General features: G+C 56.0%; 44 protein-coding genes and 1 tRNA gene (2 of these 45 running past the window's edge). 18 read left to right on the forward strand and 27 right to left on the reverse strand.

Annotated features, from left to right (window positions below):
* Positions 1 to 1182, forward strand: the 3' portion of a protein-coding gene (locus tag ALIPUT_RS10390; protein ID WP_004329897.1) for an AMP-binding protein. The gene continues 459 nt to the left of window position 1, outside the view; the window shows 1182 of its 1641 coding nt (coding positions 460–1641); its start codon lies beyond the left edge, outside the window; it ends in the stop codon at positions 1180 to 1182.
* Positions 1183 to 1642: 460 nt separating this feature from the next.
* On the opposite strand, the gene ALIPUT_RS10395 is transcribed toward ALIPUT_RS10390, so the two are convergent.
* The 3 genes from ALIPUT_RS10395 to ALIPUT_RS10405 form a co-directional block, all read right to left on the reverse strand.
* A complete protein-coding gene (locus ALIPUT_RS10395; protein WP_040293907.1) occupies positions 1643 to 4843 on the reverse strand; it encodes a glycosyltransferase family 117 protein in 3201 nt (1066 codons plus the stop codon).
* 510 nt (positions 4844 to 5353) lie between these two features.
* Positions 5354 to 7201 carry a hypothetical protein gene (locus ALIPUT_RS10400; protein ID WP_004329902.1) on the reverse strand — a complete coding sequence of 616 codons (1848 nt, stop codon included), beginning with the start codon at positions 7199 to 7201 and terminating at the stop codon, positions 5354 to 5356.
* 518 nt (positions 7202 to 7719) lie between these two features.
* On the reverse strand, positions 7720 to 8832 hold the full coding sequence (locus ALIPUT_RS10405; protein ID WP_004329904.1) for a BACON domain-containing protein: 1113 nt from the start codon (positions 8830 to 8832) through the stop codon (positions 7720 to 7722).
* 350 nt (positions 8833 to 9182) lie between these two features.
* On the opposite strand from ALIPUT_RS10405, the gene cysS reads away from it, so the two are divergent.
* The 4 genes from cysS to prfB all read left to right on the forward strand — a co-directional run bounded on the left by cysS (position 9183) and on the right by prfB (position 14396).
* A complete protein-coding gene (gene cysS / locus ALIPUT_RS10410) occupies positions 9183 to 10655 on the forward strand; it encodes a cysteine--tRNA ligase (RefSeq protein ID WP_004329906.1) in 1473 nt (490 codons plus the stop codon).
* Between the two features lie 160 nt (positions 10656 to 10815).
* Positions 10816 to 12249, forward strand: a complete 1434-nt coding sequence (locus ALIPUT_RS10415) for an MATE family efflux transporter (RefSeq protein WP_004329907.1) — start codon at positions 10816 to 10818, stop codon at positions 12247 to 12249.
* Positions 12250 to 12262: 13 nt separating this feature from the next.
* Positions 12263 to 12910 (forward strand): cytidylate kinase-like family protein, encoded by a 648-nt coding sequence (locus ALIPUT_RS10420; RefSeq protein WP_040293909.1) that lies wholly within the window; start codon positions 12263 to 12265, stop codon positions 12908 to 12910.
* A 372-nt stretch (positions 12911 to 13282) separates the two neighbouring features.
* Positions 13283 to 14396 (forward strand): peptide chain release factor 2 gene (prfB, locus tag ALIPUT_RS10425; RefSeq protein WP_147554457.1). Its coding sequence is split into 2 segments (ribosomal slippage): positions 13283 to 13345 and positions 13347 to 14396, totalling 1113 coding nucleotides; the frame shifts between segments, so codons are not numbered across the junction.
* Positions 14397 to 14468: 72 nt separating this feature from the next.
* Here prfB and ALIPUT_RS10430 read toward each other — a convergent pair.
* On the reverse strand, positions 14469 to 15305 hold the full coding sequence (locus tag ALIPUT_RS10430) for a hypothetical protein (RefSeq protein ID WP_004329911.1): 837 nt from the start codon (positions 15303 to 15305) through the stop codon (positions 14469 to 14471).
* Positions 15306 to 15358: 53 nt separating this feature from the next.
* Here ALIPUT_RS10430 and ALIPUT_RS13195 point away from each other — a divergent pair, with 53 nt between their 5' ends.
* The 3 genes from ALIPUT_RS13195 (at position 15359) to ALIPUT_RS10445 (ending at position 19995) form a co-directional block, all read left to right on the forward strand.
* Positions 15359 to 15781, forward strand: coding sequence for an exo-beta-N-acetylmuramidase NamZ domain-containing protein (locus tag ALIPUT_RS13195; protein WP_004329912.1), 423 nt, complete (start codon positions 15359 to 15361; stop codon positions 15779 to 15781).
* A gap of 474 nt (positions 15782 to 16255) precedes the next feature.
* Positions 16256 to 17668 (forward strand): hypothetical protein, encoded by a 1413-nt coding sequence (locus tag ALIPUT_RS10440; protein WP_147554458.1) that lies wholly within the window; start codon positions 16256 to 16258, stop codon positions 17666 to 17668.
* Between the two features lie 338 nt (positions 17669 to 18006).
* Positions 18007 to 19995, forward strand: coding sequence for a fructose-bisphosphatase class III (locus ALIPUT_RS10445; RefSeq protein ID WP_040293820.1), 1989 nt, complete (start codon positions 18007 to 18009; stop codon positions 19993 to 19995).
* A gap of 185 nt (positions 19996 to 20180) precedes the next feature.
* On the opposite strand, the gene ALIPUT_RS10450 is transcribed toward ALIPUT_RS10445, so the two are convergent.
* The 3 genes from ALIPUT_RS10450 to serS all read right to left on the reverse strand — a co-directional run bounded on the left by ALIPUT_RS10450 (position 20181) and on the right by serS (position 22872).
* Positions 20181 to 20849 (reverse strand): hypothetical protein, encoded by a 669-nt coding sequence (locus ALIPUT_RS10450; protein ID WP_147554459.1) that lies wholly within the window; start codon positions 20847 to 20849, stop codon positions 20181 to 20183.
* A 533-nt stretch (positions 20850 to 21382) separates the two neighbouring features.
* Complete coding sequence (locus ALIPUT_RS10455) at positions 21383 to 21553, reverse strand: DUF362 domain-containing protein (RefSeq protein WP_004329919.1); 171 nt, start codon at positions 21551 to 21553, stop codon at positions 21383 to 21385.
* 47 nt (positions 21554 to 21600) lie between these two features.
* The gene (gene serS / locus ALIPUT_RS10460; protein ID WP_004329920.1) at positions 21601 to 22872 is read right to left on the reverse strand and encodes a serine--tRNA ligase; all 1272 of its coding nucleotides are present in this window, start codon (positions 22870 to 22872) and stop codon (positions 21601 to 21603) included.
* Between the two features lie 174 nt (positions 22873 to 23046).
* Between serS and ALIPUT_RS10465 the strand changes: the two genes are divergently transcribed.
* The 3 genes from ALIPUT_RS10465 to ALIPUT_RS10475 all read left to right on the forward strand — a co-directional run bounded on the left by ALIPUT_RS10465 (position 23047) and on the right by ALIPUT_RS10475 (position 26305).
* Positions 23047 to 24861: a peptidase U32 family protein gene (locus ALIPUT_RS10465; protein WP_004329921.1), complete on the forward strand. Its 1815-nt coding sequence runs from the start codon at positions 23047 to 23049 to the stop codon at positions 24859 to 24861.
* A 210-nt stretch (positions 24862 to 25071) separates the two neighbouring features.
* Positions 25072 to 25956 (forward strand): class I SAM-dependent methyltransferase, encoded by an 885-nt coding sequence (locus ALIPUT_RS10470; RefSeq protein WP_040293910.1) that lies wholly within the window; start codon positions 25072 to 25074, stop codon positions 25954 to 25956.
* A 55-nt stretch (positions 25957 to 26011) separates the two neighbouring features.
* Positions 26012 to 26305 carry a hypothetical protein gene (locus tag ALIPUT_RS10475; protein ID WP_004329923.1) on the forward strand — a complete coding sequence of 98 codons (294 nt, stop codon included), beginning with the start codon at positions 26012 to 26014 and terminating at the stop codon, positions 26303 to 26305.
* Between the two features lie 6 nt (positions 26306 to 26311).
* Here ALIPUT_RS10475 and ALIPUT_RS10480 read toward each other — a convergent pair whose 3' ends face one another.
* From ALIPUT_RS10480 to ALIPUT_RS10490, 3 genes are read right to left on the reverse strand one after another with little or no spacing between them, the layout of a single operon-like run.
* On the reverse strand, positions 26312 to 26872 hold the full coding sequence (locus ALIPUT_RS10480; protein ID WP_004329924.1) for a chromate transporter: 561 nt from the start codon (positions 26870 to 26872) through the stop codon (positions 26312 to 26314).
* The gene (locus tag ALIPUT_RS10485; RefSeq protein WP_004329925.1) at positions 26869 to 27411 is read right to left on the reverse strand and encodes a chromate transporter; all 543 of its coding nucleotides are present in this window, start codon (positions 27409 to 27411) and stop codon (positions 26869 to 26871) included. The genes ALIPUT_RS10480 and ALIPUT_RS10485 overlap by 4 nt, the downstream gene beginning before the upstream one ends.
* Positions 27408 to 28169: a 16S rRNA (uracil(1498)-N(3))-methyltransferase gene (locus ALIPUT_RS10490; protein WP_004329926.1), complete on the reverse strand. Its 762-nt coding sequence runs from the start codon at positions 28167 to 28169 to the stop codon at positions 27408 to 27410. Before ALIPUT_RS10490 ends, ALIPUT_RS10485 begins: the two co-directional genes overlap by 4 nt.
* 50 nt (positions 28170 to 28219) lie before the next feature.
* Between ALIPUT_RS10490 and ALIPUT_RS10495 the strand changes: the two genes are divergently transcribed.
* Positions 28220 to 30397 carry a M3 family metallopeptidase gene (locus ALIPUT_RS10495; protein WP_004329927.1) on the forward strand — a complete coding sequence of 726 codons (2178 nt, stop codon included), beginning with the start codon at positions 28220 to 28222 and terminating at the stop codon, positions 30395 to 30397.
* Positions 30398 to 30405: 8 nt separating this feature from the next.
* Entirely contained in the window at positions 30406 to 32523 is a 2118-nt protein-coding gene (locus ALIPUT_RS10500; RefSeq protein ID WP_004329928.1) for a M3 family metallopeptidase, read from the forward strand.
* Between the two features lie 238 nt (positions 32524 to 32761).
* On the opposite strand, the gene ALIPUT_RS10505 is transcribed toward ALIPUT_RS10500, so the two are convergent.
* Both ALIPUT_RS10505 and nadB read right to left on the reverse strand, forming a co-directional pair.
* Complete coding sequence (locus ALIPUT_RS10505; RefSeq protein ID WP_004329929.1) at positions 32762 to 34345, reverse strand: peptide chain release factor 3; 1584 nt, start codon at positions 34343 to 34345, stop codon at positions 32762 to 32764.
* Between the two features lie 38 nt (positions 34346 to 34383).
* Entirely contained in the window at positions 34384 to 35949 is a 1566-nt protein-coding gene (nadB, locus tag ALIPUT_RS10510; protein ID WP_004329930.1) for an L-aspartate oxidase, read from the reverse strand.
* A gap of 281 nt (positions 35950 to 36230) precedes the next feature.
* On the opposite strand from nadB, the gene ALIPUT_RS10515 reads away from it, so the two are divergent.
* A complete protein-coding gene (locus tag ALIPUT_RS10515) occupies positions 36231 to 37439 on the forward strand; it encodes an S-adenosylmethionine:tRNA ribosyltransferase-isomerase (protein WP_040293913.1) in 1209 nt (402 codons plus the stop codon).
* 73 nt (positions 37440 to 37512) lie between these two features.
* On the opposite strand, the gene ALIPUT_RS10520 is transcribed toward ALIPUT_RS10515, so the two are convergent.
* A complete protein-coding gene (locus ALIPUT_RS10520; protein ID WP_004329933.1) occupies positions 37513 to 38757 on the reverse strand; it encodes a nucleoside permease in 1245 nt (414 codons plus the stop codon).
* A gap of 139 nt (positions 38758 to 38896) precedes the next feature.
* Here ALIPUT_RS10520 and ALIPUT_RS10525 point away from each other — a divergent pair.
* Positions 38897 to 38967: transfer RNA gene (locus tag ALIPUT_RS10525), tRNA-Gln, on the forward strand.
* Positions 38968 to 39028: 61 nt separating this feature from the next.
* On the opposite strand, the gene ALIPUT_RS12175 is transcribed toward ALIPUT_RS10525, so the two are convergent.
* The 10 genes from ALIPUT_RS12175 to rsmH form a co-directional block, all read right to left on the reverse strand.
* Positions 39029 to 39481 (reverse strand): hypothetical protein, encoded by a 453-nt coding sequence (locus ALIPUT_RS12175; RefSeq protein WP_004329934.1) that lies wholly within the window; start codon positions 39479 to 39481, stop codon positions 39029 to 39031.
* Positions 39475 to 39786, reverse strand: a complete 312-nt coding sequence (locus ALIPUT_RS12180) for a hypothetical protein (protein ID WP_004329935.1) — start codon at positions 39784 to 39786, stop codon at positions 39475 to 39477. Before ALIPUT_RS12180 ends, ALIPUT_RS12175 begins: the two co-directional genes overlap by 7 nt.
* 150 nt (positions 39787 to 39936) lie before the next feature.
* A complete protein-coding gene (locus ALIPUT_RS10535; protein WP_004329936.1) occupies positions 39937 to 40335 on the reverse strand; it encodes an RNA-binding S4 domain-containing protein in 399 nt (132 codons plus the stop codon).
* A gap of 224 nt (positions 40336 to 40559) precedes the next feature.
* Positions 40560 to 41870, reverse strand: coding sequence for an FtsW/RodA/SpoVE family cell cycle protein (locus ALIPUT_RS10540; RefSeq protein WP_004329938.1), 1311 nt, complete (start codon positions 41868 to 41870; stop codon positions 40560 to 40562).
* A 4-nt stretch (positions 41871 to 41874) separates the two neighbouring features.
* Positions 41875 to 43227, reverse strand: a complete 1353-nt coding sequence (gene murD / locus ALIPUT_RS10545; RefSeq protein ID WP_004329939.1) for a UDP-N-acetylmuramoyl-L-alanine--D-glutamate ligase — start codon at positions 43225 to 43227, stop codon at positions 41875 to 41877.
* Between the two features lie 4 nt (positions 43228 to 43231).
* Positions 43232 to 44476, reverse strand: coding sequence for a phospho-N-acetylmuramoyl-pentapeptide-transferase (gene mraY, locus ALIPUT_RS10550; protein ID WP_004329940.1), 1245 nt, complete (start codon positions 44474 to 44476; stop codon positions 43232 to 43234).
* A gap of 8 nt (positions 44477 to 44484) precedes the next feature.
* Positions 44485 to 45945: a UDP-N-acetylmuramoyl-L-alanyl-D-glutamate--2,6-diaminopimelate ligase gene (locus ALIPUT_RS10555; RefSeq protein ID WP_004329941.1), complete on the reverse strand. Its 1461-nt coding sequence runs from the start codon at positions 45943 to 45945 to the stop codon at positions 44485 to 44487.
* Between the two features lie 4 nt (positions 45946 to 45949).
* Entirely contained in the window at positions 45950 to 48202 is a 2253-nt protein-coding gene (locus tag ALIPUT_RS10560; RefSeq protein WP_040293917.1) for a penicillin-binding protein, read from the reverse strand.
* An 8-nt stretch (positions 48203 to 48210) separates the two neighbouring features.
* The gene (locus ALIPUT_RS10565; protein WP_004329943.1) at positions 48211 to 48729 is read right to left on the reverse strand and encodes a hypothetical protein; all 519 of its coding nucleotides are present in this window, start codon (positions 48727 to 48729) and stop codon (positions 48211 to 48213) included.
* A gap of 15 nt (positions 48730 to 48744) precedes the next feature.
* Positions 48745 to 49659 (reverse strand): 16S rRNA (cytosine(1402)-N(4))-methyltransferase RsmH, encoded by a 915-nt coding sequence (rsmH, locus tag ALIPUT_RS10570; protein ID WP_040293826.1) that lies wholly within the window; start codon positions 49657 to 49659, stop codon positions 48745 to 48747.
* Between the two features lie 232 nt (positions 49660 to 49891).
* Here rsmH and glsA point away from each other — a divergent pair, with 232 nt between their 5' ends.
* The 3 genes from glsA to ALIPUT_RS12185 all read left to right on the forward strand — a co-directional run bounded on the left by glsA (position 49892) and on the right by ALIPUT_RS12185 (position 53889).
* On the forward strand, positions 49892 to 50725 hold the full coding sequence (glsA, locus tag ALIPUT_RS10575) for a 1-acyl-sn-glycerol-3-phosphate acyltransferase (protein WP_004329948.1): 834 nt from the start codon (positions 49892 to 49894) through the stop codon (positions 50723 to 50725).
* Between the two features lie 30 nt (positions 50726 to 50755).
* Positions 50756 to 51748, forward strand: coding sequence for a glycine N(alpha)-acyltransferase GlsB (gene glsB / locus ALIPUT_RS10580; RefSeq protein ID WP_004329950.1), 993 nt, complete (start codon positions 50756 to 50758; stop codon positions 51746 to 51748).
* A gap of 128 nt (positions 51749 to 51876) precedes the next feature.
* On the forward strand, positions 51877 to 53889 hold the full coding sequence (locus ALIPUT_RS12185) for a leucine-rich repeat domain-containing protein (RefSeq protein ID WP_050751532.1): 2013 nt from the start codon (positions 51877 to 51879) through the stop codon (positions 53887 to 53889).
* A 58-nt stretch (positions 53890 to 53947) separates the two neighbouring features.
* Here the strand turns inward: ALIPUT_RS12185 and ALIPUT_RS10590 are convergent, their stop codons facing one another.
* The 4 genes in view from ALIPUT_RS10590 to ALIPUT_RS10605 are tightly spaced (at most 23 nt apart) and all read right to left on the reverse strand, a layout consistent with a single transcriptional unit that may run on beyond the window.
* Positions 53948 to 54493, reverse strand: a complete 546-nt coding sequence (locus ALIPUT_RS10590; RefSeq protein ID WP_004329953.1) for a KdsC family phosphatase — start codon at positions 54491 to 54493, stop codon at positions 53948 to 53950.
* The gene (locus tag ALIPUT_RS10595) at positions 54466 to 55248 is read right to left on the reverse strand and encodes a Rossmann-like and DUF2520 domain-containing protein (protein WP_004329954.1); all 783 of its coding nucleotides are present in this window, start codon (positions 55246 to 55248) and stop codon (positions 54466 to 54468) included. The genes ALIPUT_RS10590 and ALIPUT_RS10595 overlap by 28 nt, the downstream gene beginning before the upstream one ends.
* Positions 55245 to 56615 carry a YhjD/YihY/BrkB family envelope integrity protein gene (locus tag ALIPUT_RS10600; protein WP_004329955.1) on the reverse strand — a complete coding sequence of 457 codons (1371 nt, stop codon included), beginning with the start codon at positions 56613 to 56615 and terminating at the stop codon, positions 55245 to 55247. The genes ALIPUT_RS10595 and ALIPUT_RS10600 overlap by 4 nt, the downstream gene beginning before the upstream one ends.
* Before the next feature lie 23 nt (positions 56616 to 56638).
* Positions 56639 to 57671, reverse strand: partial view of a THUMP-like domain-containing protein gene (locus tag ALIPUT_RS10605; RefSeq protein ID WP_229089903.1) — the 3' portion only. 161 nt of this gene lie beyond the right edge of the window; the window shows 1033 of its 1194 coding nt (coding positions 162–1194); its start codon lies beyond the right edge, outside the window; its stop codon occupies positions 56639 to 56641.

Consider the following 57671-nt stretch of genomic DNA (forward strand, 5'->3'; position numbering starts at 1 on the left):
GACCTCGCGGTCATCATCTATACCTCGGGTACGACGTCGCGTCCCAAGGGCGTGATGCTCTCCCACGCGAATCTCTGTGCGCAGATTTCCATGAGCGCCGCCATTTTCCCGATCTTTCCCGACGATACGTTTCTCTCGGTGCTGCCGTTGGCGCACACCTACGAGTGCTCGATAGGTATGATCTATCCTTTCTCGATGGGGGCCCGGGTCGTTTACCTGGATCGTCCGCCTACGGCCTCGGTTCTGATGCCGACGCTTGCCGAGGTACGGCCTTCGGTGATGCTCATCGTGCCGCTGATTATCGAAAAGATTTATCGTCATCAGATTCTCGCCAAGTTTACCTCCAGCGGATTCTGGCGTGCGCTCTACAAGATCGATTTCATGCGCCGTTATCTGCATCGTGTCGCGGGTAAGAAGTTGATGAAGGTCTTCGGCGGGCGGCTGCGCTTCCTCGGTATCGGGGGTGCGAAGCTGGACGGCGGCGCCGAGAAGTTCCTGCTCGAAGCCCGTTTTCCGTACGCTATCGGCTATGGTTTGACGGAGACGGCACCCCTGTTGGCCGGTGCGGCTCCCTCGCAGGTGCGCCTGGGTTCGACCGGGCCTGCCGCGCCGGGCGTCGAGCTGCGGTTGGAGAACGTCAATCCCGAAACCCGCCAGGGCGAGATCGTTGCCAAGACGCCGAGCGCCATGATCGGTTACTATAAGAACCCCGACGCTACGAAGGAGGTCTTCACCGAGGACGGATGGTTCCGTACCGGAGATTTGGGCGAATTTTCGGCCGACGGGTGGCTTTACATCAAGGGTCGGCTGAAGAATATGATCGTCGGTCCCAGTGGTGAGAATATCTATCCCGAGGATATCGAGAGCGTCCTCAATTCGCACGTCTGCGTCGCCGATTCGGTGGTTACCGAGCACGAAGGCCGCCTGGTGGCGCTCGTGCATTTCAATACCGACGCTCTCGAAGCCAAGTTCGACGGCTGGAAGGAGGATTTCGAGAATTGGAAGGAGAATCTCAAGAAGGAGGTCGTCGATTATGTGAATTCCAAGGTCAATCGTTTCTCGCGTATCTCCGAGGTCGTGGAGGAGAAGCAGGAGTTCGTCAAGACTCCGACGCAGAAGATCCGACGTTTCCTCTATACCAAGCGCAACCCTCACCAGAAACACGAAATGTCCAAACGATAGGGGTGTGTATGCAGTTATGATTCAGGCGCAGATTTCGGTTTGCGCCTGAATCTTTTTTCGGACGGTCGGGTTGCTTCCCGATTGTTTCCTTTGGTCGGAGCTCGTCCCGACTTTCCGATAGAGCTGAGCTGTGTCTGTGTCGGGGCAGTGCGGACCGGATGCCGCTGTTTCGGTTCCGTATGCTCGTCCGTGTCTGTTGCCTCCGGCGGAATGTGCAGCGGTCGAGGTTTTACCGGAGCGTCTGTTTTTCGGATCCCGATTTGTACGGCACACCGCCGCTTCGCGTTGTCCGGTTTTTCGGGAGGAGGGATTTCTTGCGGTGTGGACTTCGCAAATTATAATTTGAGGGTTGCGGGGACGCAGAGAGCGTTGTTAAAATAAAATCGGAAAAGACGCACGGGTCTTTTCCGATTTCGTTGTATGGATTGTTCGCAGTCGGCAGGACGGATTTTTTCCCGGATCATTCGGGAATTTGCACCGAGTCCGACGGTGTGGACAGATCGGGATGGATCAACTCGTTTTCATAAATGCCCAGCGTGCGGTAGTAGTCGTTGAGCTGGGCCAGCACGTCTTGGCGTCCCATGTAGGCCGCCAGGTAGTAGAGCCGGTCGAGCGATTGCATCTTGTCGATAATCGTCTGGGTAACCATGTCACCCTGAATGCCTTGGAAATCGAGGTAATAGTCGATGTATTGCATCAGGTTGCGAGCATAGCTCATCAGCAGGCTGTCACCCTTGTCCGGGGCACCGGCCATGTAGTAGCCTTCGATGAAGGGGAACGTGTTGGCGTCGGTGTAGCGGATCTGTTGGGGCGGCAGTTTTTCGAGTCCCATGTCGAGCAGCCGGATCGCCTGTATCGAATCCCCACGGAAAACATACTCCTTGGCTGCACGGGCGAAGGATTCACGGGCTTTCGAGGCGCTGAGATTGTATTGGATGAAATAGTCCGCATAAGTACGGGGATCGGCGATGTTGCCGTAGCGGAATGTTTCGGTCAGCAGCGGCGTTATGTAATCCGGATCGATGCGGCCGATCTCGTGCACCGACCGATTGGGGGTGTAGATCGGCACCAGGCGGTAGGAGTAGCCGTCGAACTGGAGGTAGTTGAGCAGTCCGAGCGACTGCAGAATGTAAACCTGTGTGAAGTGGATCGGACGCTTCCAGTCGAAATGGGCCAGCATGTCGAGCAGCATCATCTCGCTCTTGTCGATCGTCCGTTTGGGCAGTTCCAGGTAGATCGTATCGACCATCAGGTCGCGGTCGGACTCCTTGACAATGCCCGAAGCGATCGCGTTGTCCTTGTTTACTGGCAGCGCGAAGCGGTTGTTCGGCAGGTAATCGACCAAGTGTCCATCGCCCAGATCGTATTTGGTACGCGGATCTTCGCTGCGGATGAAGTCGATGGCCTCTTTCAGTTCCAGCGGACGGTCCACGACGTTGAATATGGGAATTATGTCGTTGGTATAAGTGTATTTGCTGCGCGGCAACGTGAAGGGGACGCCGGGCGCATCGTTGGCTTTGGTTTTCATCTCGTCGATGTACCATTCGGCGCCCAGGTAACTCGTGTTCATGATCCGCACGTCCGGGCGCACGCCGTCCACCTCCTGATTGAACCACAGGGGAAAGGTGTCGTTGTCGCCGTAGTTGATGATGATGGCATTGGGCAGTACCGATTGCAAGTAGTTCCAGCCGATGTCGCGGGCCATCGTGCGGTGCGAACGGTCGTGATCGTCCCAGTTCTGGGCCGCGAGAATGCCCGGTACGACCATGCAGACGACCGTAGCGGCTATGGGAGCCATGAGGCCCTTGCGTCGGGTGGCCCAGACGATCAGGTCGCACACGGCGAGTACGCCCAGGCCGATCCAGATGCAGAAGGCGTAGAACGAACCCGCATAAACATAGTCGCGTTCGCGCGGTTCGTTGGGCGAGGTGTTGAAATAAACCACCAGCGCGATGCCCATCATCACGAAGAGCCACATGACGATCGAGAAGTTGCGCGGATCGCGGTTGAGCTGATAGATCAGGCCGATAAGTCCCAGGATGAAGGGGAGGAAATAGTAGGTGTTGCGCCCCTTGTTATTCGCTATTTCGTCCGGCAGGTTGTCCTGCGGTCCGAGGTAAAGCTCGTCGATCCACTTGATGCCCGAGAGCCAGTTGCCATCGGTGATGATCGCGTCGGTAGGCTGGATATCGCTCTGGCGTCCCACGAAATTCCAGAGGAAATAGCGCCAGTACATGTGGTTGAGCTGGTAGGTGAAGAAATAGTTGAGGTTCTCGCGGAACGTCGGCTCCACGATTACCAGCGGTTCGTAGCCCGAACCGTCGTCCCAAAGCGTCCGGCGTCCGAAATCGAGCACTTCGATCTTGTTCGGGCGTCCCTGCGCGTCGCGGACGATTTCGCCGTTTTCATCCCGTTCGTAATCGGTCCGGGTGCGGTAGGCGCTCCATGATTTGTAACTCTCCTTGCTGGCAGCGTAGTTCCACATACGGGGGAACAGATGCATGAACTCGTCGGGGTGTTCGTACCCGGAGATGATCGAAACCGTTTTGTACTTGCCGTCATCGTCCAGGTAGCGGACATCCTTGTATTTGTAACCGGAGGTCGGGGCCGAGAACTGGGGACCGTAGAGCAGCGGTTTGTCGCCGTACTGGTCGCGGTTGAGCAGCGAATAGAGGGCGAACGGATTGCTTGGGTTGTTGCTGTTCATCGGGGGATTGGCCGCCGCGCGGATCGTAACCGATGCGTAGGACGAGTAGCCGATGAGGATCATCAGCGTCGAGAGCAGCACGAGATTGAGCACCGTGCGCCCTTTTTTATGGGTGAAATATACGCCGACGCCGAGCGCTCCCAACAGGGCCACTACGAAGAACACGAGGCCCGAATTGACGGGCAGCCCCAGCGAGTTGACGAAGAAGAGGTCGAACAGGGCGCCGATATAGACCGTATGGGGAATGATGATGCTGTTGATGAAAATAAGAATCGCGCCCGAAATGAGGGTGCTGACCGCGATACCCTTGAAGGTGATGCGCTGTGTTTTGCGGAAATAGTAGATGAATACCAGCGCGGGAATGGTCAGCAGGTTGAGGATGTGCACGCCGATCGAAAGCCCCATCAGGTAGGCGATCAGCACGATCCAGCGCATCGAGTGGGGCTGGTCGGCCTGTTCCTCCCATTTGAGCATGAGCCACACCACCAGAGCGGTGAACATCGACGAGAGGGCATATACTTCGCCTTCGACGGCCGAGAACCAGAAGGTGTCGGTGAAGGTATAGGCGAGTGCTCCCACCGCACCTGTGCCCAATACGGCCACGATGTTGGCTTTCGTAAGCTCCGCGCCCTGACGGGTGAGGATGCGGCGTGCCAGGTGGGTGATCGTCCAGAAAAGGAACAGGATGCAGAACGCGCTGGCCAGGCAGTTCATGGCGTTCACCATGTGGGGTACATAGTACGTCGAGGGTGCCAGTATCGTGGCCAGGCGGGCCAGCAGCATGAAGAGCGGTGCTCCGGGCGGGTGCCCTACTTCGAGTTTATACGAGGTAGCGATGAATTCGGAGCAGTCCCACAGGCTCGAAGAGGGCTCCATGGTCAGCAGATAGGTCATGGCCGCGATGGCGAAGACGATCCAGCCGACGATGTTGTTCCAGCGTTTGTAGCTATTCATTTGAGTTTCGGTTTGTCCGCAAAACGGCATGTCCCCTGCGTGCGAAGTCGAACGTTCGGTTTTTTAGGGCAGTCCGTCGGATTTAAGTCTGTTGTTGTGTACAAATACGATGAAAGCCGGGTGCAAAATCGATTTTGCCGGATTTTGCCGCAACGGGTTTCCTGTACTCTGCAAAGATACTAAGATAACGCTTAAATCGGGTGTTTATTTTTGTTTTTTGTTCGGATTCTTTGTTATCGTCGGTAAAGTATGGGGTGCCGCAGGCCGGAATCCGGGTATATGAGGTGCGAGATTCGTTCGATCTTCGGGGGATGCGGGACTCCGGTTGTCTGCCGGATTCTGAAATTTCAACAGAGAGGAGTGTGCGTTGGCAAAGGGAGAGTATATGCGGATCTGAATCGTGTTGTGGAATGAATTCGGAAAAATTTTTGTAAGGGATGTCGTCCTGAGAAAAACCGGTCTGATTATGAATCGGACCGGTTTTTTGTCTTCGGAGCAACTCCTAAAAGATCAATAGGAGTAATCCTCGCAGGGAAGTTTTCCGGTGTATTCGATTTCGAGCTCGGTATTTTTGTCGTCCTCGTCGATGGCTTTGAACGAGCCCGTAATGGTATAGTCGTCATTGCCGTTGGCGACGATTTTGAGAGTTTCCTCCGTGATTCTGTTCTTGATGATTCCGTAGGTGGGATCGTTGTAGTTCCAGAAGGATTTCGCCAGATCGAAAGTCATGTTCTCACCGGCGGCACCGCCCGTGTAGTCGCCGCTGGCGAGTTGCAGAGGATCTGTGGGCGCGAGCGTAATGTAGAACGTGATGCCGTATTCTTTTATCGGAGAGCCATCTTTCAGGCCGAGGAAGAATACATTGTCCCCATTGTAGTAGAGGTCGCCGACGGTCATGGTTGCTTTCGGTGCTTCCGGAGCCGGAGGAGTCGAATAGTTGTTGAAAGGTACTGTGCCGGTAAAATCGATCTTAATGGCTGTTTCCTGTCCGGTGTCGCTCGCTCCCCGGAGAGTACCGGTTACGGTGTAGTTGTGGTTCCCGTTGTTTGTCACGGTGAGTGAACCTTCTTTGATCGTATTTTTGATCCGGTCGTTGAAATTCTCCTTGTCGATGAATGTCCAAGAGGATTTGGCTGCGTCGAGGGTCATCTCTCCGCTGCCGGTCGATACGGGGTAGTCGCCGCTGACGAGCTGCAGGGTCTCCGAAGCGGGTAGTTTGAACGAGAGCGACGCTTCGTAAGTATCTGTCGGGTTGGCGTCCTTGAGGGTCAGAGTATAGATATTGCCGTCGTAGTAGTCCAGGTTGCCGATGGTCATGGTCACCTCCGTAACAGTCGGTTCCACGGGTTCCGGATCGGCGTAGTCCTCGAAAGGAAGAGTGCCGGAAAAGTTGATTTTCAGAGCTGTGTTTTTACCGGTTTTATCGGATGTACCTTCCAGTGTGCCGGTGATCGTGTAGTTGTGGTCGCCGTTGCTGACGATGTGAATTTTGGTTCCCTCCTTGAGCCGGTTTTTGATCTTGTCGTTGTGGTTGTCCTTGTCGGTAAAGTTCCAGAATGACTTGCTCGCATCGATGGTCATCTCTTCGCCTGTCGTTGCTGCCATATAGTCGCCGCTGGCCAACAACGGTGAATCCGAAGCGGGCAGCTTCAAGTAAAAGGTTGTCTCGTAGAGATCGGCGGGATTGGCATCCTTGAGCTGGAGATAATAGATGTTGTCGTTGTAACGATACAGGGAGCCGGTGGACATGGTTACCTCAGGCACTTCGGGTGCGGGATCATCCGGAGTATCCGGATCATCCGGGTCTTCATAGTCTTCCGAGTAATCGGAAATCAGCAACCGACCTGTGAATGCGAACGCTACGCCCGCTTCGTTTTCCATAATGGAACCCCCGTCCTGAATGGAGCCGCCTTTCATGTGGCCTCTGATCGTGTAGGTCATGTTGTCGCCGATGGCGACTTCGAATTCTCCGGCTTCGGCAACGTATTGTGTCCATTTGGGGGCGACCACATTCCAGTTGGAACGGTATCTAGTCGTATTTTTATTGTTGAACGTATTTATTTCCCAAGTGGAGGAGGCGGTGTATTTCCCGGCCGGAAGGGTGAAGCTACCCTTTTCCTGTCGTGGGACATTGACATAAAAGCATACGCTACATCCGCGGGCAGAGTTGTTCAGGTCTTTCAGGTAGAGGAAATAAACGGCTCCGCCTTCTTTGCTGTATTCACTGTCATGCCCGTAGTACATCAGTTCGCCTTCGGTCATCGTATGGGCGATGTACCCGGTCATGGGCGGATTGGGATCGTCCGGAATTTGGGGTCCCTGTGGGTCGTCCGGGTCGTTCGGCTCCGTCTGTTCCATACCGTTGTCTTTGTCGCTGCATGAAGGCAGGCATCCCAAAATCCCCCCCCCCGAACATCAGCAACATCCATGCGAATCTAAAGTGTTTCATAGCGTAAAAGGTTTTAGTGCCGGGCCTACGGCAGGTTTTTAATTTTCGGCAGAAACGAGGCCGGTCTTAAAAAAAAGCGCTTTCTGCTTAAGTGTTTTCTTTCATGTAATAGAGATGTTGTTTTTCTTTGTTGGAAAAAAATAGATAAAATATTCGGTATTTGCAAATGTTTTTGTCTTTTTTAATTTATTGTGTGTTTTTATTGGTTGAAAAATTGGGACTATCTCGTTCGACGAAGTTTGAAACGATATTTTTAAGTGAGGAGACGGTCGAGATAGTCGTCTGTCGGTTGTTAAGAAGATCAGTCCGGACTGAATGTCCGGACTGATCGGGAATTTTTCGTATGGAGCCGGTCTGATGCTTTTCTCCTGAATGGTAGTTTTCAGGAGAGGCGTAGCGATCGGTGTAATTTCGACGGTTGCCGTCGTCAATGTTGTATGGATGTGTCGTTTGTCGTAATAGGGATGAATACGATGTCCGAACAGCGCAGGGCTTCGTCATCGACGGCAAAGGCATAAATGTAGTATTTGGAGTTCGGTTCGAGCGTTTCCTGGATTTCTCTGGATTGTTGAAAGGTATATTGGCTCAGGATCATTTCGGCCGTGTAGCCCATCCATCCGTAGATCTGTACGTTGTCGATCCAACTTTCCGATATTTTCTCCAAAACGGTCGCATCCGTATCGGCCGCATCGACGCTGCCGTAGATCTTTGCGACAAAATGGCCGTCGTAATCGTTCGCTTTGACAAGAACGTCGATGTTGAGACCTTCGGTCGAAACGATCTGTATGTCGAATTTTGTGTCGATTGTTTGGGGTGCCAGGGTTGTGAGCGTCTTTTTTGAGATCGGGGTCAGCCTTTCGATCGTGATGGGATCCACGCCGTATGCGTAAACGAGGTATTCGGTATTGGGTTCCATGTTTTCGATCAGCCTGTCTGCAATAGTCCCCTGTTCGAGGTATTCTTGTGCCCAGCTTTGCCAGCCGCTGCCCGTTGCGTCCATGTCTGTATAGAAGTCGATGTCGTATTGGTAGAGCTCGTCATCCGTCTTGAAATCGGCGGCAGCCCGGGAGGGGATGATGTTCAACAGATAATACATTTCCTGGTCTCCGGGACGGACTGTAGTTCGGAATGTTTTTGTGGTGATGTCCGAAATCGTTATCGTAAATGCCTCCTCCGGACGGGCCGCCTGTTTTGCTGTAAAGGAAGGCGCCGGCTGGATATCCGCGTACGAAACTTCGATGATTGCTTCTCTCTTTTCCGCTGTTTCGTTTTTGGTTACGTTGAAAGAGATGACCCCTGCGGTTTTGGTATCGATGTCCGTTATCCAACTGTCGTTGCATTTGGCAGACAGGGTCGCATTTGCGACGGGGTTTTCGATCGTGTATTCGATTTGGAAAGGTCCTCCTTCGGCCGGAACATCGAGGCTCTCTTTGGCGAATACGATTTCAGGCTGTGCATCCGGTGTGACGGGATCGTCGTTGTTACACCCGGCAAAGAGCGAGGAACCCAAAATCCCCCCCCGAAGATCATCAACAACCATACGAATCTAAAATATTTCATAGTATAAAAGGTTTTAGTGCCGGGCCTACGGCGGGTTTTTATTTTCGGCAGAAACGAGGCCGGTCTTAAAAAAGCGATTCTGTCCGGGAGTTTTTTGTGTGTGAAGAGAAATGTGTTTTTATCTATCTGAAAAATAGATAAAATATTTTGTATTTGCAAATGATTTTTATTTTTGATTTGCAGGGTGCTTCATATTTTATTCGGGGTTTATGCGGTATCAGGTCGGGAGCGTGTTGCTCCGAACGATGGCGGAACTGCAAACTTTGTCTTCGTTTTTACTGTTTTTGTGGGAAAAATGTTAATTTTGTGGCTCGGAAGATATTGCTTGTTATGGAATCGAAATTGACCCTTTACAACACGCTCGACCGCCGCAAGGAAACCTTCGAGCCGATCAATCCCCCGCATGTGGGAATGTATGTCTGCGGACCTACCGTATATGGCGATCCGCATCTGGGACACGCCCGGCCGGCGGTGACCTTCGACCTGTTGTTCCGTTATCTCCGGTCGCTCGGCTACAAAGTGCGCTACGTGCGCAACGTGACCGACGTGGGACATCTGGAGCACGATGCCGATGACGGTGAGGACAAGATTTCGAAGAAGGCGCGGCTGGAGCAGCTCGAACCGATGGAAGTGGCGCACTATTACACGGAGCGTTACCACCGGGCGATGGACGAGCTGAACGTGCTGTCCCCCTCGATCGAACCCTGCGCCAGCGGCCATATCATCGAGCAGATCGCCATGGTGAAGGAGATTCTCGACAACGGTTTCGCCTACGAATCGAACGGGTCGGTCTATTTCGATGTGGAGAAATACAACCGGAAATACAGCTACGGCCGTCTTTCGGGCCGCAACCTCGACGATATTCTGACGAACACGCGCGAGCTGGACGGGCAGGGCGATAAGCGCCATTCGTGCGATTTCGCCCTCTGGAAGAAGGCTTCGCCGGAGCATATCATGCGCTGGCCTTCGCCCTGGAGCGACGGCTTCCCCGGCTGGCACATGGAGTGTTCGGCCATGAGCACCAAATACCTGGGCCAGCGGTTCGACATCCACGGCGGCGGTATGGACCTGATGTTTCCGCATCACGAATGCGAGATCGCGCAATCGACGGCGGCGCTCGGCCACGACTCGGCTAAGTATTGGATTCACAACAACATGATTACGATCAACGGTCAGAAGATGGGCAAGTCGCTCGGCAACTTCATCACGCTCGAGGAGCTTTTCACGGGCAATCATAAGTTGCTGACGCAGGCTTATTCGCCGATGACGATCCGTTTCTTCGTATTACAGGCCCACTACCGTTCGACGCTCGACTTTTCGAACGAGGCGTTGCAAGCCGCCGAAAAGGGACTCGACCGCCTGATGAAGGCTGTCGAGGCGCTCGACAAGATCAAGCCGTCGGAGCAATCCACGGTGGATCCTGCGGAGCTCGAAACCCGCTGCCGCGAAGCGTTGGACGATGACCTGAACTCGCCGATGGCGATTTCCGCACTGTTCGATTGGGTGCGCATCATCAATCAGTTGGTCGAGGGGCAGCAGCGGATCACGGCGGCCGACCTGGAGAAGCTCCGGGAGATCGTCCGTCGTTATGTGTTCGATATTCTGGGTTTGCGCGACGAAAAGGCGGCTTCGGCCGGCGGCAAGGATCTGGTCACGCCGTTGGTGAATATGCTTCTCGACCTGCGGCAGGCGGCCAAGACCGAGAAGAATTGGGCGCTGTCGGATAAGATCCGGGACGAGCTTACGGCCATCGGTATCCGGGTCAAGGACCGCAAGGACGGCTGCGACTGGGAGATCGAATAGCGTTTCGTCGTTTTAATTAAAGTATTGATAAATCGATCGTTCCTGTTCGGTGTATTCCGGACGGGAACGGTGTGTTTGGATCGTGCGGGCGGTTGCCGGGGCGGAAAGTCCGTCGCAGCCGTTTCGTGCGTCGAATGATTATTGAAGGGAGGACTTGTGTATGAGTGAAGTAAAAGGAGCGGCGATGGAGCTGGGAACCGAGCGTATCCGCAAGCTGCTCGTTCAATATGCCGTGCCGGCCATTATCGCGATGACCGCCTCGTCGCTGTACAACATGGTGGACAGCATCTTTATCGGGCACGGCGTGGGGGCGCTGGCCATTTCGGGGCTGGCCCTGACGTTCCCGCTGATGAACCTCGCGGCGGCGTTCGGTTCGTTGGTGGGTGTGGGCGCCGCGACGCTGGTGTCGATGCGCCTGGGGCAGCGGGATTACGAAACGGCCCAGCGGATTCTGGGGAATGTCGTGGTGCTCAACCTGATTATCGGAATCTCTTTCGGGTTGCTGACGCTGGTTTTTCTCGATCCGATTCTCTACTTTTTCGGAGCCAGCGATGCGACGATCGGCTATGCCCGGGAGTATATGTCCGTCATTCTGTGGGGTAACGTCGTTACACACATGTATTTGGGTCTGAACGCCGTGTTGCGTGCCGCCGGGCACCCGCGCAAGGCGATGTACGCCACGATCCTGACGGTGACGATCAATGCGATTCTCGACCCGCTGTTCATCTTCGGCTTCGGCTGGGGCATTCGCGGCGCGGCCATTGCGACCGTGCTGGCGCAGATACTCGCGCTCGTCTGGCAGTTCCGCATCTTTTCGGACAGGAACGAGCTGTTGCATTTCCGGCGCGGCATCTACCGGCTGAAAGGCAAGATCGTGCGTAATGTGCTGGCTATCGGCATGTCGCCCTTCTTGATGAACCTTGCGGCTTGTTTCATCGTGATTCTGATCAACAAGGGACTCAAGGAGTACGGCGGCGATCTCAATATCGGTGCTTACGGTATCGTCAATCGGTTGGGATTCTTCTTCGTGATGATCGTCATGGGCATCAATCAGGGTATGCAGCCCATTGCTGGGTATAATTACGGTGCCCGGCAGTTCGACCGGGTGGATCGGGTGCTGAAATTGACGATCATCGGCGCTACCTGCGTCACCACGCTCGGATTCCTGATCGGCGAATTGGCGCCGCGCCTGGCGGTGTCGGTTTTCACGGACGATCCGGAGTTGGTCCGTCTTTCGGCCGAAGGTATGCGCATCGTCTTCTTCTGCTTCCCGATCATCGGTTTCCAGATGGTGACGACCAACTTTTTCCAGAGTATCGGCATGGCGGGCAAGGCGATCTTCCTTTCGTTGTCGCGGCAGTTGCTTTTCCTGATGCCGGGTCTGATTTTCCTGCCCCGCATCTTCGACGAGCTGACGCCCTGGGACGGCAGTTGGGGCGTATGGTGTTCGATGCCGCTGTCGGATTTCCTGGCTTCGCTGGTTGCCGGTGTCATGCTGTTCTGCCAATTCCGGAAGTTCAAGGCCAAGGCCGCTGCGGGGAGAGGCGAGGTTTCGGGAGCCGAAGTCGAAAACGATCGCAGAGTGAATGAATAAAAACCGTTGCACTATGGAACAGGATAAGTTTGTTATCAATATAGGCCGCCAGCTCGGCAGCGGCGGCAAAGCCGTCGGCGAGGCGCTGGGGCGTCGTCTGGGCGTACACGTCTATGACAAGCAGTTGATCAATCTGGCGGCCGAGCAGAGCGGCCTCTGCACGGAACTTTTCGAGCAGGCCGACGAGAAGAAGTCGAGGAGCCTCTTTTCCTCGCTGATCGGTTACTTGCGCATGCCTTTCGGGGGCGACGAGTGCGGGATGACCGACGTGTTGAGCAGCGAGGCGCTGTTCAAGATACAGAGCGACGTGATCCGCGACATCGCCTCGCGGGAGTCGTGTATTTTCGTGGGCCGCTGTGCCGATTACATTTTGAGGGATCATCCCCGCGCGGTGAATGTTTTCGTTACGGGGGCCCCGGAAGATCGGGTGCGCCGCCTTTGCGAGCAGGAGAACGTAACGCCCGAAGAGGCCGAAGCGCAGATGGAGCGTACGGATACCCGCAGGGCTTCCTATTACGACTATTTCAGCAGCGGCAAGTGGGGCGAAGCCGCAACCTACCATCTCTGCATCGATTCCTCGGTGCTGGGGATCGAAGGTACGGCCGACTTTATCCGGGAGTTTGCGGAGCGTAAACTGAAGATGAACCTGTCCGGGCGGTAGTCGGCGGCTTCGAGCGTGTTCGGCATAATCGCAGGGATGCGCGGGGCGGTTTTGGAAAGGAATAAAAGAAACGGTTTTCGGACGGTCGGTGTCGGTGCGACGGAGCGTATTTTCGGTCTGTGTTCGGTCTGTGGCCCGTGATAACGGTCGATAGCCCGTCGTTCGAGGCGATCTTTTCGGCGGAAGGGTTTGGGCGTCCGACTTTTTTCGAACAGAGCCGTCCGGGGCGGGATCGTTTTTATTGGCGACGAGCCCGGTTCCTATTTCGGAAACCCGGAAATTTTATTTACATTTGTTGGAAAAAACAGGCGGGACGGTGATTCTTGCGGAAGAGCCTGCACGATTCCGGCCTGTAATAATCAATCGGAAAATATGGTACTTGCAGAACAGATTAAAGAGGCTATAAGACGTCAGGATACGTTGGGGAGGTGTCTTTGACATCGACCAGCGAAGAATAGAACTCCAGAACGAGGAGGAGAAGACGCAGGTTCCGGGCTTTTGGGATAATCCCGACAAGGCCCGCGAACAGTTGCGCCGCGTGGCGGGAATCAAGGCGTGGGTCGAGGAGTACGATGCTGTGGTCAAGGAGGTCGAGGACCTGCGGTTGATGCCGGAATTCGTCAAGGAGGGCGTGGTGACCGAGCAGGAGCTCGACGAACAGTACGCGCGTGCGATGCACCGCATCGAGGAACTCGAACTGCGCAACATGCTGCGCCGTGACGAGGACCGTATGGGCGCTATCATGGATATCAATTCCGGTGCGGGCGGTACCGAGGCGCTCGACTGGGCGGGGATGCTGCTGCGCATGTACACCCGCTGGGGCGAGGCGCACGGATACAAGGTCAAGGTGCTCGACTATCAGGCTGGCGAGGAGGTAGGTGTAAAGTCCTGCACGCTCGAATTCGAGGGCGAATACGCCTACGGCTACCTCAAGAGCGAAAACGGCGTGCACCGCATGGTGCGCCTGTCGCCGTTCAACGCCAATAACAAGCGGCAGACGACTTTCGCGTCGGTGTTCGTGTCGCCGGCGATCGACGATACGATCGAAATCACGGTCAATCCTGCGGACATCGAGTGGGATACCTTCCGGTCGAGCGGTGCGGGCGGCCAGAACGTCAATAAGGTCGAAACGGCGGTCCGGTTGCGCTATCACGGCAAGGATGCCGATACGGGCGAGCCGATCGAGTATCTGATCGAGAATATGGAGACTCGCTCGCAGTTGATGAACCGCGAAAATGCCATGCGCATCCTCAAGTCGAAACTCTACCAGCGGGAGCTGGACAAGCGCATGGCTACGCAGCAGGCACTCGAAGCTACGAAAAAACGCATCGAATGGGGTTCGCAGATCCGCTCCTACGTCTTCGACGACCGACGGGTGAAGGATCATCGTACGGGAGTCCAGACCTCGGATGTCGAGGGGGTGATGGACGGCGACCTGGACGAATTCATCAAGGCCTACCTGATGGAGTTCGGCGGACAGGCGTAAGCGTGGGGATGTGAGAATATTGCAGGGGGGCGAAAATTTTATTTTCGCCCTCCCTCTTGTTTTAAGTTTGTTTTATTCGATCGAATGGATCGAAATCGTATTTCCTGCTGCGGGTCCCCATTTTCCATTCTTTTTTTGCAGGGCGTCCGTTTCACCCCAGAATCCGTAGTCGCATTGGATGATAGCTTCCGTGAGTGAAGTGTTTATTACGATATAGCTGAAGTAGGGTGATGATCGTGGATTCGGATAATGTAAAAAGGATGAATAGCACACGGGAAATTTACTTGTATAAAAGTTGAGAGCATGTTGTGAATAAATAAAGCTTTTCGACTTTTTGACTTCGGAGTCGATAAAACTGTCAATGGCTTTTTTGTAAGATGGAATGAGTTTTAAGAACCGAATTTGTTGAGGCGCATTGCAGGGACGGTACCCTTTGATGATTCGTTGCGGTGTATAATCCATTTGGGAAAACCATTGATGCGACGATAAGTCTTCAGGACGGAAACAATCGAGATATTCTTCGTCACTTAAAATATAGACGGGAACTTCTCCCGGAAAAACCAAGTTGCCGTTGACGATCCGCCCCTGTTTGTCCGGAGAGAGTTCTTTGTTATTGAAATAATATTTTTCCATTAGGTAGTCCAAAAGTTGATAAACAGTTGTTGTTAGCTTATCGTTTGTGTCGTATATCGCCGCGGTTCGGCTTTCCTGCTCCCATTTTTCGATGAATTTTTCGATTTTTTCCGAAGACTGCTCGGAGCATGCCGTAGTGAGTTCAGAGAGTAGTCGCTCCGCATCTGGAGTGTCTGCGCAAGGGTTACGGTTTTGGGCTTGAACGATTCCGAGTGTAGCAAAAGAAACAAAAGCGATAAGCAATACCGGCAAAAATTGGATCAGACGGTTTTTCATTTTTATATGGTATAAGTTCAATTAATCAAAGATAGTAAATTTTCTGTTTTTGATTGACTGATATTTTTAGGTTTATCCGTTTTTTCGTATCTGTTGCTTCCGGACAGGCGGCAGATGTCGTCGCAGCGCGGAATTTACTGTCGGATGCGATCAGCCCGGTTCCGACGGAGTCCGTACGGGTCGGTACGACCGATACGGCGATGTATTATCCCCGGCTTGCAGGGAAGCGTGTGGCCTTGCTTGCGAATCATACTTCGAGGATCGGCGAACGGCATTTGGTCGATATTCTTCACGCGAGGGGATTCGATGTGACTGCAATCTTCGCTCCGGAGCACGGATTCCGGGGAACGGCCGATTCCGGAGAGCACATGGGAGGTTCCGTCGATGCGGCGACAGGTATTCCGATCCGGTCGCTCTGCGACGGGAACACGCGGAGGCCTTCCGACGAGGCGATGCACTCGTTCGAGGTGGCGTGAACAGGTTGGATGCGGGCGTGTTATACCTAAATTATATAGAGCGATTGGATGCCTGCGTAGGTTTCGAGCGGGAAGCCATTGGCCCGGAGCGGCCCAATCTCAACGGAATGCTCATCGACGGACCGATTCTCGAAGAACGATACGAGGCGGGGTGGAATATGTGTGCCGGATGGTTGTCGAGGGATATGCTGCGGAGGAGATCCGCAACCGGTGGCGGGAGGATATCGGGTTGTCCCGTATTCAAAGAAAGCCATCTCTTTTATACGAAGAGCGACCTTTATTCCGTTCTATTCGTGAATAAAGTCTGCGAGTATGCCGGAATCGCTCGCAAAGCGGAGGAAATGTTGTTTTTATTATCCGATTTTTCAGGCCGATTCGAAATAAATTTCTATATTTGCAACGATGCCCTTTGAATAAATGAGGAGCAGGAACGAAGAAATTTGCATAAATAAACCCAATAATTTTTTAATACGTATGAAAATCAAAATGTTTATGTTGGCTGCTTTGGCAGCATTTGCGACCTTGTTCGCTGGTTGTAGCGACGACGAAAACAAAACCAACGGTAACGGTGGCAATAACGGAACGGGAGGAGATCCTGTCGAGAGCGAATATAAGGTGACGTTCTCCGACACGTCTTATTACAGTTCGGTTGCTACGTTCGAGGCGATTACAGAGAATGCCAAGTCCCAGTCTTTTATGGCTGTGGTGTTTGAGACGGCGTTCCTGGAGCAGCAAATTCCCGGAATTACGGATAATGATATTGCGAAAGGTGTCATCAACTATTATAAGGCGGAATATATGTCGCAGGGAGCCACTGTTGCTGATATTTACAATGTGCTTACTCAGCAGGGACGGTTGCATGGTAGTGTAACTCCTTTGGAATTGGATGTCCCCGGTTTGTCGGCGGGTACATCCTACTCGGTTGTCGTTGCCGGTGTCAATGAGAACCTTGAAATTGTCGCTAACGGAATCGTTGCCGAGTTTACGACGAAAACGTTGCCCGGCCTGGAGGAGGAGAATTGTACTTTCGAATGGACGGTTGAGCCTAAATCGACGTCCGTAACAATGAGTTTTACTCCTTCCGATAAGAAGGTGCCCTATTTCTTCTATGCGCTGACAGCTGAAGAGTATAGTTCGGAATGTCAAAACGACCCCGCGATACTGAAAGAGCTGCTCCCTTCTTTTATCGCTAACTTGGCCAAGGCTTACCAGATGTCTGTTTCCGAGTTTATGAAGAAACAGCGGATGACGGGTGATTTGGAGGAGTTCACTTTTACTGGTTTGCTGCCTAAAACGGGGTATGTCGTATTCGTGTGCGGTATGGATGAGTACGGTCGTCCGACGACGGATGTCAGCGTGAAGGACTTTGAAACGTTGGAATATGTCGCTTCGGATGCTACGGTGGAGAGCGTGGATGTCCGTCTGTATGACGGTGAGGAGGCTTCGTCCATTGATCCGACTACGTATAAGCCCGATGATTACGGAGGTGCCTATTTCTTGCGATACGTACCCCAGTTCTCCGAAGAGTGTGCCGAGGTTTGGAATATGCTGGTGACCGATGTGGATTTTTCGGGTGAGTCTGACGACGTGGTTTTGTCTTACATTATGAGTATGGGCTTTGATGCAGATACTTCTATGATGGATATAGTCAAGCTTCCTGAGGGCCTTATGGTTTACGCTTATATCGTAGCACAGAACGAGGCCGGAGAGTATGGTAATATTTACCGATGTGAACCGTTCGAGGTGAGCAAGGCTAACCTCAGTCCGGTGGAGGAACTTTTCCCCGAGTCTAATTCGAAGAGCGGAATCTCTTCCGTAGCTTTCAGTTCGGTGGGCAAGATGTGTCCGAAGACCGTAAATTCGATGAAAATCGTTAGCGTGTTGTAATTCGGCCGCTGACCGAAACCGAAGATTCCCGAAGTAATTTCGGGAATCTTTTTTTGCGTCTTTCGGAACCGGGGAGGAGCAGCTGGAGGAAATTCCGGGAATTGAGTCCGAAATATTTGGCACTTTGTGGAAAAGTATTTAATTTAGTAAAAAATATCGCAATGATATACTTTGGTGGATCTCTTTGGGAATGTAGCGCCAAGTCCCTCCGAGGAGGGAATGTCGGGGAGAATTGCATTACAGACGCAGCCACAAGCTGCGAATAGGCGACCCTTGCGATGCTGCGATCTCGGATGATGGTACATTGAAATATATAATTGCCCAAAATGTTTATTGCAATGAGTGTATCTGTGAACAAGACATATTCGGCGGCCGATTTGAAATTCCTCAATTTGCTTTCGGAGAAATTCCCGACCATTGCCGACGCTACGACTGAAATCATCAACCTGGAGGCTATTCTGAACCTTCCCAAAGGTACCGAGCATTTCCTTACGGACCTTCACGGTGAATACGAGGCTTTCCGCCACGTGCTGAAGAACGCTTCGGGCGTGATCCGGCAAAAGGTGCACGAGGTTTTCAACAATACTTTGCGCGAATCCGAAATGACGGAGCTTTGTACGCTGATCTACTATCCCGCCGAGAAGCTGCAACTCATCAAGCAGAAGGAATCGAATCTGGACGACTGGTATAAGGTTACGCTCAACCAGCTGACAGAGGTCTGCCGGGCCGTTTCGGTCAAATACACCCGCTCGAAGGTGCGCAAGATGCTGCCTCCGGATTTTTCCTATGTCATTCAGGAGCTTCTCCACGAATCCGATTCGCCGGGATCGCCCAAACAGAGTTATTTCAACGGGATTCTTAATTCGATCATCTCGATCGGACGGGCGGATGCTTTCATTATCGCCATGAGCAATGTGATCCAGTGCCTGACGATCGACCGTCTGCATATCATCGGCGATATTTTCGATCGGGGGCCCGGTCCGCACTTCATTTTCGATACGCTGGCCCAGTACAAGATGTACGATATCCAGTGGGGTAATCACGACATTCTTTGGATGGGCGCTGCGGCGGGAAATTTAGCTTCGATCGCCAATGTGATCCGTGTGTCGGCCCGCTATGACAATCTCGATGTGTTGGAGGACGGCTACGGCATCAATCTGCTGCCGCTGGCCCGCTTCGCCATGGAAGTTTATGAGAACTCACCCTGCAAGCCCTACCAGCCCAAAGTGATGCAGAATTCGGGCGTTACGGAGCGCGATGTACTGCTGATGGCCCAGATGCACAAGGCGATTTCGGTGATCCAGTTCAAGATCGAGGGACAGATGATCAAGCGCCATCCCGAATACAAGATGGAGGGGCGGGCTTTGTTGGAGAAAATCGACTACGAGAAGGGAACCATCGAGATCGACGGCAAGGATTATCCCTTGAAGGACGCCGACTTTCCGACGGTCGATCCCCGGGATCCTTATAAGCTGACTCCGGGCGAAGATCAGCTTATTCGTACGTTGCAAGCCTCGTTCCTGAACAGCGACAAACTACAGAAACATATCCGGCTGCTCTTTTCGAAGGGCAGTATGTATCTGATCGTCAATTCGAACCTGATGTACCACGCTTCGATTCCGATGACCGACGAAGGGGAGTTCAAAACAGTCATCGTGGACGGAAAACCCTATGCCGGACGGAGCCTGCTGGACAAACTGGACCGCCTGACCCGGGAGGCCTATTTCGGTGGCAATGGGGCCAAGAGTCAGCAGATGGCGCTCGATTACATGTGGTACTTGTGGTGCGGCCCCGAATCCCCGTTCTTCGACAAGGCCAAGATGGCAACGCTGGAGCGTTACCTGATCGAGGACAAGAAGACGCACCACGAGGAGAAGGGAGCTTATTACAAGCATTTGGATGATACGAAGATGTGCAGTATGATTCTTTCGGCTTTCGGACTCGATCCAGAGAAATCCCATATCATTTCGGGACACGTGCCCGTGAAGACCTGCAAGGGCGAAAGTCCCATCAAGGCCGGCGGCAAGCTGCTGATGATCGACGGCGGATTTTCCAAGGCGTACCATTCCGAAACGGGCATCGCCGGTTATACGTTGATTTACAATTCGCACGGGCTGCAACTGGTGCAGCACGAGCCTTTCGAGTCGGCGGTCAAGGCCGTCGAGGAGGGAAAGGACATCATCTCTACGAAGGTGATCGTCGAGGCGACGACCGACCGCATCACGGTGCGCGATACGACTATCGGCAAGGAGTTGCAGGTGCAGATCGACGACCTGAAGAACCTGCTGGCGGCCTATCGCAGCGGCCAGATCAAGGAACGTAAGTAACCGAAGGCAGCATTGCTGCGAAATATCCGTGTCCGGGGGACTCCTTTTATCCGGTCGGAATTCTGCGAAAGACGACTTTCGAAGGAGCGAATCGGTCTTTTCGGTTCGGCAGTAAGGCGGGGGATAAAAGCGGGCCGCAGCTATTACGCTGCGGCCCGCTTCTACGATATAGACGAAATTGAAAATCATTCCCATTCTATCGGCTCACCGCTCCAGCGATCCCAATCTTTCCACCGCTCGGTGGTCGCACGGACGGCTTCTTCATAGTCCTCATTGGTGATATGAATCGTCCATCGCACGGCACGGGGGCGGTCCGGGAACTCTTCATACTCCCAACGGGCCGGGTCGCGCGGCGTTCCGACCATCTCTTCCGTCATAGGCTTTATAAAATTATAAAGCATCGCGGTATCTTTCTCCGGACCTAAAGTCCCGGCCTTATCGTTTCGGTAATAAATTTCTAAATAATCTAAGCCTTTGTTCAAGTCTTTGATTAATACCTGATCCATATCGAAATTCAAACCCGCGCAATTTTCTATACAACACCAATGCGTAGCTTGTTCCTTCGGCTTGAGGTAGTAGAAGAATCCGTATGGGTTCCTTCGTACTCTTGCAGCAATGTACAGCGGCTGGTCGCTGGCATTTCGCATACGGAAGTACGTGTAATAGAGACTGGGTTCCTCGTCCTTTATGTTATCCTCCATCGAATGATACATCTCCTTATACTCTTCTGAAGGCTGTACCGGCTGTTCTTCCGGCGGAGTTTCCGGTGCCGGACTTTCCGCTTTGTCGGAACAACTCAACGGAGCCAAGAACAGGAGCAAGGCTCCTAACGATAAATAGACACGTGCTTTCATAATTAGGTAGGTTTTAGGTTGAACGATCGTCGCCTGCAACGGTATGCCTTCGATCCTTTTCCACGCGCCTCTTCCGGAATGCTTGCGGCCATTGTGCCGCGAGCTTCCCCTTTCACGGGCTGAAACAGGCATTAGACATTGCGGGATACGCTTCTCCCGCGATGTTTCTGTGCTCTATAATTAAGTATAATAGATAGATTCTGCAAACGGAAAGGTTCGTTTGCGGCAAAATCCCTGTACACGTGTCTTTCGATGTCCTGTGATGCACGGCCCCGCCGCTATCGTCCGATGTATTTCGACCTTTCCGCGAAATCCCTTTCGAGGGTGCTTCGGGGCGTATCGAATTAACGGTCGGCGGAATCGTGATCTGCCGTTGAAATCGGCTGGAAAACTGTTGTGAATCCCTGACCGGCGGCAGGCCGTATGGGTGGATCGGCCCCGGGTTTCGGGCGTGTCGGCAGATCCACTTGGGAATAGACAATAAAAAAGCTCTTCCTTTCGAGGGAAGAGCTTTTTTATGCCTTCTTGTAAAATTATTCGGGCTTGATCGCTTCGCTCGGGCAAACGCCTGCGCAGGTGCCGCAGTCGATGCACTTGTCAGGATCGATTACATAAACATCACCGGCCGAGATTGCCTCTACCGGACATTCGTCGATACATGTGCCGCAAGCTACGCACAAATCGGGACTAATTTTGTAAGCCATTTTTTTGTATTGTTTAAGTTGTGTGTTGACGGTGCAAATATAAAAATTTATTTAATCATATCAAAGCCCGTATAAGGAATTAACGCTTCAGGAATCCGGATGCCGTCGGGCGTCTGGTTGTTCTCCAGCAGGGCCGCCACGATGCGGGGTAGGGCCAGCGAGGAGCCGTTGAGCGTGTGTGCCAGCCGCGTCTTTTTGTCGGCATCCTTGTAGCGGAGTTTCAGGCGGTTGGCCTGGAACGACTCGAAATTCGACACGGACGACACTTCGAGCCAGCGTTTCTGCGCTTCGGAATATACCTCGAAATCATAAGTCAGCGCCGAGGTGAAGGACATGTCGCCGCCGCAGAGTCGGAGGATGCGGTAGGGCAGCTCCAGTGCCTTGACGATGCTTTCGACGTGGGCCACCATGCCGTCCAGCGCCTCGTAACTCTTTTCGGGAAGGCTCAACTGTACGATCTCCACCTTGTCGAACTGGTGCAGACGGTTCAGTCCGCGCACATCCTTGCCGTACGACCCGGCTTCGCGGCGGAAACAGGGGGTGTAGGCGGTCATCTTCACCGGAAAATCCTTCTCGTCGAGAATCACGTCGCGGTAGATGTTCGTCACGGGCACTTCGGCCGTCGGAACGAGGTAGAAGTTGTCCGCCGTGGCGTGGTACATCTGTCCCTCCTTGTCGGGCAGTTGTCCCGTGCCGAAGCCGGAGGCTTCATTGACCATGACCGGAGGCTCCACTTCCAGATACCCGGCCCGCGTGTTGCAGTCGAGGAAGAAGTTGATGAGCGCACGCTGCAACCGGGCGCCCTGTCCCTTATAAACGGGGAACCCCGCGCCGGTGAGCTTTACGCCCAGGTCGAAGTCGATGATGTCGTATTTGCGGGCCAGCTCCCAGTGGGGCAGCGGGTTTTCGGGCAATTGCGTATAGCTTTCGACCAGTTTCACAACCAGATTGTCTTCCGCCGTTTTGCCTTCGGGCACGATGTCGGCCGGGAAGTTCGGCAGGGTGACGATCGCGGCCTGAAGAGCATCCGAAACCTCTTTGAATTCGGCATTCAGCGCGTTCGACCGCTCCTTGAGGGACGCGACTTCCGCTTTTTTGGCTTCGGCTTCGTCGCGCCGTCCCTGACCCATCAATGCACCGATCTGTTTGGCCGCCTGGTTCTGTGTGGCCAGACATTCGTCCAGTTCGTGCTGGATCGCCTTGCGGCGGTCGTCCAGTTTTTCGATTTCGGCGATTACCGGAGCGGCGTCCACTCCTTTTTTTGCCAGACGGCGGATGGCCGCCTCGCGGTCGTCCCTGAGTTGCTTGATCGTAAGCATGGTCTTGAAATATTACGTGTTCGGAGAGCAAAATTACAAAACAAACCCCAATCGCAAGCACATTTGCCGATTATTTTTTACTTTTGCCCCGAGATAAGACACGCCTCGACGCGGCCCGGGGGAACCGGATGTCGTTTCGGGTTTTTTCTTCGGCATATTTTCCGACAAAGCACCGTGAAATCCATCGAATTACTCGCTCCCGCCAAAGATTTGCAGGCGGCCGTCGCTGCGGTCGATTACGGCGCCGACGCCCTCTATATCGGAGGCGCCCGCTTCGGTGCGCGCCACGCGGCGGGCAATTCTGCGGAGGAGATCGCCCGAGCGGTAGAGTATGCCCATCAATACGGTGTACGGGTGCATGCTACGCTCAATACGTTGCTCTATGACGGCGAGTTGGCCGAAGCCGAGCGGCAGGCCAGGGAGCTGATCGCCGCCGGGGTGGACGCCCTGATCGTGCAGGACATGGCGCTGCGGCGGATGAATCTGCCGGTCGAGCTGCACGCTTCGACGCAGGCGGCCACACGTACGCCGGAGCAGGCGCTTTTTCTGGAGCGCTGCGGCTTTGCCCGCGTGATTCTGGAGCGGGCCTTGTCGCTCGACGAGATCCGGACGATCCGCGCCGCCTGCGGGGTCGATCTGGAGTGTTTCGTCCACGGGGCGATCTGCGTGGGGTACAGCGGCCGCTGTTTCCTGTCGCGTTCGATGAGCGAACGCAGCGGTAACCGGGGCGCTTGCAGCCAGCCCTGCCGCCTGACCTACGATCTGGTGGACGAGTCCGGGCGTACGGTCGTCAAGGGGCGGCATTTGCTGTCGGTGCGGGATTTGAATTTGTCGGACCGTATAGGCGAGCTGATCGATGCGGGGATTACCTCGTTCAAGATCGAGGGACGCCTGAAGGATATCGGATATATCAAAAATGTCGTAAGTTATTACCGCCAGCGGATTGATCGGGCGCTCGCGTCGCGGCCGGGATTCTGCCGCTCGTCGGTGGGAGAGAGCCGGCCGGACTTTCAGCCGGATCCTTCGAAGAGTTTCACGCGGGGCGAGTCGGAGTATTTCTTCGACGGTCGCCGGGCGGGAGTCGCATCGTTCGACACGCCCAAAGCTGTCGGCGAACCGTTGGGGCGCATTGTGCGGGTCGATCGAGGGAGTTTTACGCTCTCCGGGCCGTGTGATCTGGCTCCCGGTGACGGCATCTGTTTGCTGACCCGGAACGGGTTGGCGGGTACCAATGTCAATGAAGTGGCCGGAAGCCGCATCGTGCCCAACCGGATGGAGGGCGTCGTTGCGGGGGCGGAGGTGTTCCGCAATTTCGACCGCCGCTTTTCGTTGGCCCTCGACCGCAGCCGTACGCGGCGCGTGATTCCCGTGCGTGCCGACGCGGCGATAACGCCGCTGCGAGTAACGGTGCGTTTTACCGATTGCGAGGGAGTTGCGGCCGAGGTTACGCGCGACGGGGTGTTCGAACCGGCGAAAGATTCCCGGAAGATGTCGGAAACCGTCGCCGCACAACTTTCCCGCAGCGGAGATACGATTTTCGACGTGCGGGAGGTTCGCTCCGAAGGGTGCGACCGTTTCGTGCCGGTGTCGCTGCTGGCGGAGCTGCGCCGCGAAGGATTGGAGCGTTTGCGGCGGGCGCGGCTCGACCGCCCTGTCGTCCATGCGATTCTGCCCGAGGATCGATCGGCGCCCTATCCGTCGAAAGTCCTTACGGCCGAGGAGAATGTTACGAATCGTCTGGCCGAGGAGTTTTACCGCGATCACGGGGTGCGGCAAATTGCACGCGGACTCGATCTGGAACCTGCGACGGCAGGGCATCCGGTCATGCGTTCGGCCTATTGCATTCGGCGTGAGATCGGACAGTGCCTGAAGGAGCATCCGACGCTGAAAGGAGAGCTGTTTCTGATGCGCGGCCGGTTCCGATACCGGCTCCGGTTCGACTGTGCCCGGTGCGAAATGAGCCTGATCGACGAGAGCGATCGAAAATAACAAAAGAGTCCCGCGCTTTCGATTGGCCGGATCGGTCTGATTATTTCGGCGGTGGAAGTTGCGGGCGAGTTCCGTTTCTGCGGGCGGCTCGGTGAAATTTGTTCGGCTTGCGCCTGTTCGCCGCAGGCCGGTAAAAGAAGTAGGATGTCGGCAGTATGCCGTGTACGAACCGGATAATTCGTTATATGCTGTATGATTAAAGATAATTCCATGTTTGAAGCCCTGATTCCCCGATTCCCCGACTACGAACTGATCGATTCCGGCGATTTCGAGAAACTCGAACGTTTCGGCCGTTATGTCGTGCGCCGTCCCGAACCGCAGGCCATCTGGCGGCGGAGTCTTACGGAGGAGGAGTGGCGCCGCCTGGCCGACGCCTCGTTCCTGCGTGACGGACGCAGCGAAGAACGCGGGGAGTGGCGGTTGCGGTCCGGGATGCCGTCCCGGTGGACGGTGGACTATGCCTATGAAGGGATGCGGCTGCGCATGCGCTTGGGCCTCACTTCGTTCAAACACGTGGGGCTTTTCCCGGAGCAGGCGGCCAACTGGAATTTCATCTACGACAACTGTGTGCGGATGAGAGCGGAGGAACGGACGCCGAAGGTCCTGAATCTCTTTGCCTATACGGGCGGAGCGACGCTCGCGGCCCGGGCGGCGGGAGCCGATACGACCCACGTGGATTCGGTCAAACAGGTCGTGACCTGGGCGCGGGAGAATATGGAGCAGAGCGGTTTGGAGGGGGTGCGCTGGATCGTCGAAGACGCGCTCAAATTCGTGCAGCGCGAAGTGCGGCGAGGTAACCGCTACAACGGAATTATCCTCGATCCCCCGGCTTACGGACGGGGTGCCAACGGCGAAAAGTGGATTCTGGAGGATAACATCGGCGAGATGCTCGAATGTTGCGCCCGGTTGTTGGAGCCGCGCGGAGCGTTTCTGGTGTTGAACCTCTATTCGATGGGGTTGTCGGCAACGCTCGCTTCGACCGCCGTGCGACAGGCCTTCGGCACGCCGTTTGAGGAACAATTCGGAGAACTCTGCTTCGACGACCGGGCCGGCAAGCGGCTTCCCCTGGGGACGTACTGTCGTTTTGTCAGGTAGCCGACGATCGGTTTGCCGGTACGGGGCAGAGCGGTTTTGAAAAACTTATGAAATTATGACTACGCTCTCTATTGTACTGGGTATCCTGACCTGGTGTCTTATTTCCGTACTGATCGGGCTCGTCGGCAGCCGCCGCAAGATCGGATTCGCCTGGACGTTCGTTTTAAGTCTGATCCTTACGCCTGTCGTGGGCCTTATCGCGGCTCTGACCTCGCCGAGACTGCCGCACGGAGGCGAGAAATGGGGCTTCGTGCACATCGGATTCATGGTGCTTACGGCATTGGCCCTGATCTCTTTCCTGGTAGTGCTCTTTACGGGCGGCATCTTCTTCGTCGCCGGAGGAGAGTAAGCGCGGTTAAAGATAGATCGCGATGCCTGCGGCAGCCGAGAGGACGATCAGCAGGATCGGATTGAGTTTGAAGTAGGAGCCTGCGAGTACGCCGCCGAAGAGAATCCAACTCCAGAAGTCGATGAAGCTGGCGTCGCCTGCGTCCTGCGGAAACATCAGCAGGAGCGCGGCCGCCCCAATCATGCCGATCACTACCGGGCGGAGTCCCCGCATGGCGCCGCTTACCAGCGGATTGCCCTTGAGTCGGGCGATGTAGCGGGCGACTAGAATCATCAGCGTCATCGACGGCAGGCAGACCGCGAAAGTCGCAATGACCGAGCCCAGAATACCGTACCATACGCTGCCGCTTTGCATTCCAACTGTGTAACCCACGTAAGTCGCCGAATTGATGGCGATGGGGCCGGGCGTGATCTGCGATACGGCCACGATGTCGGCGAATTCGGCGTTGGTCATCCAGGCGTGCTGGACGACCACTTCGTTCTGGATCAGCGACAGCATGGCATAACCGCCGCCGAAGCCGAAGAATCCGATTTTCAGATAGCTGACGAACAGTTCCCAGAATATCATTGCTTACTCTTTTTTGCGATAGACAATTCCCAGACGATGCCTGCACCTGCACCGGCGGCAAGAATCAGTACCGGTGAAAGACCCAGCCACCAGATCAGTCCGGCCAGTGCGGCGGCCAGCACGATCATGCTCCAGTGCATGCCCCGCGTGAGGGTGACCAGCGGAGCGATGATCAGGGCAACGACCGCCGGGCGCATTCCTTTGAAGGCTGCATCGACGACGGGGTTCTGACGGATGCCCGCGAAGAAGAGGGCGATCGCCAGGATGATGAGGAACGACGGCAGCACGGCGCCCAGCAGCGATGCGCAGGCGCCTCGGAGCCCCGAGCGTTTGTATCCGACGAAGACGGCCGTGTTGATCGCAATAGGGCCGGGGACCGATTGTGCCAGGGTCAGCAGGTCGAGAAATTCCGAAGCGGGGATCCACTTGCGGTGGTCGATCACCTCGCGTTGGATCAGCGGGATCATGGCGTAGCCGCCTCCGAAGGTGAAGAGTCCGATTTTGAAAAACGACCAGAATATTTCCCAAAGTTGTTTCATTGTACCGGTTTTGAAGACGGTTGTCTGTCGTCCGTTCCGATTTCGGATTCGTTGGCGGCAGCCACCAATGCGGTCGCCATGACGGCGGCCGTTTCCGTGCGCAGGCGCTGCGAGCCGAGCGTGATTTCGCGGAAACCTCCCCGGACGGCCAGGTCGATCTCTTCGGGCGAGAAGTCCCCTTCCGGCCCGATCAGAACCAGTACGTCGCCTCCTTTGTGCAGGATGTGGGGCAGAAATGCCTTGCCCAGGGCCGAACGGGGAGCGTCGCAGTGGGCGATGAATTTCTGTCCGTCGAAGGGCTGCTTGATGACCTGTCGCAGCGGAGTTATTTCGTGCAGGCGGGGGTGGTAGGCTTTGAGCGACTGTTTCACGGCAGCCGTGATGACCTTGTTCTCCCGTTCGGGCTTGAGCGTGCGTCGCTCGCTATGCTCCGTGGCGAGGGGGATGATCTCCGCGACCCCGATTTCCGTGGCTTTTTCGAGGAACCATTCGAACCGGTCGTTGTTTTTCGTCGGGGCGACGGCCATCGTCAGGCGGTAGGGCAGCTTGCCGAATTCGCTGTTGGTGTCGCGCACCCGCACCCGGCAGCGTTTGGGATTGTCGTCCACGATTTCACAGCGGTAGAGGTTACCGCGGCCGTCGGTGATGTGCAGCTCTTCGCCGCAGGCCATGCGAAGCACGCGGATGCAGTGTTTCGACTCTTCCTCGCTGAGCGTATATTCCGGAGGAACGATATCGGGGGCGTAAAACAGTTGCATTTTTTATAAATTGTTTACCTTTGCAAAGGTAAATAAAATCCAACGAACCGATGAAGCGATATTCTTTATTTTTAATTTCATTGATTCTGCTTATGACTACGGGATGCAACCAGCGTAAAGAGGTGGCGGAGAATCCGTTCTTCGAGGAGTGGGAAACGCCCTACGGCGTGCCTCCTTTCGACCGGATCCGGCCCGAACACTTTCTGCCTGCCTTCCAGCGGGCGATGTCGATTCAGGAAGCCGAGATCGACGCTATCAAATCCAACGGCGATCAGCCCTCTTTCGAGAATGTCATTCTGGCTTACGACCGTTCGGGTTTGATGCTGGAGCAGGTGGGGCTGGTTTTCAACATGCTCTGTTCGGCCGACGTGAACGATCAGTTATTGGCGGCGAAAGAGCAGGCGATGCCGTTGCTGGCCGCCCATCGGGACAATATTCTGCTCGACGAGGTGCTTTTCGACAAGATCAAAGCCGTTTACGACCGTCGCGGCAGCCTCGGCCTCGATGCCGTGCAGACGCGCCTGGTGGAGAAGATTTACGGTAAGTTCGTGCGGGCGGGAGCGCTGCTCGATCCGCAGCAGAAGGAGCGGTTGCGTCAAATTAACGGCGAATTGGCGCTGCTGCCCGTGAAATTCGGCAATAATGTCCTCCGGGCGACGAATGATTTTATGTTGAAACTGACGGAGAAACAGCTCGACGGGCTGCCTGCAAGCGTGCAGGGGATGGCCCGGGAGAAGGCTGCGGAGTTGGGATTGAACGATGCGTGGGTCGTTACGCTCGACGCTCCCAGCCGGATTCCGTTTCTCACGTATTCTACTCAGCGCGACTTGCGGGAGCAGTTGTACAAAGCATATATCGACCGTTGCAACGAAGGCAGCGAGTACGATAACCGCTCTCTGGTGAACGATTTCGCCCGCCTGCGTAACGAGAAAGCCCGCTTGCTGGGCTATCCCTCCTATGCGGCTTATGTGACGGCCGATGAGATGGCCGGAACGCCCGCTGCCGTTTATGAGTTGTTGAACGAAGTGTGGACGCCGGCGCTCGATCGCGCCAAGGAAGAGATGGCCGAGATGAATACGATGTTGCAGCGGGATGTGCCGGGGGCGACGTTCGAACCCTGGGATTGGTGGTATTACGCCGAAAAGGTGCGCAAGGACAAATATGCGCTCGACGATGCTACGCTGCGGCCCTATTTTTCGCTCGAAAATGTTCGGGAAGGCGCTTTTTCGCTGGCGAACCGGCTTTACGGGATTACGTTCCGTCCGTTGGTCGCACCGGTTTACCACAAGGATTGCTCGGTATATGAGGTGCTCGACGTGGACGGGACTCATTTGGGCGTGCTCTATTTCGACTTTTTTCCGCGCAGCGGCAAGAGCAGCGGTGCGTGGTGTACCGCGTTCCGCAGCCAGCGCTACGAAGGCGACGAACGCATCGCTCCTGTGGTCGCCATCGTATGCAATTTTACTCCGCCGACCAAATTGACGCCTTCGCTGCTTACGCTCGATGAGGTCCAGACCCTTTTTCATGAGTTTGGGCACGGGCTGCATGCGCTTTTCGCCGACGTGAAATATCGGTCGCTCGGCAGGGTGGAGGGCGATTTCGTGGAGCTCCCTTCGCAGATCATGGAGAATTGGGCGACCGAACCCGAAGTGCTGCGCCACTATGCGATCAATTATACGACGGGAGAGGTGATTCCCGAACGCTTGATCAAGCGCATCCGCGAAAGCGGCAAGTTCAACCAGGGCTTCATTGTCACCGAACTGGTAGCTGCCGCTCTTACCGATATGGATATTCACGCTATTACGGAGTACGAACCTTTCGATGTGAACGAGTTCGAAGCCGATGCCGTGTACGGTCGCCGGGGATTGATCCCGCAGATACAGCCCCGCTACCGCTATCCCTATTTCCTGCATATTTTCGATGGGGGCTATGCGTCGGGATACTATTTCTATATCTGGGCGCAGGTCCTCGACAAAGACGCTTTCCGGGCCTTCGAACAGACCGGCGACGTATTCGACCGTGCGACCGCCCGGAAATTCCGGACGCTGCTTTCTCGGGGCGGTTCGGCGGACGGTATGACCCTCTACCGGGATTTTCGCGGGGCCGATCCTGATAAACGGGCGATGCTCGTGGCCTGTGGCCTGATGGAGGAGCTGCCCGAAGAACCTGCCGACAGCCTTGCCGTGCCCGTCGTGACCCTCGAACCGAATGAAAAGCCTAAAATCTAATTTAACCGATGAAAAAGATTGTTATGACATTTTTAACCGCTTTGGCAGCCGGATGCGCGGACCATACGATGCCCGTTGCCCAGCTGCCTGAAATTGATACGAACAACCCCTTGCTCGCGGAGTGGAATACGCCGCACGAAACCCCGCCGTTCGACCGGATCCGGGTGTCCGATTACGAACCGGCGTTCGATGCCGCGATCGCTGTGTCGCGTGCCGAAATCGACGCGATCGTAAACAATCCAGCCAAGCCGACCTTCAATAATACGATCGTGGCGCTCGATCGTCAGGGCCGGCTGCTTTCGCGGGTCGAAGGTATTTTTTTCAACCTGCTCGAAGCGGATGCTACGCCCGAGATGCAGCAGGTGGCCGAGAACGTACAGCCCAAATTGACGGCCCTGTCCAACGACATATCGCTCAACCCGCAGCTCTTCGAGCGTGTGAAGGCCGTCTATGAACATCCGGGGTGGTTCCTTTCGAAAGAGGACAAGAAATTGCTGGAGGAAACCTATAACGGTTTCGTGCGCAGCGGTGCGAACCTTTCCGATGAGGACAAGGAACTGTACCGGCAATATTCGACCGAACTTTCGGAGCTTTCGCTCCGGTTCAGCCACAATGTGCTGGCTGCCACGAATGCCTTTACGATCAATATCACGGATCCGGCGCAGGTGGCCGAGCTTCCCGATTTCGTGCGGGACGGTATGGCCGCCGAAGCCAAGGCCCGTGGCGAGCAGGGATGGACGGTGACGCTTCAGGCGCCGAGTTACGTCCCTTTCATGGAGTATTCGACCAACCGCGAGCTGAAGGAGAAGCTTTGGAGAGCCAGCAACTCCCTCTGCTTGGGCGGTGAGTTCGACAATACGGAGAACATCAAGCGGATGGTCAATCTGCGTTTGAAGATCGCCAACCTGTTGGGGTATCCGACGTACGCCGATTACGTGCTGGCCGACCGAATGGCTGAAAACGCGCAGACGGTCAATGCTTTCCTGGATGAATTGCTTGCCCAGACCAAGGAGTATGCCGTGAAGGATTACAATACGATCGGGGAGTATGCCCGCTCGCAGGGTTTCGAAGGCGAGGTCATGCCCTGGGATATGGCTTATTACTCGGAGAAGTACCGCCATGAGAAATACGAGCTCAACGAGGAGTTGGTGAAGCCTTACTTGCAGTTGGACAGTGTGAAGCGGGGGGTATTCCTGCTTGCCAATAAGCTCTACGGCCTTAATTTCACGCCGAATCCCGAAGTCCCGGTCTATCATCCCGAGGTGACGGCTTACGACGTGACCGACAAGGACGGTCGCTTCCTGGCGGAACTTTACCTCGACTTCTTCCCCCGGGCTACCAAACGCGGCGGGGCTTGGGAAACCGAGTTCCGGAGCGTTTCAATCGTCGAGGAACACGAAACCCGCCCGCTGGTGTCGCTGGTGATGAACTTCACCAAGCCGACCGATACGACTCCTTCACTGCTTACTTTCAGTGAATTCGAAACTTTCCTGCATGAGTTCGGACACGCGCTGCACGCCATTCTTTCGGAGGGAGAGCACGAGTCGATCAGCGGTACGCACGTATATCAGGATTTCGTCGAGCTGCCTTCGCAGATCATGGAGAATTGGGCGACCGAGAAAGAGTTCCTCGACTTGTGGGCCGTGAATTACAAGACCGGAGAACCGATTCCTGCCGACCTGATTGCCAAGATCGTCGCCGCAGAGAACTATCAGGCGGCTTATTTCAATGTCCGCCAGTTGCTGTACGGGCTCAACGACATGGCATGGCATTCGATCGACAAGCCGTTCGAGGGCGATGTCGAACTGTTTGAACGGACGGCGATGGCTCCGGCTCAGGTACTCCCGGTTGTCGAGGGTGCTGCGATGTCGCCGGCTTTCAGCCACATTTTTGCCGGCGGATATGCTGCGGGCTATTACGGTTACAAGTGGGCCGAGGTGCTGGCGGCCGATGCCTTCTCGCTGTTCAAGGAGAAGGGTATTTTCAATCCCGAAGTGGCGGAGGCTTTCCGCCGCGAAATTCTCTCGAAGGGCGGTCACGAACATCCGATGACGCTCTATGTGAATTTCCGGGGACACAAGCCCGAAACCAAGGCTCTGATCGAAAAGATGGGGCTCGAAAAATAGAGTTGTTGTCGGCGTGGGTTTCCCATCCTGAAAATCGAAAGGGCTGCCTACAGAGGCAGCCCTTTTCGTGTGAGTGTATAGAAGACCGGGACGATCGAGAACGGATGTGGTATGTCGCGCGAATCGTTTGTGCGGGGAAGAGTAGTTATTTTGACAATAAAACCACCCGTGCAATGGTAGCACGGGTGGTTTATATTTTGATGATTGCTGGCGGGATCAGAACTTGCTTGTAACGGGATCAGAACTCCGAGGTGAAGTAAAATCTGATGTCCTTGAAGTTTTCCTGCGCCAGGGCCAGGGCATAGCTGGTGTCGGCCAGAAATACATCGCGGCCGTGCTTGTCGATGGCCATGTTCGTATGTTTGCGCCGTTTGAAGTCGGCCAGCTGCTCGGCGTTGTCGCTCTCGATCCAGCAGGCTTTGTAGATGGAGATCGGCTCCCAGCGGCAGGCGGCGTTGTATTCGTGCGCCAGGCGGTATTCGATCACCTCGAATTGCAGGGCGCCCACCGTGCCGATGATTTTGCGGCCGTTGAGCGACGAGGTGAAGAGCTGCGCCACGCCTTCGTCCATGAGCTGATCGATGCCTTTGGCCAGTTGCTTGAATTTCAGCGGATCGGCATTCTCGATATAACGGAACTGTTCGGGTGCGAAGGAGGGAATGCCTGTGAATTTGAGCTTTTCGCCTTCGGTGAAGGTGTCGCCGATCTTGAAGTTGCCCGTGTCGTGCAGGCCGACGATGTCGCCCGGGTAGGCGAAGTCGATGATCGACTTTTTCTCGGCCATGAAAGCCGTCGGCGAGGAGAATTTCATCTGTTTGCCGCTGCGCACGTGCAGGAAATTCTTGTTACGTTCGAACGTGCCGGAGCAGATCTTCAGGAAGGCGATGCGGTCGCGGTGGTTCGGATCCATGTTGGCGTGGATCTTGAAGACGAAGCCTGTCATTTTCTCCTCGGCAGGCTCCACGATCCGGGTTTCGGTCGGCGCAGGGCGCGGCGAGGGGGCGATGCGGATGAAACACTCCAGCAACTCCTTCACGCCGAAATTATTGACCGCCGAGCCGAAGAAGACCGGGGCCAGCTCAGCCCGCAGGTAAGCGTCGCGGTCGAAAGCGTCGTACACGCCTTCGACCAGTTCGGTGTCTTCGCGCAGTTGCTTGGCGTAGCGTTCGGAGATGTATTCGTCCAGTTCGGGCGAGGCGAGGTCGTTGATCTCTACGGTCGAAGCGTCGGCCGTCTGCCGTTCGTCGCTCGTAAAGAGCGTGAGGTTCTTCTCGTAGATGTTGTAAACGCCCTTGAAGGTGTCGCCGCTCGAAATCGGGAATGAGAGGGGACGTACCCGGATGCGGAGTTCCTTCTCGATTTCGTCCAGCAGGTCGAAGGGATCCTTGCAGGGGCGGTCGAGCTTGTTGACGAAGACGATCACCGGGGTCTGCCGCATGCGGCAGACGTCCATCAGCTTGCGGGTCTGGGACTCGACGCCCTTGGCGCCGTCGATGACGATGATTACGGAGTCCACCGCCGTCAGCGTGCGGTAGGTATCTTCGGCGAAGTCTTCGTGGCCCGGGGTATCGAGAATGTTGATCTTGCGGCCCTGGTATTCGAAGCCCATGACGGACGTAGCGACCGAAATACCGCGCTGACGTTCGATCTCCATGAAGTCGGAGGTGGCTCCCTTCTTGATTTTATTGCTTTTGACCGCTCCCGCGACGTGGATGGCGCCGCCGAAGAGCAGCAGTTTTTCGGTCAGGGTCGTTTTACCGGCGTCCGGGTGCGCGATGACGGCGAACGTCCGCCGGCGGGTGATCTCTTCCTGTAAGGTCATAAACGGTAATAAAGATTGTGGGTGAGTTCTCTTGCAGATTATTTATTGTCCGGTTTGGGGTAGTCGGAGTTGTAGTGGCAGCCGACCGACTCTTTCAATGCGCTGCCTTGTTTGATGACCAGGTAGGCCACGGCGATCATGTTGCGCAGTTCGCACAGCTCGCGATTGGGCTTGATCTTGTTGTGTAGCTCTTCGGTCTCTTCGTAGATGATCGACAGGCGGCGCAGGGCGCGTTCGAGCGAGAGATTCGAGCGGACGATGCCGACGTAGTTGGACATGATGGCCTGCATCTCGCGTTTGGACTGGATGATCATCAGCATCTCTTCGGTGTGCTGGGTGCCTTCGAAATCCCAGTCGGGAATACCCTCCTGGATTTCGACCGAGGAGAGCCGGGAGGTGGCGTGTTTGGCGGCTTGGTCGGCATAGACGACCGCTTCGATCAGGGAGTTCGAAGCCAGCCGGTTGGCGCCGTGCAGCCCCGTGCAGGAGGTTTCTCCCAGGGCATAGAGCCGTCGGATCGAGGTTTCGCCGTTGAGATCGACCTTTACGCCGCCGCAACAGTAGTGTGCCGCCGGTGTGACGGGGATCAGGTCGCGGGTGATGTCGATGCCGAGCGAGAGGCATTTTTCATAGATGTTCGGGAAATGCCGGCGCGTCTGCTCCGGATCTTTGTGCCGCACGTCGAGATAGACGAAGTCCTCGCCCCGGCGGGTCATTTCGGTATAGATGGCCCGGGCCGTCACGTCGCGCGGTGCGAGCGATTTCATCGGGTGGTATTTGTCCATGAACTCTTCGCCGTTTTGCAGACGCAGGATCGCGCCGTAACCCCGCATCGCCTCCGTGATGAGGAAATTGGGCTTTTCGGCCGGATGGTAGAGCGAGGTGGGGTGGAATTGGATGAACTCCATGTTTTCGGTGATGGCCTTGGCGCGGTGGCACATGGCGATGCCGTCGCCTGTGGCGACGCTCGGATTGGTCGTCGAAGAATAGACGTTGCCGCAGCCGCCCGCAGCGACGACGGTGAATTTGGCCAGCACGGTTTCGATCTCGTTGCTCTCCAGGTTCAGCACGTAAGCTCCGAAGCAGGCCAGGCCGCGCGTGTGGCGGGTGACGAATTCGCCCAGGTGGTGCTGTGTCAGCAGGTCGATGGCGAAATGGTGTTCGAGAACCGTGATGTTGGGGTGCTTGCGTACCGAGGTTATCAGGGCCCGTTCGATCTCAGCGCCCGTGAGGTCCTCGTGGTGGAGGATACGATGTTCGGTATGTCCGCCTTCGCGGTTGAGTTCGAAGCGTCCGTCGGGTGTCTTGTCGAATTTCGTGCCCCAGGCGATCAGGTCGCGGATCAGCTCCGGGGCCCGGCGAACTACCAGTTCGACGGCTGCGGGGTCGCATTTGCCGGCACCGCAGACCAGGGTGTCGTGAATATGTTTTTCGAACGTGTCGGGCGCATAGGTCACCGAACAGATGCCTCCCTGGGCATAGTTGGTGTTGCACTCGTCCATTTTCCCTTTCGTTACCAGTGTAACGTGGCCGTGTTCTGCGGCTTTGAGGGCGAAACTCAGTCCGGCGGCGCCGGATCCGATGACCAGAAAATCGGTTTTCATGGTTTTCAGCGATTGGACAGGCCGAGATAGTGCTGGCGTGCGATGAAGCCGGATCGAGCCGACTTATATCCGGACGCAGCCTATCAGAGCGAAATTTTTTGTAAAGATAGCAAAAGGGAACGACGAGCCGAACCCGTTCGAGCTTGTCCGAACCGCCTTCTATCTGATGCAAAGATAGTGAAAGCCGAGCGCAGCGCCAAATTTATTTGCTGGTCTAAACCGGGTATTTTTTCCGTAAAGACCGGGATTTTTATTAATTTTGTGCCCGCTATATGCTGAAAATGGAAAGACATATCGACATAGACCGTTTCGACTACGACCTGCCCGACGAGCGGATCGCCAAGTATCCGCTCGAGGAGCGATCGGCATCGAAGCTGCTTGTTTACGAACGGGGGGAAATCTCGGAGCGCCGCTTCCGCGACATCGGCGACATACTGCCTGAGGGGACCCTGCTGGTGTTCAACAATACCAAGGTGATTCGGGCGCGGATTATCATGCACAAACCTTCGGGTGCTCGGATCGAGGTATTCTGCCTCGAACCGCACGATCCGGCGGATTACGAGCGGGCGTTCGCCGTGAAAGGTTCGTGCCGCTGGAGCTGCATCGTGGGTAACCTCAAAAAATGGAAAGAAGGCCCGCTGGTGATCGATTTCGAATATGAAGGTCGCGCGGAACGGATGCTGGCCTGGCGTGAGGGCGAGGGCGGCCGCGAGCAGATCGTCCGCTTCGAATGGACGGCTGATCTGACGTTCGGACAACTGCTGGAACATCTGGGCCGGATTCCGATCCCGCCTTACCTGAACCGCGAGAGTCAGGAGATCGACAATACCCGTTACCAGACCGTCTATTCGAAATTCGAAGGTTCCGTGGCCGCTCCGACGGCCGGCCTGCACTTCACACCGGAGTTGATCGAGCGGATGCGGACGCAGGGGTTTTCGTTCGAAGAGGTGACCCTGCACGTGGGGGCCGGAACATTTCTGCCCGTGAAAGACCGCGATGCGGCGGCGCATCCGATGCATACGGAACATTTCGAGATCCGTCGAAGCAGCGTGGAGCGGCTGCTGGAGAAGTGGGATAATATTACGGCGGTAGGTACCACTTCCGTCCGAACGCTGGAGTCTTTGACGGCGCTGGCGTGGCGGATCCGTACTTCGGGTGCGCCCGATGCGAGCCGCGTGATCGGGCAGTGGGAGTTGTACGACTTGCCCGAGGTGTTTACAGGCCGCGAAGCATTGCAGGTACTGTCAGACTATATGGTTCGTGAGGGGATCGAGAAACTCAAGGCCGCCACGCAGATCATGATTACGCCGCTGGGATACCGTTTCCGGATCGTGCGCAATATCGTCACGAACTTCCACCAGCCCAAATCGACGTTGCTGTTGTTGGTGTCGGCTTACGTGGGAGATGATTGGCATCGGATTTACGACTACGCCCTCACGCACGATTTCCGTTTTTTGAGTTACGGGGATAGCTCGGTGCTGATGCGTTGAGAACTTTGAATTATAAATGAAAACGGCCGGAACGTGATAGTTTCCGGCCGTTTGTTGTGACGGGGATTGCTTGTTAGTGGCTTACGGCCCCCATCTCTTCGGGCTTGTGTTTGTAGCGGAAGACCATTGCGAAGACGATGGCGACGACCAGCGCGTAACCCGCAAAGATATACCATGATTCGGGCCAGCCGAAAGCATCGACTACCGCACCTGCCGCGTAGGAGCCGAAGAAAGCACCGAGTCCGTTGGTCATGATCATAAAGACACCCTGCGCCGAGGAACGGATGTCGGGGGTAGTTTCCTTTTCGACGAAAAGCGAGCCCGAAATGTTGAAGAAGTCGAATGCGACCCCATAAACGATCATCGAGAGGATCAGGAAAACGGCACCCGATCCCGGATTGCCGATACCGAAGAATCCGAAGCGGAGCACCCAGGCCAGCATCGAGATCAGCATCACCCATTTGATGCCGAAGCGTCGCAGGAAGAAGGGAATCAGCAGGATGCAGAATGTTTCGGACATTTGCGAGAGCGAGAGCAGGATTACCGAGTGGCGCACGATGGGCGAGTCGGCGTATTGGGGCATCGTGCCGAAGTTCTGAATGTAACTGTCGCCGAAGGCATTGGTAATCTGAAGAGCGGCGCCCAGCAGCATCGAGAAGATGAAGAAGATCGCCATGCGTTTCTCCTTGAAGAGAGCGAATGCGCGGAGTCCGAGCGTGTCGATCCACGATTGGCTTTTCCGGGCATGACTGACCGGACAGCCCGGCAACGTGAAGGAGTAGATCGCGAGAATCAGGGAGAGGATGGCCGAAACGTACAGTTGCCAATAGGTCAGTTTGATCTGTACGCCGCCTATCTGAACCAGATCGACGAACCACATGGCGGCGATGAAGCCGACCGTACCCCAGACCCGGATGGGCGGGAAGTGCTTCACGGCATCGAGTTTCGCCAGGTCGAGGGCATTGTAGGCTACCGAGTTCGAGAGGGCGATGGTGGGCATGTAGAACATGACGCTCATCAACATGCAGGTGTACAGGGGGCCGTAGGCGGTTTGCGAGGCGGCTGCGACGAGGAACCCGGCGCTGATGAGCTGGCAGATGCCCAGCAGCTTCTGCGCGGGGATCCAGCGGTCGGCGATGATACCCATGAGGGCCGGCATGAAGAGCGATGCGATACCCATCGTAGCGAAGAAACTGCCGATTTGCAACCCTGTGAACTGAAGACCTCCGCCGAGGTAGGCGCCCAGCGAAATGAGCCACGAACCCCAGATCGCGTACTGCAGGAAGTTCATGACGATAAGACGGAATTTGATTCCCATAATTGGTTGATTTATGTGTTGTTTTACTTTTGCAGGCCGTTTTTCCCGAAAGGGGTTATGAACAAAAGTATAAATTTTTTTCGGAATTTTCTTTGCAGTTGAAAAATAAAGTTCTACTTTTGCATCACCGAAAGGACATTGAGCTATGGTGTAATGGTAACACAACAGATTCTGGTCCTGTTATTCTTGGTTCGAATCCAGGTAGCTCAACACAAAGAACGCGCCGCTGATATTCAGCGGCGCGTTTCTTCGTTATTGCGGTCGGCGCTTTTTAGAAGCGGAATCCGACGTAGAAACGGACGGAGTTGGTTTTCAGTTTCGTTTTGGTCGATGAGATGCCCTCCAGGTCTGCATCTTCGAGTGAGAATCCATTGTATTTGGCCTGGCCCCAGCGACCTTCCACGCCGACCGAAATCACTTTCCAGGCCACCGATCCGCCGAAGCTGTAGAACAGGGCGAAGTTGGAGTTGAAACTATCGTCGAGGTACATCATCGAGTAGGAGGGCGTGAGTCGGAAATAGAGGCTGATTTTCAGTTCGTGAACCGGGTTGATCGTAATCGAAGGACCGACCTGCATGCCGTATTCCAGCTGATGATTGCCGATGTCGATCGTTTCATCCATAATGTCGCCGACGGAACCCGAACCCGGCTCTTCCGATTCGGAGATCGTGTATTTCGAATAGTTCAGATCGACCCAGCTCCAGTCCAGACCGAATTTCAACATTCCGAGCAACGGTTTTTTGTGCAGGTAAAATAGGTTTTACCCCAACTGATCGACACGCCGAAATCGTTTTTCAGCTTCTCGTCGCCGAAATCCTTGAATACGAGCGATTGTTTTACGTAACCGAGGTTGAAGTACTTGGACCTGTTTTTCCATATTTTGCGATCGAGTTCCTCGTTCTTTTGGTGCCGTAATTGCTGGGATAGGTCATCGACGACCCGCTGCAGCGAATCCGTTTCCGTCGCAACGGGAGAGGTCGTTTCGGCGACCGGTTCTTGTGCTGTCGCAGTCAAGGTCCACAGGGACAAACCGATTAAAAACGTAAAGATTTTTTCATAATGGTATTTTTATTTAAGTTGAAGGTTTCTGCCGTTTCCCATACTGCAAAAATAACATTATTGTGAAAAAAAAGTTCGTTTGAATGGAATTATTGTCCGATAAGTATTATATTTCTTTGGTTACTCTTCCTCTTCTTCCAAATATATCTCCTCCATAAGGCTGTCCAGTTCGCGCCGCTCCTTTTTGGTCGGACGTCCCGTACCCCGGTCGCGGAAGACGAAGACCGTTTCGCGGGGGATGTTGAGCTTGTCGAGTTCCGATTGCGGAGTGATGTTGCGACAGTAGTCGGGGACGTTCTTGGCCGGCTGGCGGCTCGACACGTAGCCCACGACTTCGAAGAGATAGGTCACGGGCATCCGTTTGACGGCGATTCGGTCGCCGATCCGCACTTCGCGCGAAGGTTTGGCGTAGGCGTCGTTCACCAGCACCCGGTTCTGGCGGATGGCTTCGGCCGCGTCGCTGCGGGTCTTGAAGATGCGTACGGCCCAGAGGTATTTGTCTAATCTGATCGCTTCCATTTCGTTTTTTCAATTATATCGTACAGGCAAAATCCGATGTCGGGAGGCTCGGTGGCTCCGGCAGATTCGGATTTTCCGTTGTGCTGACGATTCGGGACAGGATGTCGGAACAGAGCCGAAGCTGGTAGTGTGCGGCTGCGGGTTGTCCGACGGTCTTCGAACCGGAGGTCGGTAGTTGCATCGATCCCTCGGGAACGGCGGTTTCGGTGGGGAAGTGTCGCGGGCTATTTCTCATAGATGCTTTCCGATTTGGGCATGTCGTGCGATTGTTCGTCGTTCTGTCGGCTGACGCTCAAGATCATGCCCAGGGCGATAGCCGTGAAGATCGTCGAGGAGCCGCCGCGTGAGATGAGCGGCAGGGTTTGTCCCGTTTCGGGAATCAGGTTTACCGTTACCATGATGTGCAGCAGCGCCTGGCAGGTAATCAACAGGGCCAATCCCAGGACCAGCAGACCCGGAAATGCCGTGCCGCACCGTCGGAAAATTTCGATGGCACGGAAGAAGATCCACAGGTAGAGCAACAGCAGCAGCAGCGCCAGGACGATACCGTACTCCTCGACGAAAAAGGCGTAGGCGTAATCGCTTTCCGGGTGGATCATCTCTATGCGCATGGCGCTCTGTCCGGCGCCTTCGCCCAGGATGCCGCCGTTGTGGATGGCGATCATCGAACGCTCGGTGTCGGTCAGCTGGTCGATCGGCTTTTCGGTTTGGGGCTTGGTCCAGAGGTCGATCCAGGTTTCCACGCGGCCGCCGGCCGTTTCGCTGCGGCCCAGATTCAGCAGGCCGGCCAGCATTACGGCGGCGAAGGCCAGGCCCAGCAGTTTCATCAGTTCACCGATCCTCACCCGTCCGATAAGCATCATCACCCACGAGGCGAAGAAGACCAGCACGGCCGACGAGGTGTGGGCCGGGAAGATCACTACACAGGAGAGCAGGACGGGGGCCAGGATGGGCCACGTGCCCTCGCGCCAGATTTTGCGCTGGTCGGGGCGCTTCCACCGCAGCGGGTTGAGCGAGGGGATGATCCGTAATTTGTCGATCACGCTCTGCCGGCCGGCGAGCTGCCGGGCCAGAAACAGTACGGTGGCGACCTTGAGTGCTTCCGAAGGCTGGAACTGGAAAGGACCGAGCGGAATCCAGCGGGCGGCGCCGTTGGTCGTGGCGCCGATGAAATAGACGGCCAGCGTCAGCAGAACGCTGCCTGCATAGGCGACCAGCGCCAGGTGGTTGTATATCCGGGAGTTGATCTTGTGTACGATGATGATCAGCGGAACGCAGACGAAAAGGATCAGCAGCTGTTGGCGCAGGAAGTGGGCCGTCGAACGAGCCGTATGCGCATCGTAGGCCATCTTCGCCGTCGAGGAATAGACCACCAGTACGGAAATGACGGCCAGTGCCGCGATAATGATCCACAGCACCTTGTCCCCGGCGAAGAGTTTCATGCCGGGCTCCTGTCCGGGTGCGTCGGTCTGCACAGTCGTACCCTCTGTGTTCGGATTGCCGGCCGTTTTCTCCGTCTGTTTTTCCGCTTCCATCTTATTATTTCGCGTGTTCGGCGACCCACTGTTTGAACAGTTCGCCCCGGTTTTCGTAATTTTTGAAGAGGTCGAAGCTCGCACAGGCCGGTGAAAGCAACACCACGTCGCCCGGACGGGAAGCTTTGCGGGCCGCCTGCATCGCCGCGTCGAGCGAATCGGTCGAAATGATTTCGGGAATTATGCCCGTGAAACTTTCGACCAGCTTGCGGTTGTCGATGCCCATGCAGACGAGCGTATGCACTTTTTCGCGGGCGAACCGCTTGAGCGGCTCGTAGTCGTTGCCTTTGTCCGTACCGCCTGCGATCCAGACTACGGGACGTTTCATGCTCTCCAGTGCGTACCACGTGGAATCGACGTTGGTGGCTTTCGAGTCGTTGATGTAGGCCACGCCGCCGATCTCTCCGGCGGGTTCGAGCCGGTGTTCCACCGGCGCGAAGTCGTAGATGGAGCTGCGGATGCGGATCGGGGATACTCCGGCCGCGAGCGCTGCGAGCGCCGCCGCCATAGCATTATAAGCGTTGTGCAGCCCGGGAATCCGCATTTTGGCCGTGTCGATCTCCACCGACTCCCGGCCGACAGTTGCGGTGAATTTTCCGTCCAGAAGGAACGCATCGCCTGCGCCGCTCGCCACGGCGTTTTTGGCCGCGAAGGGGAGCTGCTTCATCCGCAGGTCGTATTTGGGCAACTGCTGCCAGATCACCTCGTCGTCGCCCGAATAGATGAAGAAGTCGCGCGAATTCTGGTTCTGCGTAATGCGCATCTTGGCATCCACGTAGTTCTGGAAACAGTAGTCGTAACGGTCGAGGTGGTCGGGCGTGATGTTCGTCAGCACGCCGATATGGGCGCGGAACCGGAACATGCCGTCGAGCTGGAACGAGCTCAACTCCAGTACGTACCAGTCGTAATCGCCGGTAGCGACCGAGTAGGCGAAACTCTCGCCGATGTTGCCGCCGAGGGCTACGTTGTAGCCGGCGTCGCGCAGGATCTTGTAGATGAGCGACGTAGTAGTCGTCTTGCCGTTCGAGCCGGTGACGCAGATCGTCCGGGCCTTACCCAGGTAGCGGCCCGCGAACTCCATTTCGGAGATGACCGGAATGCCCGCTTCGCGGAGTTTGACGATCATCGGCGCCTTGTCCGGAATGCCGGGCGACTTGACGACCTCGTCCGCCGCGAGAATCCGCTCTTCGGAGTGGTGCCCCTCCTCGTAGGGGACCTGCCACTGGTCCAGTTTGGCTTTGTAGCGGTCGGCGATCCGCCCCTTGTCGGAGAGGAAAACGTCGAATCCTTTCTTCTTGGCGAGGATCGCGGAGCCGTAGCCGCTGATGCCGCCGCCCAGGACAACTATTTTTTTCATGGGGTTATCGGATTTTAAGCGTTACCAGGGTAATGGCCGCCAGCAGCAGCGACACGATCCAGAAACGGGTGACGATCTTGGTTTCGAAGAAACCCTGTTTCTGGTAGTGATGGTGCAGGGGGGACATGAGCAGAATGCGGCGTCCTTCGCCGTATTTGCGTTTGGTGTATTTGAAGTAGCTCACCTGAAGCATGACCGAGAGGCTCTCGACCAGGAAGATGCCGCAGAGAAGGGGCAGCAGCAGCTCCTTGCGGATGCAGAGAGCGAAGACGGCGATGATGCCGCCGATGGAGAGCGAGCCGGTATCGCCCATGAAGATCTGTGCCGGGAAGCTGTTGTACCAGAGGAAGCCGACCAGCGCACCGGCCAGCGCCGCTGCGAAGACGACCAGTTCGCCGCTGCCCGGAATGTACATGATGTTCAGGTAGTCGGCATAGACGATGTGTCCGGAGAGATAGGCCAGGATGCCCAGCACCAGTACGATCGGGGCCGATACCCCCGTCACCAGGCCGTCGAGTCCGTCCGTGAGGTTGGCGCCGTTCGAAACGGCCGTGACCACCAGGATCGCCACGACGACGTAGAGAATCCAAGTGAGGGTGCGGTTGCCGCCCGTGAGCCAGCTGTAATCGAATTCGTTGTCCTTGACGAAGGGAATCGTGGTCTGGGTCGTCTGACGGCTCTCGGAGCTGACGATGCGCCGCTGGATGTGGTCGGCGATGGTTCGGCCGTGTTCGTCGAGGTAGATCGTTTCGACCGGTTCGGTCGTCTTTTCCCGGACGACGATGTCGGGCGAGAAGCACATGGTCGTACCTACGATAATGCCCAGGCCGACCTGTCCCACGATCTTGAAACGCCCTTTGAGCCCCTCTTTGTGGTGGCGGAAGACTTTGATGTAGTCGTCCAGAAAGCCGATCAGCCCCAGCCAGATCGTCGAAACCAGCATCAGTTGGATATAGACGTTGTCGAGCTGTCCGAAAAGCAGTACGGGGATGAGAATGGCCAGCAGGATGATTACGCCGCCCATCGTGGGCGTGCCTTTCTTCTGGAGTTGTCCTTCGAGCCCCAGATCGCGGATCTCCTCACCGATCTGTTTGCGGCGCAGGAAGTTGATGATGTTGCGTCCGAAGACGATGACGATCAGCAGGGCGATGATGATGGCTGCCGCCGCGCGGAACGAAATGTACTGGAACATACCTGCGCCGGGCAGGTTGTGAACGTTGTCGAAATATTTGAAAAGATGATAGAGCATGTCGCAGGTTAATTTTTAGCGTAGAGGGCGAAGGCACGGAGAGCCTCCTCCTTGTCGTCGAAATGGTTTTTTACGTCGCCGACGATCTGATACGTTTCGTGTCCCTTGCCGGCCAGCAGGAGGATGTCGCCCGGCTTGGCGAGCATCGCGGCCGTGCGGATGGCTTCGGCGCGGTCGGCGATCCGCAGGTAGCGGTCACCCGGGGCGAGTCCTGCGACCATGTCGTCGAGGATCGCGTCGGGATCTTCGTGGCGGGGGTTGTCCGAAGTGAGGATTGCGGTGGTCGCGTATTTTACGGCGATCTGCGCCATTTCGGGGCGTTTGGTCTTGTCCCGGTCGCCGCCGCAGCCGCACAGCACGAAGAGCTGTTGTCCCGGGCGGCGGATCTCCTCGACGGTCTGGAGCACTTTTTCCAGAGCGTCGGGCGTATGGGCGTAATCGACGATCGCCGTGGTGCCGTCGGCGGCCCGTACGAATTCGAAGCGTCCGCTTACGGGATGCAGCGTGCTCATGATTTGGAGCACCTCTTCGCGGTCGGCGCCCAGCAGCAGGGCTGCGGCATAGACGCAGAGCAGGTTGTAAGCATTGAAGCGGCCGAGGAAATGGACCCATACTTCACGTCCGTCGATGCGCAGTTCCATACCGTCGGGGTGTGTTTCGAGGATCTTGCATCGGAAGTCGGCCATCGATTGCAGCGAGAGGGTTTTGACGGTCGCCCGCGTGTTCTGCACCATGACCCGGCCGTTGCGATCGTCGATGTTTATCAGTGCGAAAGCCTCTTTCGGGAGATTGTCGAAGAAGAGTTTTTTTGCCCGGATATATTCGGCGAAAGTCTTGTGGTAGTCCAGGTGGTCATGGGTGATGTTCGAGAAGATGCCGCCCGTGAAATGCAGTCCCCGGATGCGCTCCTGCACGATGGCGTGCGAGGAGACCTCCATGAAGCAGTATTCGCACCCGGCTTCGACCATGCGGGCCATCATCTCGTTCAGGCGGATGGCGTCGGGGGTGGTGTGGGTCGATTCGATGCGTTCGGTGTCGATGCGGTAAACGACCGTCGAGATCAGGCCGACCTTGTAGCCCAAGCCCCGGAAGAGGTCGTAGAGCAGGGTGACGGTGGTGGTTTTGCCGTTGGTGCCCGTGATGCCGACCAGTTTGAGCTGACGGCTCGGGTCGCCGTAGAATGCGGCGGCCATGTCGGCCATCGCGGCGTTGGTATCCGCTACGACGACGTAGCAGACCGACGGGGCGAGGTGTTCGGGCAGCCGCTGGCAGACGACGGCTGCGGCACCGGCGGTGACGGCCGCGTCGATGTAGGCGTGCCCGTCGCTTTGGGTGCCGCTCACGGCGAAGAAGCAGTCCCCGGGAGCGATGCGGCGGGAGTCATACGCCAGTCTGCTCACACGTGTATCGGAGTTGCCTTCCACGCGGAGCACCTGTGTCGCCTTGATTAATTCTTGAATTTGTTTCATCTCTTTATTTGAGTGTTATGGTTACGGCTCCCCCGCGCGAGATCCGCGTGCCGGGAGCGATGCTTTGGTATTGGACGGAGCCTCGTCCCGAGAAGGAAACTCTGAGGCCCCGGCTTTCGAGCAGGAACAGGGCGTCTTTGAGTCCCATGCCTACGACGTTGGGCATCGTTTGGTCGTCCTGTGCGAGCGTCGAGATCGTGACGTTCGAGAGGGAGTCGATCCGTACCGTTCCCCAGCCTTTGCGGTCTTCGAACGAGGTGCGGGGCGAGAATTTGTCGGCGATGCGGCGGATCTGGGCGATGTCGCCGCCTTTGATTCGCCGGGGATAGTGTTTTTCCCCTGAATTTTCCGGCGAGAGATCCCAGTCGTGCTCCCGGTTGTAGAGGTAGGTGACGACTTTCTTGACCACCGGACCCGAGAGCGGGCCGCCGTAGTAGGATTTGCCGGCCTGCCGCTTGGTGTGGATCGTCGTGAGCACCGTGTAGCGAGGGTTGTGAGCCGGGAAGTAGGCGACCATGCTGCCGATGTAATAGCCGTCGCGGTAGCCGATTTTGTCGTCGGCGTATTGGGCCGTACCGGTCTTGGCCGCTACGGTGTAGAGGGTCGTGTCGCGGAAAAATCCAGCACCCGTACCTTCCGTGCCGACGCTTTCGAGAAGTTTGCGGACCTCACGCAGCGTACGTTCGGAGCAGACTTTATCCACGAGAGTCTGGGTTTTGAAGTGCTTGACCACGTCCCCGTCCCGACGCAGCTCCCGGACCAGAATCGGCGAGATCATCTTGCCGTCGTTGGCAATGGCGTTGTAGAGGGTGATGACCTGGATCGGGGAGAGTTTGATACGATAGCCGAACGAGCGGCGTACGAGCATACTGTTGGGGTCGGGCACCTCCTTCCAATCCTGAAAGAGCGGTTTTTTCTCGCCGAAAGCCTCCAGTCCGACGGTTTGGTCGAGGTGCAGCTTTTTCATGAAGTCGCTGTAACGCTCCTTGTTGTCGGCATAACGCTCCCAGATCGCCTTGGCGAAATAGACGTTCGACGACTGGGCGACCGCCGTGCGGAAATCCATGTCGTTGAATCCGGCGTGCGAATCCTGCACCCGGATGCCGCCGACCTTCACCACACGTCCGTTGCCCGTGTCGTAGGTCTGGTCCAGCGGCATATCCGCGTCGTCCAGCAACAGCAGCATCGAAGCCAGCTTGAAGGTCGAGCCCGGCTCCGTGTTACGCCCGATGGCGTAGTTCTCCCGCTCGGCGTATCCGCCGCCGGGGGTGCGCCCCAGATTCACGAGGGCGAGGATTTCGCCCGTGCGGACCTCCATCACGATCGTGGTGCCCCAGATGGCGTTCTGGGCTTCGAGCTGTTCGCGCAGGTAACGGTTCGCCACGTCCTGCACATCGAGATCGAGCGTCGTGACCACGTCCAGTCCATCGATCGGGTCGATGTTGTCGCCGTCCACGACGCGGCCGTAAAAACCCCGGGCGATGCGTTGGCGCGTGGCCCGACCGTCGCGGCCGGCCAACTCTTCGCGATAGACGGCCTCGATGCCGTAGTTGCCTCGGTCGCCGGTCAGTCCGATCGTGCGGCGCCCCAGTTCGCCCTGCGGATAGATGCGTTCGTCGCTTTCACGCAGGTTGTAAACCATGCCCATGTTCCAGTTCAGGAGCGGGTATTTGCGCAGGGTTTCCCATTCGGTGTAGTCGATGTCGCGGGGAAAGATTTGGACGGGAGTGTGGTCGCGCAGGGTATCGTAGAGTTTTTTCGGCACGAATTCCCGGTCCAAAATCCGGTCGATCCAGCGGGCGATGCGTCCTTCGGAGCGGGGAACGAGGGTGTCCTTGCGGTATTTTACCTGGTAGTGTTTGGCATGCTGCGTGCGGAACATGCGACGGTATTCGGCTGCGGATCTGTCGCCGAAATAGGCGGCAAGTAGTTTGGACAGCGAGTCGCTCTGTTCGTGGAACGTACGCACGGAGTCGAGCCCCGGGCTGCCGAAATCGAATTCGACGCGGTAGCGGAAGATCGAGGTGGCCAGCGGATCTCCGTCCCGCGTGAGGATGTTGCCCCGCTGGGCCGGGATGATCTGTTCGGTGAAGATGCGTCCGGCGAGCCGTTCGGCATTGTAGGCGACCTCCGAGCTGAAGAGCTGCACCCATACCAGACGTGCGAAGATGAGCAGTCCCGCCAGGATGAAGAGGATGTAGAGCAACCTCACCCGCAGCAGGATGTCGCTTTTGATGCGCGATTTTTCCGGTTTCATCTTGCTCATCAGTCGTCGAGAATTTCACCCGGAACGACCGGGTCGTACAAGTCGATGCCCCGTCGGCGCAGCTCTTCGAGGATGGCCGAGTGGGTCGTATGGCGGAAACGCTGCTCCTGAAGGCGCGTCGAGCGCTCGCGCAGCATCTGGACCTCGCGGTAAAGCCGCGAGTATTTCATGTCGAGGTGCAGCGCCGTGAACATTACGAAGATGCTGACGAAAAACATCGCGGCGATGCAAATCATGTAACGATAGTATTCCGAGGCTCCTTTCCGAACCAGAATATTGCCCGAAAAGAGGAGCCAGAAGATGTTCGAGCGGCGGCGCTCCTCCTTGCGCTGCTCCTCCTGCCGGGCCTCCTCTTCGGCCTGCTCCCGCTCCCGGTCGGCACGAATTTCCTCGTCGGCTTCGCCGCTCTGCACGCGCAGCACTTCGCGCCGGATGCGGCGGGCGAGCTCTTCCTCCCGCTCCCGGGCGGCACGCTCCTCGTCGGTGACGGGGTCGAATTCGTGGTCGTTGTATTTCATGTCGGTCGGAAACGGTTATTGGCGTACGATTTTGGCAGCGGCTCGCAGTTTGGCCGAGCGCGAACGCGGGTTGCGGACGAGCTCTTCCGAGGAGGGAGTGACGGCCTTGCGCGTAATGATTTCGAACGGCGTTTCGGGCTTGCCGAAGAAATCCTTTTCGATGCGCCCCTCGAAATTGCCGCTGCGCAGGAAGTTCTTCACCAGCCGGTCTTCGAGCGAGTGGTAGGAGATCACTACCAGCCGTCCGCCGGGGCGCAGCACCTTGAGGCTCTGTTCCAGCGCCATTTTGAGCGCTTCCATTTCTCCGTTTACTTCGATGCGCAGGGCCTGGAACAGCTTGGTCAGGAATTTCGATTCGTCCTTTTTCGGGGTACAGGGCGCTACGGCCGCAACCAGGTCTGCGGTGGTCAGGATCGGCTGCGCGGTCCGTGCGCGGACGATGCAGGCGGCGACTTTCCAGGGGGTGTCGATTTCGCCCCAATCGCCCAGGATGCGGGTCAGGGCGTCGGCGTCGAGCGTGTTCACCAGGTCGGCCGCCGTGCCTCCTCCGCGCTGATTCATCCGCATGTCGAGCGGTGCTGAACCCCGGAACGAGAATCCCCGTTCGACGGCATCGAAATGGTGGGACGACACGCCCAGGTCGGCCAGGATACCATCGACCCGGGTTACTCCGTGCAGCCGCAGGGCGCCCCGCATGAAGCGGAAGTTGCTTTCGACGTAATGGAAGCGGCTGTCTTCCGGGCAGTTGTCCCGGGTATCCCGATCCTGATCGAAGGCGTAAAGACGTCCCCGGTCGCCCAGTGCCGACAGGATGCGGCGCGAATGTCCGCCACCGCCGAAGGTGAGATCGACATAGGTTCCTGCAGGATCGATGTCGAGCAGTCGGACGGACTCTTCGAGCAGGACGGGCGTATGATAGACGGAGGTCATTTGGCTTCGATATATATTTAGGGTGTAAAGTTAGACAATTTGCAGGGAAAAATCGTTATCTTTACCGAAGAAAAAACGGTTGAGAACGGTCGTACTCCGGAAGGCCGGGGTGTCCCGCTTCCGGGATCTCCCTGTACCGATGCGGAGTTTCGATTGGAAATCCGAGCGTAGGTGCGATAGGTGCAAATCGGGCGTCGTACGACTTTCGACCGATAATTAAAAGGGTTACGTTATGCCGAAAATAGATGTCGATGCCGTGCTTGCGGCAAAGGCTCCCCGGATCGCCCGATGGGTGCCGGGATTCGTTATCCGCTGGCTCAAGCGCACGATCCATCAGGACGAAATCAACTATATTCTGGATGAGTATTCCGCGCTTCCTCCTCAGCAGTTTATCCAGGCTTGTTTTAAGTTCTGGGGAGTGACCTATTCGGTCGAAGGGCTCGAAAATCTCGATCCGAAGGGACGGTATCTCTTTGCGTCGAACCATCCTTTCGGGGGAATGGACGGTATGATGCTGGCCGACGAGCTGGTCGGATATTTCGGCGATGCGCGGGTGATCGTGAACGATTTGCTGATGCACGTCGAGCCGCTGCGACCGCTCTGGATTCCGGTGAACAAGCACGGTTCGCAATGCGGGGAATACCTGCGCAGGTTCGACGAAGCTTTCGCAAGCGACTGTCCGATTCTGACCTTCCCGGCCGGGCTTTGTTCGCGCCGTCGGCAGGGGGTGGTGTCCGATTTGCCGTGGCGTTCGAATTTCGTCAAGCGGGCGGCGGCGTCCGGGCGCCGGATCGTGCCGGTTTTCGTCGAGGGCGAACTATCCGATTTCTTTTACCGCCTTTCCAATTTTCGGACGAAGATAGGTATCCGGTTCAATATCGAGATGCTCTATCTGCCCGACGAGATGTTTTCGCAGAAGGGAAAACATTTCCGGATACTGGTCGGGGAGCCTGTTTCGACGGACGAGCTGGTCGAATGCGGATCGTGGCAGCAGCGGGCGGATTACGTACGCGAAAAGGCGTATTCTTTGGAAAAAAAGTTGCGTGCCGAAGCAAAACACGGATAAATTGTTTAGTTTTGCTCTAAATTTAACAGCATGGAACCCATCATAGAGCCTGTAAGCCGAAGTCTGTTGCTCGCGGAATTGACCCCTGAACGCAAGGTCCGAAATACGAACAAGGCTTCGAATGAAATCTATATTTTCGATGCCGCCGAATGCCCGTCCCTGCTGCGGGAGATCGGACGCCTGCGGGAGGTCGCCTTCCGGTCGGCGGGGGGCGGAACGGGGCTCGCCGTGGATATAGACGAGGAGGATCTCGCCGGCGACGGTTATTACCAGTTGATCGTCTGGGACCCTGCGGAGCAGGAGATCGTGGGCGGTTATCGCTTTATCGTCTGCACGTCGGAAAATCCCCGGCATCTTTCCACTGAACATTATTTCACCTTCAGCGACAAATTCCGCAAGGAATACCTGCCCTATACCATCGAACTGGGGCGTTCGTTCGTACAGCCTTCCTATCAGTCGCGCGGCAATTCGAAGAGTATCTATGCGCTGGACAACCTCTGGGACGGTTTGGGGGCGCTTGTGGTGCTGAATCCCAAGGTGAAATACCTTTTCGGCAAGGTGACGATGTACGCTTCGTACAAGGCTATGGCACGCAATGCCCTGATCTGGTTCCTGCGCCGTTATTTTCCCGATCCCGATCATCTGGTGGCGGGTAAAAATCCCGTGCAGCTCGATTTGGACGATCCCTATTACGAGCATTTTTTCACGGGCAAGACCTATGAGGAGAATTACCGTATCCTGATCCAGCGCATCCGCGAGTTCAACGAGAACATTCCTCCGCTGATCAATGCCTATATGAATCTCTCGCCTACGATGCGGGTGTTCGATACGGTAATCAACACCGATTTCGGCGGTGTGGAGGAGACGGGTATTCTGCTGACCATTCCGGACATTTATCCCGAGAAAAAACAGCGTTATATGCGTTGGCAGGGGTGGCGTGAAAACCTCAAGCAGCGCCGGGAACATTTCCGCCTCCGCCTGCAGGAGCATCTCTCGCGTATCGGGAAAAGATGGGAAGTGTAGTCGAGCCGGATTTTCCCGGGTCGGATGTCTTATTTTGATAAAATTACGCCTTTTCGGTGTAATTTTTTTGTTTATGGATGCGGAATTTCTCGAAAAATTGTAATTTTATAGAGAAAAGAGAAGTTTGTATGCGTACAAGATTGGTAGTGTCTTTTTTTATCTGTTTTTTGCTGCAGGCATGCTCCGGAGCTTCGACGACGAAGACGAATGGAGTGTCGAACACATCGGGAAACGATCAGGCCGGATGTATCGCCTTGGATACGATCGGCATCGATGGTGCGGTCGAGAAGTTCGTATGGAACGAAGAGGATGGAATCGGCTTCTTAATTCAGGATAATAGCTATTTGGACTTTATTAAATCGTCTTTCACATCGAGGCCGGTGTTTGCTATGCAGGCTGCTGACGGTCGAATAACCTATTCGACGGAGGATTTGATGAAAGAGATGTGGCCGAAAGAGCGGATCGAGGATCCTGTTTCGGTCGTAGCTTGGCGACCGTATGGATTTGCGTTACAAGAGGACGGGAGTTTTTTTCTTCCGGTCGGTGTGGCGCAGTATGATGAGAAGGGGTGCCGGAGCGTGCCTATGCTCGGCCGGTACCGGGGAAATCTGGCTGAAATGACACTCGATTTCGAAAATATGTTCTCCGCTGTGGAGTTGCGATTGAGGAAAGACAGCTTCGCTCTCGAACCGATTAAGGTGAAACAAGTTATTTTGCAGGGAAACGACGGTGAAATTCTGGCAGGATCGATCAAGGTGGTAGCCAGTAGGCAGGAGCTGCCCGACAGTGTGTGCGAAGAGAGGAAAGTCAGTCCTTGCGTCGTATTGGATTGCGGATCGGGGGTGGAGCTGACGGAAGAATCGACCTCTTTTTATCTGCCTGTACTGCCTGTGGAGTTTCGCCGAGGGTATTCGTTAACGGTCGTGACGGATCGTGACAGCGGGAATATGTTCAGGATTCAATGCGGTGGCAAATTCCCCGTAAGATTGAAAAAAGGTCGGATATACCGTGCGGCGGATACGATTGTTCGCCCGGCGTATCTGCAATACATGATTCCCGATCCCAATTTCCGGGCTTATCTTTTGGAACAGGGGTATATCGAAGAGATCGGCGAAAACGGGAGCCGGGTCGTAGTAACACCTGCCGGTCGGGCTGCGACGAAGATAGATTGTTCGAGGCGGGGTATCGCTTCCTTAGCAGGAATCGAGTATTTCCCGCTGTTGGAGGAGTTGAATTGCTGTATGAATATGATATCGACGTTGGATTTGACGCAGAATCCTCGTTTGGTAAAGTTGGATTGTTCGGGAAATTGTCTTAAATCCTTGGATGTAAGCCATAATTCGGTGCTAATGGAGTTACGGTGCATGTTGAATGAGCTGGTGGCATTGGAAACGGATCGGAATCCGAAGCTGACTGTTTTGCATTGTGCATTTAATCGCTCGTTGAAAGCGTTGGATGTGACTGGTAATCCCCTGTTGAAAGAGTTGGTGTGCACGGAAAACAGTCTGTCGAGTTTGGATGTGTCGCATAATTTGGAACTGAAAAAACTTATGTGCGGAAATGGTTTTGTCAAAAAGAACCGTTTGGAAACCCTGGATGTTAGTAAAAATACCAAACTCGACACGTTGGAATGCTCGGGCTGTTGGCTGAAAACCTTGGATGTCAGTCGGAACCGGGATTTGATATATTTGAATTGCAGTAGAAATGAATTGGAGCGTCTGAATCTCGGCGCTGTTCCGAATTTGAAGGAATTGGATTGTCCCATGAATAAATTGAGCCGACTGGACGTATCTCGTTGCAAGGCTCTGACATGGATTTCGTGCGACAGGAACTCGCTCTCCTCGTTAGATGTATCCCACAACCGGTCGTTAAATTGGCTGTCGTGTGGTGAAAATTTGCTTACTACGTTGGATGTGTCGCATAATTCGGTGTTGGAAACGTTGTGGTGTAATGACAACCAATTGACTACGTTGGATCTTTCGGGAAATCCGATTTTGAGAAAGCTGTATTGTTGCAATAACCGGTTGTCCTCTTTGGACTTGAGTAAAAATAAATTCTTGGAACCGAGGAATGTGTCCGATCACGGGAACTGTTTCCCGGAGGAAGAGGGTTCGATTGTGGTTAATTCCTGCTGTTTCTGAAAAATGAAAAAGGGGCTGTCTAACAGTTTTAGACAGCCCCTTTCGTTGCTTTTTGGTTTTACCGCGACGCGGCGATATTCGAGCTGTGCATGCCCCGGGAATCGCGGGCCCAGTCGTCCCTGGCGCGGAGTACCTGTTCGATGATGTCGCGCACGCAGCCGTGCCCGCCCGCGAACTCCGAAACGTAGCGCGAGGCTTCGATCACCTCGGATGCCGCATCCGAGGGACAGACGGGGATTCCGACTGCCTTCATACACTCCAGGTCCGGGATGTCGTCGCCCATGTAGATGACGTTCGCCGGATCGAGTCCGTGGCGTGCGAAGAAATCCTGCATGGCCGATATTTTGTCCATGCAGTCCAGGTAAACATCTGTGATTCCCAGCATTTTGAGCCGGTGGTCGAGCGTTGCGCCCCGTCCGCCCGTGATGATGCACACTTTGTAGCCCATACGGAGCGCATAGGCGATGGCATAGCCGTCCTTGGCATAGTATTTTCGGATGAAATCCCCATCGACCAGGGGCATGATTCCCCCGTCGGTCATTACGCCGTCCACGTCGAAAATGAACGCTTCGGTCTTTACGATGTCTTCTTTGAAGTTTCCCATATATCTTGACTTAATGATTCATAAATTCGTAACAGTCGCGGATCGTGAGCGAGTGCGGCTTCGTGCCGCCGCAACGTCGGCAGGTCGCCGCGTACGGCAGGCCCGGTCTGCACCCGATGCGGATCGCCCGAATCGACGGCTTTGGCTGCGGTTTCGGCGATCAGGGGTTTCAGTACGTCGAAGGGCAGTTCGGTCCCGTGCAAAATCTCGCCTCCCAATGCGTAGAGGTGATTGACGAAATTGCAGGCGAAAACCGCGGCCAGGTGAAGGCGTACGCGACGGTCGGAGTCGGCACGATATACCGTGCGGCTCAGATTGCGGGCGAACGCTTCGAGCTCCGAGGTGAAGGAGTCGTCGTTTCCTTCGACGAAAAGAGGTATTTTGGCAAAATCCACGCTGCGGCCTTGGGTAAAGGTTTGCAGGGGATAGAGAACGCCCCGACGGTCGAAGCGTGCGGGAAGAGCCTCTATTCCGATGCCTCCGGCCGTATGTACCACAGCGGCTTCGGCGGGTATGGGCAGGCTTTCGGCCAGCGTGGTGATCGCCGCATCGCTGACGGCCAGGATGTAGAGGTCTGCGGCGGCCAGCTCGCGCGGATCGGAGCTCCACGCGGTGCCGTTTTCGAGGGCGAGTGCTGTACCTCGTTTCGCGTTGCGGGCGAAGATCTGGAGCAATGTTGCTCCTTCCGTGCGGCTTATCGCGCGGGCGAGCGCTTCGGCCAGGTTGCCGCTGCCTATGAGGACGATATTTTTCATCTTTCCGAGTGTTTCGATTCGGGCTGCGGCCCGGAAGCCGGTTTGCGGGCGGCGTTCACTGCGTCGTCCAGGTCGATGAGCCGAAGCCGGTCGCCCGCTGTACGGCAGGCCGTCTGAAGCTCGTCGAGCGCGCGGTCTATTCGGCGCGTTTCTTCGGTCGCGGCGAAGTAGAGGCGTGTCGAACTGTAATTGTCGATGGTTCTGAAAATGTTGTAGAGCGTCATTTCGTGGATGTCCCGTCCGGGGGCGAAAGCCACTTCGCGGTCGTCGTCCGGATTCCGGATTTCGATCAGCAGGCCCGTGCGCACGAGCTGGTGCAGGACATCGTTCACGATGCGGGTGGGCAGCGAGAGTCGGCGGCGGAGTTCATCGACCGGGAGCGCCCCTTCGTTTTCCCGAAAGCGGTGTACGACCTGGAGCATGACGGCCAGGATGATCCGGCGTCGTCGGTCGTTGCTGATGCCGAGCGATTCGCGCTCTTCGGCGAAACGGTCGATATTCTGGTAGGCGAACGAGAGTTCGCCGCCGAAGAGCAGGATTTCCCACGAGATTTGCAGCCATAACAGGAAGAGCGGCAGGGCTGCGAAACTGCCGTAAATCGCGTTGTAGGAGGTCATCCATCCTTGCAGATAGAGGTAGCCCCACTGAAAGAGCATGAAGACCGTTCCTGCGACGATACCCGCCATGAAAGCGCTGCGCCACAAGACTTTCGTATTGGGCACGACGGCATAGATCAGGGTGAAGCTGCCCCAGATGATGACCAGGGCCGAAAGTTTCGAAAGAAGGATGCCGAGGAACGTATTCCCCGCGTCGAAGAACCGGAGCAGATAACCTCCCATCGTGCTGGCCACGAGCCAGAGGATCGGGGCGACCATCGCGATGACGATGTAGTTGAGGTATTGGCGGGCGATATTGCGCGAGGACTGAACCTCCCAGATGTTGTTGAAAGCGCTCTCCACCGACCCGAAAACCCGGATGACGGCCCAGAAAAGGGTTACGACGCTGACCAGGGCGATAAGCCCGCCCTGCGTATTGGCGAGGGCTTTGCGGGCGAATTCCACCATGTAGTCCAATACTTCGACGTTTTGCGGGAAAAGGGCGTAGAGATCGTCGATCAGGCCGTCCAGAAGCCCGAATCCCTTGACTACGGCGAATACCAGCGCCAGGATCGGGACGATCGAGATGAGCGTATAGAACGTCAGGGCGGCGCTGCGCACGATCGTATCGTGGGCGATCAGGCCGCGTGCCGTGTAGAACAGCAGCTTGTACTGTCTGACGGCCCACCGGACGCGGGGATTGCGGTAGGAGTTTGCGTTGCGCCGCAGGATCGTGTCCGTGAAGTAGGTGAAGACGTTCTTGACTTTCATTTCGGGACGTTTCTCAAAGGTAGCTATTTTAGACGGATTGTCCAATAATCCTGCCCGAGTTTCGTGAAGGCGATCCGTCGCTCGCCGCCTTCGCGTATGCCGAGCCGTGCGGCGATTTCAGCCGCCGTGAGCGGGAAATCCTGTTTCAGAATCGTCAGCCGGCTGCCGGAAAGCTCCCGTTTCAGTTGCTTGGGGTTGTAGGGCTCGATCCGTTCGATCTCCAGCCAGCGGCCCAATGTGTCTTCGGACTTTTCCGCTGCGAATCCGTAACCGTTCGGGCTCCAGATGTCGGCGTGGCCTTGCAGGTAGGTCGGCGTCAGCCGGGCTTTTTGAAGCGCTACGTCGGGGATCAGCAGCCAGCGGTAAGCGGCCGGATCGAAGGGCTTGTCGCAGGGAGTTGCACGGGCTTCGGCCGGCGTGCAGGAAAATTCTCCCAGTTCGAGCGCAACGGCCGTCAGCAGGGGGCCGGTTCCGTCGGTATAGACGACGACTTCCTTGCATTCGTCGTGCAGGGACACCACTTCCGTGCGGCAGGGACCGAAGAGCCGGAATGTTTCGCCGACGTCGAACAGCGGGGAGTTCTTGACGCAGAGGTTCGGGGCGATGCGACGGAGTTCCGGTAGCAGCTTCGGTATGTCGGGCGAACAATCCTCCAGCCGCACCAGCTTGCGCCCTCCGGCGCTGCGACGGTCGGGGTCGGCGTAGATCCAGTCGAAGTGGTCCAGGGTCGAGGCGAGGAACGCCTCGGCGGAGGAGTTGATAACCCGTATGTTCGTTGCGCCCAGCCGCCGGAAATTCTCTTCGGCGACGGCCGCCAGCGTCGCATCCCGTTCGAGGGTGATGACTTCGCGGAAGCGTTTTGAGAGGTAGAGGGCATCGACGCCCAGTCCGCAGGTAAGGTCGAGCACCGTGTTTCCGCTGCAACTTTTGCGGGCCGCGCATGCCTCGCTCGAGGCCTGTTCGAAAGCCAGCGGCGGGAGGATGCAGCGGGCTTCATAGTAGGAGGGGAGTTTCGTCCGTGCCCGCGCAAGGTATTTGACCTGCGTGGCGACGAGT

The organism is Alistipes putredinis DSM 17216, from assembly GCF_000154465.1.
GTDB classification, from domain to species: Bacteria; Bacteroidota; Bacteroidia; order Bacteroidales; family Rikenellaceae; genus Alistipes; species Alistipes putredinis.

Coding starts and splice junctions, on each gene's coding strand:
- ALIPUT_RS10395 (WP_040293907.1), bottom strand. CDS start 4,843: ATGAATAGCTACAAACGCTGGAACAACATCGTCGGCTGGATCGTCTTC.
- ALIPUT_RS10400 (WP_004329902.1), bottom strand. CDS start 7,201: ATGGAACAGACGGAGCCGAACGACCCGGACGACCCACAGGGACCCCAA.
- ALIPUT_RS10405 (WP_004329904.1), bottom strand. CDS start 8,832: ATGGTTGTTGATGATCTTCGGGGGGGGATTTTGGGTTCCTCGCTCTTT.
- cysS (WP_004329906.1), top strand. CDS start 9,183: ATGGAATCGAAATTGACCCTTTACAACACGCTCGACCGCCGCAAGGAA.
- ALIPUT_RS10415 (WP_004329907.1), top strand. CDS start 10,816: ATGAGTGAAGTAAAAGGAGCGGCGATGGAGCTGGGAACCGAGCGTATC.
- ALIPUT_RS10420 (WP_040293909.1), top strand. CDS start 12,263: ATGGAACAGGATAAGTTTGTTATCAATATAGGCCGCCAGCTCGGCAGC.
- ALIPUT_RS10430 (WP_004329911.1), bottom strand. CDS start 15,305: ATGAAAAACCGTCTGATCCAATTTTTGCCGGTATTGCTTATCGCTTTT.
- ALIPUT_RS10440 (WP_147554458.1), top strand. CDS start 16,256: ATGAAAATCAAAATGTTTATGTTGGCTGCTTTGGCAGCATTTGCGACC.
- ALIPUT_RS10445 (WP_040293820.1), top strand. CDS start 18,007: ATGAGTGTATCTGTGAACAAGACATATTCGGCGGCCGATTTGAAATTC.
- ALIPUT_RS10450 (WP_147554459.1), bottom strand. CDS start 20,849: ATGAAAGCACGTGTCTATTTATCGTTAGGAGCCTTGCTCCTGTTCTTG.
- ALIPUT_RS10455 (WP_004329919.1), bottom strand. CDS start 21,553: ATGGCTTACAAAATTAGTCCCGATTTGTGCGTAGCTTGCGGCACATGT.
- serS (WP_004329920.1), bottom strand. CDS start 22,872: ATGCTTACGATCAAGCAACTCAGGGACGACCGCGAGGCGGCCATCCGC.
- ALIPUT_RS10470 (WP_040293910.1), top strand. CDS start 25,072: ATGTTTGAAGCCCTGATTCCCCGATTCCCCGACTACGAACTGATCGAT.
- ALIPUT_RS10475 (WP_004329923.1), top strand. CDS start 26,012: ATGACTACGCTCTCTATTGTACTGGGTATCCTGACCTGGTGTCTTATT.
- ALIPUT_RS10480 (WP_004329924.1), bottom strand. CDS start 26,872: ATGATATTCTGGGAACTGTTCGTCAGCTATCTGAAAATCGGATTCTTC.
- ALIPUT_RS10485 (WP_004329925.1), bottom strand. CDS start 27,411: ATGAAACAACTTTGGGAAATATTCTGGTCGTTTTTCAAAATCGGACTC.
- ALIPUT_RS10490 (WP_004329926.1), bottom strand. CDS start 28,169: ATGCAACTGTTTTACGCCCCCGATATCGTTCCTCCGGAATATACGCTC.
- ALIPUT_RS10495 (WP_004329927.1), top strand. CDS start 28,220: ATGAAGCGATATTCTTTATTTTTAATTTCATTGATTCTGCTTATGACT.
- ALIPUT_RS10500 (WP_004329928.1), top strand. CDS start 30,406: ATGAAAAAGATTGTTATGACATTTTTAACCGCTTTGGCAGCCGGATGC.
- ALIPUT_RS10505 (WP_004329929.1), bottom strand. CDS start 34,345: ATGACCTTACAGGAAGAGATCACCCGCCGGCGGACGTTCGCCGTCATC.
- nadB (WP_004329930.1), bottom strand. CDS start 35,949: ATGAAAACCGATTTTCTGGTCATCGGATCCGGCGCCGCCGGACTGAGT.
- ALIPUT_RS10515 (WP_040293913.1), top strand. CDS start 36,231: ATGGAAAGACATATCGACATAGACCGTTTCGACTACGACCTGCCCGAC.
- ALIPUT_RS10520 (WP_004329933.1), bottom strand. CDS start 38,757: ATGGGAATCAAATTCCGTCTTATCGTCATGAACTTCCTGCAGTACGCG.
- ALIPUT_RS12175 (WP_004329934.1), bottom strand. CDS start 39,481: ATGTTGAAATTCGGTCTGGACTGGAGCTGGGTCGATCTGAACTATTCG.
- ALIPUT_RS10535 (WP_004329936.1), bottom strand. CDS start 40,335: ATGGAAGCGATCAGATTAGACAAATACCTCTGGGCCGTACGCATCTTC.
- ALIPUT_RS10540 (WP_004329938.1), bottom strand. CDS start 41,870: ATGGAAGCGGAAAAACAGACGGAGAAAACGGCCGGCAATCCGAACACA.
- murD (WP_004329939.1), bottom strand. CDS start 43,227: ATGAAAAAAATAGTTGTCCTGGGCGGCGGCATCAGCGGCTACGGCTCC.
- mraY (WP_004329940.1), bottom strand. CDS start 44,476: ATGCTCTATCATCTTTTCAAATATTTCGACAACGTTCACAACCTGCCC.
- ALIPUT_RS10555 (WP_004329941.1), bottom strand. CDS start 45,945: ATGAAACAAATTCAAGAATTAATCAAGGCGACACAGGTGCTCCGCGTG.
- ALIPUT_RS10560 (WP_040293917.1), bottom strand. CDS start 48,202: ATGAAACCGGAAAAATCGCGCATCAAAAGCGACATCCTGCTGCGGGTG.
- ALIPUT_RS10565 (WP_004329943.1), bottom strand. CDS start 48,729: ATGAAATACAACGACCACGAATTCGACCCCGTCACCGACGAGGAGCGT.
- rsmH (WP_040293826.1), bottom strand. CDS start 49,659: ATGACCTCCGTCTATCATACGCCCGTCCTGCTCGAAGAGTCCGTCCGA.
- glsA (WP_004329948.1), top strand. CDS start 49,892: ATGCCGAAAATAGATGTCGATGCCGTGCTTGCGGCAAAGGCTCCCCGG.
- glsB (WP_004329950.1), top strand. CDS start 50,756: ATGGAACCCATCATAGAGCCTGTAAGCCGAAGTCTGTTGCTCGCGGAA.
- ALIPUT_RS12185 (WP_050751532.1), top strand. CDS start 51,877: ATGCGTACAAGATTGGTAGTGTCTTTTTTTATCTGTTTTTTGCTGCAG.
- ALIPUT_RS10590 (WP_004329953.1), bottom strand. CDS start 54,493: ATGGGAAACTTCAAAGAAGACATCGTAAAGACCGAAGCGTTCATTTTC.
- ALIPUT_RS10595 (WP_004329954.1), bottom strand. CDS start 55,248: ATGAAAAATATCGTCCTCATAGGCAGCGGCAACCTGGCCGAAGCGCTC.
- ALIPUT_RS10600 (WP_004329955.1), bottom strand. CDS start 56,615: ATGAAAGTCAAGAACGTCTTCACCTACTTCACGGACACGATCCTGCGG.